Origin of the sequence: Corallococcus sp. AS-1-12 (genome assembly GCF_020036995.1) — a bacterium.
Taxonomy (GTDB): domain Bacteria; phylum Myxococcota; class Myxococcia; order Myxococcales; family Myxococcaceae; genus Corallococcus.
The window spans coordinates 171,005-222,344 of the sequence record NZ_JAIQDD010000012.1; the positions used below are offsets into that span (position 1 = coordinate 171,005).

The window sequence follows — 51,340 nt, forward strand, 5'->3', positions numbered from 1 at the left end:
GCTTCGCGGGTCTCTGCGGCGGCCTGGGCGAGGCGGGCTTCGAGCTCGGCCTGCTCCGTGGCGGCGCGTGTCTGGACTTCCGAGAGGCGGGCATCGCGCTCGGAGTTCGCGGAGTCCGCCTGGGCGGTGAGGTCCGCGATGCGAGCTTCGAGTTCGGCCCGCTCCGCGGCGGCCCGGGCGGTGGCTTCCGCGAGCTGGGCTTCGATGGAGGACCTCTCCTCGCGGGCCTGTTCGGTGAGCTCCGCGATGCGGGCTTCGAGGTCCGAGCGCTCGGCGCCGGCCTGGGCGAGCGTTTCGGCGAGGCGTGTTTCGAGCTCCGACTTCTCCGTTCCGGCGTTCGCGAGGAGTTCGTTGAGGCGCGACTCCAGCTCGGCCTTCTCGGCCTCGGCGCTTGCGACGCGCTCGTTGAGTCGCGTCTCCAGCTCGGCCTTCTCGGTCCCGGCGTTCGCGAGGAGTTCGTTGAGTCGTGATTCCAGTCCGGCCTTCTCGGCCTCGGTGATTGCGAGACGCTCGTTGAAGCGCGTCTCCAGTTCGGCCTTCTCCAGGCCGGCTCGCGCGAGCGCTTCGGTGAGGCGTAGCTCCAGCGTGGCCTTGTCCGTCCCTGCGCTGGTGAGCGCTTCGGTGAGACGCAGCTCCAGTTCGGCCTGATCCGTGCCGGCCTGGGCGGTGGCTTCCGCGAGCCGGGCCTCCAGGTCGGTCCGCTCCTGCTCCGCGCGCGTGGTGAGGGCCGCGAGCTGTGCTTCCAGCGTGGCGGTGCGCTCGGCCGCGTCCGCGCGCGCGGCTTCCAGTTCCGCGCGCAGGCCTTCCAGCGACGACTCCAGGTTCGTGGCCTTGCCCGCGAAGCGGCGCGCGGTTTCGAGCTGCACCACGAGCACTTCCGCGTGCTCGCGCGTCGCGGCGAGCCGGTCGCTGGCGTCCACCAACTCCGCTTCCAGCCGGCCGACCTGCTGGCTGCGCTCGTGCAGCGCGGCGTGCGCCCGTTGCAGCTCGGAGCCCAGGCGCATCAACTCCTGGTGCGCGGCGCCCAGGCGGGCCGTCTCCACGCGCAGGGCCATCAACTCCTGCTCCTTCAGCTCCAACTGCGCGCGCAGCTCGTCCAGGTCCTGCTGCTGGCGCTCGGTCCGCGAGAGCGCGCCTTCCAACTGCGCTTCCATGGAGACCCGCAGGGCACTGGCCTCGCGCAGCTCCTGTTCGCGCGCGGTCAGGGACTCGGTGAGCCGCGCGGCCCGGGCTTCGGACTCACGTGCCGCGTCCTGCGACTGCGTGCCCTCCGCGAGCCGGGCCTCCGCCTGCGCGAGCGAATCCTCCAGCGCGCTGAGGTTCGCGGTCTCGGCGGCGAGCCGGAACTCCACCTCCGTCAGGGAGGCTTCCAGTCCGACACGGCGCGACGTCTCGGAGGCGGCAAGCTTCTCCGCCTCCGCCAGGGCCTGCTCCAGGGTGGCGAGCCGGGCCTCCGCGTCCTTCAACGAAGCTTCCAGCTCGGAGCGTCGAGCGGACTCGGCGGCAATCGTGGACTCCGCCGTGGCGATGGCAGCGTCCAACTCGGAACGGAGGGTGGACTCCGCGCCCTGCCGGGCTTCCGCCTCCGCGAGCGCTGCTTCCAGTTCGGACCGCCGCGCGGATTCAGCGGCCTGCCGGGACTCCGCCTCCGCGAGCGCTGCTTCCAGTTCGGCACGCCGCACGGATTCAGCGGCCTGCCGGGACTCGGCCTCCGCGAGCGCTGCTTCCAGTTCGGCACGCCGCGTGGACTCCGTGGCAAGCCGGGCGTCGGCGTCCGCGAGCGTCCGCGTCAACGAGGCATGAAGCTCGGTCTCCGTGGACTGCCGGGACTCCGCTTCCGACAGCGCCTGCTCCAGCGTGATCAGGCGTGCGGCATCCGCGGCATGACGGGCCTGCGCCTCCAACAGGGCCTGCTCCAGCGCGGCCTTCTGCGAGGACGCGGCGGCATGGCGGGCCTCCGCCTCCGACAGGGCCTGCTCCAGCGTGGTCCCCCTCGCGGTCTCTGTCGCGAAGCGGGCCTCCGCCTCCGTGAGGGCCTGCTGTATCGCGGGGAGACGCGCAGCCTCTTCAGTGAAGCGGGACTCTGTGTCCGACAGCGACGCTTCCAGTTCGGCTCGGCGGGCTTCGACTTCCGTGAGCCGGCTCTGGACCGCGTCCCGCGCCTGCTCCGCTTCGGTCAGGCGCTCGCGCAGGGTCTCCAGCTCCGAGCGGAGCGCGGCCTCATCCTTCCCGCGCGACTCGCGGTCCTGAGCCTCCTGCGTACGTGCATCATCCAGCGAGGACAGCGCCTCGACCTCGGACCGCCGCGCCTCGGTGAGCTCCGCGCGCAGCTCGCGCACCGTCGCATCCAGGGCCGCCTGCGATTGCTTCGCCTCCGACAGCGCGGCGCGGGCCTCTTCCAGCTCCCGGACGTACCCCCGCGCCTCGTCCTCCGACGCCGCGAGCGCCTGCCGCAGCTCGAGCAACGCGGCTTCGTTCGTGCGCTGCGACTCGGTGAAGGCGGTCTGGACCTCGGAAAGGGTCTGGCGCGTCTGCTCGAAGGCGGCCTCGGTGGACAGCCGCGCGGCACGCGCCGCCGACAGGTCCGCTTCAAGCTGGGTCCGGGCCTCCAGCGCCGAAACCCGCGAGGCCTCGGCCCGGGCACGCTCCTCTTCCAGCGCCGAAGCGGAGTCCTGCTGGAGCTGGGCGAACGACGCCTCCAACCGGGCCCGCTGCGCGCGCTCCTCCTCCAGGACCGTGCGCGCCACGCCCAGCGCGGCATCCAGCCGCAGCCGGTCCGCCTCCAGTGCGCTCTGCGCCTCGTTCCACGAGGACTCGGAGCCCTCCAGCCGGGAGCGAAGGGCCCGCTCCGCGTCGAGCGACTCCTGGAGGTTCGCGAGCGCCACCTGCGCGCGGGCCTGCTGCTCGCGCTCCGACAAGAGCTGCGCCTGGGTATCGGCGAGCAGCGCCTCCCAGCGAGCCCCCCGTTCCTGCTCGTGGGTCAGCGCTTCGCGAGCCGCGTCGAGCTCCGCCTGCGCGGAGGCCCGGGCCTTCTGCTCCCGAGCCAGGTCCTCCTGGATGAGCGCCGCCAGGGATTCCGAGTCGGTCAGCTCCTGCCGCAGCGAGCGGAGCGTCGCCTCCAGCTCCGCGCCGCGAGCCTCGGCCGTCTCTCGCGCCTGGTTCGACTCCGCGAGCCGGACCCCGTGTTCCCACACTTCACGGGCCAGGGTGTCCCGGGCTTCGGCACGGGCCTGTTCGAGTGCCTCGGCGGCACGAGCCTCCGCCTCGGCGCGCACGTTGGCGAGCACCTGCTCCGTCTGGCCGCTCGACTCGGCGCGGGCTTCGGCGAGCGCGGTGGCCGCGCGGGCTTCGGCCTCTTCCAGCCGGCGGGCCAGGAGCGCCTCGGCTTCGGCACGAGCCTCCGAGAGCATCCGCGCCGCGCGGACCTCGGCATCCTCCAACTGCCGGACCCGCTCGGCCTCGGACTCGGCGCGGGCTTCGGCCAACGCCTGCTCCCGTTCGGCTTCCGCCTCGGCACGCGCCTCCGCGAGGGCCTGCGCGGTCCGAGCCTCGACATCCGCCAACTGCCGGCTCCGCTGAGCCGAGGCCGTGGCACGAACCTCGGAGAGCGCCTGCTCGCGCCGGCTCTCCGCCTCCGCCAGGGCCGCGGTCCGTTCAGCAGCAGCCTCCGCGAGCGCCTTCGCCACCCGCGCATCCGCGTCGGCCCGAGCATCCGCCAGCGCACGCTCGACACGCGCATCCGCATCGGCCCGAGCCACGTCCAGCGCCTGAGCCGCATCCGCGACCGCACGCTCGACTCGCGCATCCGCATCAGCCCGAGCCGCATCCAACGCCTGAGCCGCATCAGAGACCGCGCGCTCGACACGAGCATCCGCATCGGCCCGAGCCGCATCCAGCGCCTGAGCCGCATCAGAGACCGCACGCGCGACACGCGCATCCGCATCAGCCCGAGCGGCTTCCAACGCCTGGGCCGCCTCGCGCGCATCCGCCAGCGCACGCTCGACTCGCGAATCCGTGTCAGAGCGATTCGCCTCCAGCACCCGCGCCGCCTCGCGTGCATCCGCCAGCGCACGCTCGACACGAGCCTCCGCGTCGGACCGGGCCTCCGCCAACGCCTGCGCGAGCCGGGCCTCCGCGTCGGACCGGGCCTCCTCCAACGCCTGCGCGAGCCGGGCCTCCGCCTGCTCACGGGCCTCCGTCAGCGCGAGCTCCGCGAACTCCCGTTCCTCTCCTACCGCTCGCGCGAGCCGCGCCTCCTCCTGTTCGCGGGCCTCCGCCAGCGCGCGCTCCTGACGCGAATCCGCGTCGGCATGCGCGGCGGCCAGCGCGTTCGTCACCCGCTCGTCGGCCTCGGCGCGAGACTGGGCCAGCGCCTCCTCCAGCCGTGCCTGCGCCTGGCCCCGCTCCGCGTCGATGGCCTGGACGAGCGCGGCCTCCACGCGGACGCGCTCCGTCTCCGCCGCCGCCAGCCGCTGCCCCGCCACGTGCTGCGCGGACTCGACGCGCTTCTGCTCCGCCTCCAGCGCCTCCAGGCGCAGCCTGGCCCCGTGAAGCTCCTCCTCCAGCCGCGCCGCCAGCGCCCGGGCCGCCGACTCCGACTGCGCGCGGCCCTCCAGCTCCTGCCGCAGCCGGCCTTCCGCCTCACGCGCGCTGGTGAGCTCCGTCTCCAGCCCCCGCTGCGACGCCTCGCGCTCCGCGAGCCGGGCCTCCGCGTCCTTGCGCGCCCCTTCGGCGGAGTGCATCCGCTGCTGGGCCTCGGCGAGCTCCCGGCGCGCACGCGCCAGCTCCGCCTCCTTCACCGGCACCGCGTCGCCCGCCGTCCGCGCCGAATCCTGCGCGCGCGCCAGCTCCGCCTTCAGGTGCTCCACCGCCGCGAGCGCCGTCGAGTACTGCTCCGCGATGCGCAGCTCCCGCTCGCGAGCCGCCTCCGCCTGACGCCGCCGGTCCTCCGCCGCGTCCTGCGCGCGCTCCGCCGCCAGCCGGTCCCGCTCCCGGTCGATGCGCAGCGAGCCCAGCTCGTCCTGAAGCGCGCGCAGCTCCGTGTACGCCTGCGTCAGCCGCTCGCGAGACTCGTCCAGCGTCGCCGCCGTCTCCTCGCGCCGGGCCCGCTCCAGCCGCAGCGACTCCTGCGCGGCCAGCACCTGCACGCCCGCGTCCGCCTGCGCGCGCTGCGCCGCCTCCACCTCCAGGCGCTGCGCCGTCAGCCGCCGGTCCGCGTCCGCGATCCGCTCCGTCGCGACCTGCAGCTCCAGCTCACGGCGACGCAGCCGGCTGCTCAGGTCGTCCCGCTCGCGAGCGGACTCCACCGTGCCCCGGGCCTGCTCCAACTGCGCGGTCAGCCGCGCCATGTCCTGCCGCGCGCCCTCCAGCGCCGGCTTGAGGGCCACGACCTCCGCCTCGCGGTCACCAATCTCCGCGCGAAGCCTGGACACGGCCTCCTTCAGCCGCCCCGCCCGCTCCTCCCACGTCTTCGCCCGGGCCGCGACCTCGTCCAGCTTGCCGCGCGTGAAGGCCAGCGGCTCCGGCGGCAACTGCACCCACGTGGGGTCCACCACCCGCGCCGGCTCCAGGCCCGCCATCACCACGAAGTACGCCGCCTCGCTGTGCCGCACGAGCGAGCCGTCCACCTGCAGCCCTTCGCCCCGCTCGAACGCGAGCTGGTAGCCCAGCACCGGCGACTGCGTGGCCACCTCCACATGCGGGAAGTGCGCGGTGAGCGCGTCCAGGAGCTGCCCGTACGTGGGCGGCACCGCCTCTTCCGGCTCCAGCAGTTGCGGCAGCGCCAGCCCCGCGATGTTGCGCAGGCCGCCCACCAGGAAGCCCTGCCGGGCCACCAGCCGCGCCAGCTCCGCCAGCAGCTCCGGCGCGCGCACGTAGGGCGCCAGGTCCGTCACCAGCACCAGGTCGAAGCTCCCCGCCTCCAGGTCGTCATAGACGTTGGCGCGGTAGCGGACCTGCGGGTGCGCATGGGCCTTCTGCGCCGCCTCCACCGCGGCCACGTCCGCGTCGCACGCCACCACGGTGCGCGCGCCCCGCTCCACCAGGAAGCGCGCGCTCTCGCCGCCCGTGGACGCGACGGCGTCGACCTCGAGCACACGTCGGCGCGCGAACAGGCTCTCCGCGAAGATGTAGCGGGGCAGCAGCTCGCTGGGCCCCAGGCGACGAAAGGTGGATTGCAAATGATGATCCCGGCGGGCCCAGGACTGTAGCGTTGGAGTCCCAGAAGACCCAATTTCAGGTTTCGACCTTCACGGGCCCACGCCCGTCCGACCGGAGAGCAGGCGACATGACCACCCATTCACCGCAGGGATTCGGCTACCGGGCCCGCCGCACCTTCACCCGGCTCGTCGTCTTCCTCGTCATCCTGGGCCTGGGCGGCGGCGTCGTCTTCCTCCTGGGGCAGCTCAACGCCCGCACCTTCACCGTCGTGCAGGAGAACGGCGAGCTGGTGGTGATGAAGGGCCGCGCCATGCCCACGGGCGCCGCCGCCTACCGCCCCGGGGACCCGCGCCTCGCGGACGCCTACGCCCCGCTCCCCCTGGAGGGCCAGGACGTCACCCTGCTGACGCAGCAGAAGTTCACCGACCGCGACGACCTGGACCGCGCCCTCTTCCCCCTCCTGGAGAGCCTGGCCCGCCCGCGCATCGCGTCCGGCGAGCCCGCCAAGGTGGAGCGCGGCCTCTACTACCTGCGCCGCGCGGAGAAGCTCTCCGGCATCACGGAGGAGCAGCACCGCAGCCTCCAGTCCATGCTCACCGACGTCGCCTTCTACCAGGCGCGCCAGAAGCTGGAGGACGCCCGCCGCCTCGTGTCCGAAGGGCTGGCCCAGCTCAAGCTCGCAGCGCAGACGGAGAACCGCCACGCCCGCGCCGCCAACCAGATGCTCACCACCGTGGGCCCCACCGCCCGCGACCTGGAGGAGGCCCTGCGCCGCGCCGTCCACAGCGAGAGCGCCCCGGACAACACCCCTGTAGCACCGGCGCCCCGCCCGCCCGCCCCGTCACCCGCCGGTGACGCCTCCGCCACGCCGCCGTCCGCCGCCCCAACCCCCGACGCGGGCGCCCGGCCCTGATCTCCAGGGGTTGGGTGAGGGGGTCAAAAAGACGGGGCCCGACCGGCCTTTGCGCGCCTGTAAATGTCGACCGGAAGACGCCGGGAAAAGTGCCGGTGAGTGATCATAGATTGCAATGATCGATCCGACCTGCCCGGCAGGTTTACACAGGATCTTGCGTTGACACACCGGGTGACCCCCCATAGCTTGGGTCTCCTCTGTTGCTCGCCCGCCACCCCGGGGGCACGCTCACGGAACCCGGAGGCTGGTGTGGTTTTCTTGCCTGACACACACATCTGCCTGACAATTCGCTACATGTCGGGTTGTTGTCGCCAAGCCCGTGGATCCTGATCGGAAGTAGTCCCTCCCTGCCATCTCCGGAGTCATCACCCACGGGGTCTGCCCACCCCCCGGTGGCTCCGCTATTGCCTTGTCCTGGAAGTGAGACGCCCGTGACCGTCCAGACGCCCTTCAAGCCGAACGTCGTCGCCTCGCCGCCCCCCGACTCCGCCGCCGTGGCGCCCGCCACGCAGGCCCCGTCGGCCCCCGGCGACTTCGCCACCACCATGCGGGTGAAGAAGCGCAACGGCACGGCGGAGCCGGTGGACCTCAACAAGATCGTCCGCGCGGTGGGCAAGTCGTGCGTGGGCCTGTCGCGCGTGGACGTGATGCGCGTGGCCACCAAGACCATCAGCGGCCTGTATGACGGCGCCACCACGCGGGAGCTGGACAGCCTGTCCATCCAGACCGCCGCGGCGCTCATCGTGGAGGAGCCCGAGTACGCCCGGCTCTCCGCGCGCCTGCTGTCCACCTTCATCCAGAAGGAGGTCAGCAACCAGGACATCCAGTCCTTCAGCCAGTCCGTCGCCGCCGGCCACAAGCACGGCCTCATCGCGGACCGCCTGCTCACCTTCGTCCAGGCCAACGCGCGCAAGCTCAACGCCGCCATCGACCCGGTCCGCAACGACCTGTTCGAGTACTTCGGCCTGCGCACCGTCTACGACCGCTACCTGCTCAAGAACCCGCAGACGCGCGAGGTGATCGAGACGCCGCAGGACTTCTTCCTGCGCGTGGCGTGCGCCCTGTCCGGCGACAACGCGCGCGAGGCCATCGAGCTCTACCGCCTCTTCAGCTCGCTGGAGTACCTGCCGTCCTCCCCCACCCTGTTCAACTCCGGCACGCGCCACGAGCAGCTCTCCAGTTGCTTCCTGCTGGACTCGCCGGCGGACGAACTGGACGCCATCTACAAGAAGTACTCGGACATCGCGATGCTGTCGAAGTTCAGCGGCGGCATCGGCGTGGCGTACCACCGCGTGCGCGCGCGCGGCTCGCTCATCAAGTCCACCAACGGCCACTCCAACGGCATCGTCCCGTGGCTCAAGACGCTGGACGCGTCCGTGGCGGCGGTGAACCAGGGCGGCAAGCGCAAGGGCGCGTGCTGCGTGTACCTGGAGACGTGGCACGCGGACATCGAGGACTTCCTCGAGCTGCGCGACAACACCGGTGACGAGGCCCGCCGCGCGCACAACCTCAACCTGGCCAACTGGGTGCCGGACCTCTTCATGCGCCGCGTGGAGGCCGACCAGGAGTGGAGCCTCTTCGACCCGAAGACGACGCCCCACCTCACCGACCTCTTCGGCGACGCCTTCGAGAAGGCCTACGTCGCGGCCGAGGCGCAGGGCCAGGCCGTGCGCAAGGTGAAGGCGCGCGACCTGTACGCCCGGATGATGAAGGTGCTGGCCCAGACGGGCAACGGCTGGATGACCTTCAAGGACATCTCCAACCGCAAGAGCAACCAGACCGGCCAGCCGGGCAACGTCATCCACCTGTCCAACCTGTGCACCGAAATCCTGGAGGTCACCAGCCAGGGTGAGACGGCGGTGTGCAACCTGGGCTCGCTCAACCTGGGCCGCATGGTGAAGGACGGGAAGTTCGACTTCGACCTGCTGCGCTCCAACGCGATGCTCGCGCTCAAGCAGTTGGACCGCGTCATCGACCTCAACTACTACCCCATCCCCACCGCCGCGGACTCCAACCGCCGCTGGCGCCCGGTGGGCCTGGGCCTGATGGGCCTCCAGGACGTCTTCTTCCAGTTGCGCCTGCCCTTCGACTCCGTGGAGGCGCGCAACCTGTCCAAGAAGATTTCGGAGGAGATCTACTACGCGGCGCTCGTGACCTCGTCCGACCTGGCGGAGCAGTTCGGCGCGCACCCGGCCTTCCCGGAGACGCGCGCGGCCAAGGGCGAGCTCCAGTTCGATAGCTGGGGCATCGTCCCGGAGGACACGCTGCGCTGGGACGCGCTGCGCTCGCGCATCATGAAGGTGGGCCTGCGCAACTCGCTGATGATCGCCATCGCGCCCACGGCCACCATCGCGTCCATCGCCGGCTGCTACGAGTGCATCGAGCCGCAGGTGTCCAACCTCTTCAAGCGCGAGACGCTGTCCGGGGACTTCCTCCAGGTGAACCGCTACCTGGTGCGCGACCTGCAGCAGTTGGGCCTCTGGAACGAGAACACCCGCAACCGCATCAAGCTGGCGGAAGGCAGCGTGCAGGACCTCACGGAGCTGCCCGAGGAGCTGCGCGCCATCTACCGCACCGCGTGGGAGATCCCCATGCGCTCGCTCCTGGACATGGGCGCGGACCGCGGCGCCTTCATCGACCAGAGCCAGTCGCTCAACCTCTTCGTGGAGACGCCCAACATCGGGAAGCTGTCCTCGATGTACTTCTACGCGTGGCAGAAGGGGCTCAAGACGACCTACTACCTGCGCTCGCGCCCGGCGACCCGCATCGCCAAGGCCACCGTGGGCCAGGGCGGCCCGACGGTTGCGGCCGCCCCCTCGCCCGCGCCGCAGATGGTGACGGCGGAGGCGGAGGCGGTGGCGTGCTCGCTGGAAAACCCCGAGGCGTGCGAGGCGTGCCAGTAGCCCCTGGCCGTCCCCACCCCACCCGTCCTTCGTAAGGGAGTACCGAAGCAATGCTGCTTGATCCGGGAATGAACCTGACGCTGCGCCCCATGGCGTATCCCGTCTTCTTCGAGATGTACCGCAACGCCATCAAGAACACCTGGACGGTGGAGGAGATCGACTTCTCCACGGACCTGGTGGACCTGCGCTCGAAGATGACGGACGCGGAGCGTCACCTCATCCACCGGCTGGTGGCCTTCTTCGCCACGGGCGACTCCATCGTCGGCAACAACCTGGTGCTCAACCTCTACAAGCACCTGAACGCGCCCGAAGCGCGCATGTACCTGTCGCGCCAGCTCTACGAAGAGGCCCTGCACGTCCAGTTCTACCTGACGCTGCTGGACACCTACGTGCCGGACCCGGCGGAGCGCGCCAAGGCCTTCGCGGCGGTGGACAACATCCCGTCCATCCAGCGCAAGGCGCGCTTCTGCATGAAGTGGATGGACAGCATCCAGGCGCTGGATCAGGTCCGCTCCAAATCGGACCGCCGCCAGTTCCTCCTGAACCTCATCTGCTTCGCGGGCTGCATCGAAGGCCTCTTCTTCTTCGCGGCCTTCGCGTACGTGTACTTCCTGCGCAGCAAGGGGCTGCTCAACGGCCTGGCCGCGGGCACCAACTGGGTGTTCCGCGACGAGTCCGCCCACATGGCCTTCGCCTTCGAGGCCATCCAGACGGCGCGCAAGGAGGAGCCGGACCTCTTCGACGCGAGCCTGGAGAAGGACGTCGTGCAGATGATGCGCGACGCGGTGGAGTGCGAGACGCAGTTCGCCCAGGACCTGCTGAGCGGCGGCGTGATGGGCCTGTCGGTGCAGGAGATGCGCGGCTACCTGGAGTACGTGGCCGACCAGCGCCTCCAGATGCTGGGCATGGCCCCCATCTTCCACACCAAGAACCCGCTGCACTTCATGGACCTGCAGGACGTGCAGGAGCTCACCAACTTCTTCGAGCGCCGCGTGTCGTCCTACCAGGTCGCCGTGGGCGTGGGCGCCGCCAACGACGTCGTCTTCGACGCCGCCTTCTAAGGCCCCCTCCCCTGCTCCACACACTCAAGGCCGTGCCCCGCGTCGAAGCGAGGCACGGCCTTCGTGCTTTCAACCCGCCTCAGACAGGGCGCTCCACGTCGCGCCGGCCCACCACGCGCTCGCGGCGCTCCTCGTCCGTCGCCTGCTCCGCGCGCGCGGCGGTAATCTGCACCGCCGGACGGTGCATCAGCCGGTACACCGCGGACGCGAAGGCCGCCCCCAACAGCGGCGCGATGATGAACAGCCACAACTGGCGCAGGGCGTCCCCTCCGGCGAAGAGCGCCGGGCCCAGGCTGCGCGCCGGGTTCACCGACGTGTTGGTGACGGGGATGCCCACCAGGTTGATGAGCGTCAGCACCAGGCCGATGGCCAGGCCCGCGAAGCCCACCGGCGCGCGCGAGTCCGTCGCCCCCAGCACCGTCAGCACCAGCAGGAAGGTGAGCGCGACCTCCGTGAGGAACGCCGCCCCGCCGCCATACCCCTCCGGCGACGCCACCCCGTAGCCGTTGCTGCCCAGCCCCTCCGCGCCCGCGGAGTAGCCGCCCGGCGCGCCCTTCGCGATGAGCAGCACCACGCCCGCCGCGACGATGGCGCCCACGCACTGCGCGATGACGTAGCCGGCCACATGCCGCTTGTCGAACTTGCCCGCCATCAAGAGGCCCACCGTCACGGCCGGGTTCACGTGGCAGCCGGAGATGGGGCCTATCGTGTAGACCATGGCCAGCAGCGACAGCCCGAACGCGAAGGCCACGCCCAGGAAGCCGATGCGGTCGCCCGCCAGCACCGCCGCCCCCACGCCGCCGAGCACCAGCACGAACGTGCCGACGGCCTCCGCCAGGTACTTCTGCATCGCGTCCCCGCCCGCGGTCGCCGTCCGCGGGGGAGCCCTCACGCTCCCGTCTCGCATGGTCAAGCCTCCTTGAAGTGTCCAGAGGAGAGGCTGTGCATGCGTGCGCCCCGCAACGCATGAGGGCCCTGCCCACGGCCGCCGTGCGGCGCGTGAACGGGGCCCTCGCAGTCCCGAGGCCCCCGCCCCGGAGGGAGGGGCACCCGGGCTCATCAAGCGCCTCTCAGGCGTGCTTCCAGATGCCGATGAACGGCAGGTTCCGGTACTTCTCGCCGTAGTCCAGGCCGTACCCGACGACGAACTTGTCCTCGATGACGAAGCCCTTGTAGTCGATGTCCACCTTCGTCTTGGCCCGCGCGGGCTTCTCCAGCAGCGAGCAGATCTTCACCGACGCCGGGTGGCGCGCCCGGAGGTTCTCCAGGAGGAAGCTCATGGTGAGCCCCGTGTCGATGATGTCCTCGATGACGAGCAGGTGCTTGCCCGCCATCGGCTTGGACACGTCCGTGGTGATGCGCACCTCGCCCGTGGACTCCGTGCCGCCGTGGTAGCTGGCCACGCCCAGGAACTCGAGCGTCAGCGGCAAATCAATGGCCCGCGCCAGGTCGATGGCGAAGAACGCGGAGCCCTTGAGCACGCAGATGAGCGTCAGCTCCTTGCCCTGATAGTCGCGGGTAATCTGCGCGCCCAGCTCCTTCACGCGCGCCTGCACGGCCTCCTCGGAGATGAGGACGCCGACATCCTTCTCGTGGAACGTCGTCACCGGGTGCTCCCTCTACACGTAGGCGTTGTTCATGATCTCCCCGAAGCCGCCGCCGCCGGGGACGATGTACTGCCGGTCATCCAGGCCCCGCTCCTTCTCCCAGAGCAGGCCCGGCGCGGTGCCGAACACCTCCGGCGGGGACAGGCCGCGGTCCAGACGGAGCGCGTAGATGATGACGTCCGGGTGCTCCGTCGTCATCCGGCGCAGGTACTCCGGCGTGACGATGAGGTTGAGCGTGATGATGCGCCGGGCCTTCCCGGGCACCCGCGTCTTGTACAACTGGATGGCCGTGGACAGGCTGCCGCCCGTGGCCCCCATGGGGTCCGGGAACAGCACGAACGCGTCATCCACGTCCCCGCCAATCTTCGCGCCGCCAATCTCCGACCCCACCACCGCCTGGGCCGCGTCGATCATCCGGCTCATGATGATGTGGTCCTGGCGCACCAGGGACGGATCCACCGTGAAGTTGAGCAGGTCGTACGTCACCTGCGACGGCAGCGTGCCCGCCCGCGCGATGTTCACCGTCACCACGCGCAACTGCGGGTCCACCACCTCGCCCTGGTAGATGCCCAGGGGCGTGGAGTCGATCATCCGGGTGGGGAGGGTGACCATCTTGCGCGGGAACTCCGCGTTGATGACCGTCTTCACCAGGTCCGTGTAGAGCTGCTCCACCAGCCGGTTGATCTGCGGCTGCAGCGTGCCCTTGGCGCACAGCGTGGCCAGTTGGGAGAGGAGAAACGGATTTCCCACCAGATGGACGTTGGGCCCATAGTGGTGGGTCATCTCGTTCAACTTGAAGGGCACGTTCGCGTACAGGGTGTCGCGCATCGGATGGGCTCCCGCGCCGGGCTTGCGGCGGCGTGTGGCTTCAGTCGAACAGCTTCAGCGTCTGCGGAGGGCTCGCCTCCGCGGGTTCCGCCACGTGACACTTGCGGCAGCGCGGCTCGTAGGCACCCGCCGCGCCCACCACCACCCGCTCCTCGCTGCCAATGATGCGCTGCGAACGGTTGGCCGGGTTCCCGCACACCGCGCAGATGGCCAGCTCCTTCGTCACGTACTCCGCCACCGCCATCAACTGCGGCATGGGTTCGAAGGGGCGCCCCTGGTAGTCCTGGTCCAGGCCCGCGCAGATGACGCGCATGCCCCGCTGGGCGAGCGCCTCGCACACCTGCACCACCTCTCCGCCCAGGAACTGCACCTCGTCGATGCCCACCACCTGCGTGTCGGGGGACAGGTGCCGGAAAATTTCTTCAGCCCTTTCGATGGGCAGGGACGTCAATTTCAACTGGGAATGGCTCACCACCTGCGTGTCGTCATACCGGGTGTCGATGCGCGGCTTGAACACCCGCACCTTCTGCCGGCCGTACAGCGCGCGCTTGACGCGGCGGATCAACTCCTCCGTCTTGCCGGAGAACATGGATCCGCAGATGACCTCTATCCACCCGATATCTTTGGGGAATTGATGCAAGGGACGCTCGGTGGGGGTGTGGCTGGGCGGGGTCAATCTCCGCGACCCACCCCTTCCCGTCAATTTCGTTTCCAGCCCGGCAAGTCCCCCCACCGCCGCCTGCCCGGCTGCTTCCCGTGAAGTCCCGGAAGCCCTGGCAAGGGATTTGAATAGCCCTGGCCCCGGGTCGCAGGACGGGAACCTTGGGGGTGGGGCGTGGCGGCGACGGCGAATGAGGTGCAGGCGGGGAGTTGGGCGCAGCAGGCTTCTTTCTACATGTCACCGGCGTCGGTGGCGCTCTTGCTGCTGAACCTGCTGGACGGGCTCTTCACCCTGCTCTTCCTGCAGTTGGGGGTGGCGGAGGAGCTCAACCCGGTGATGCGCGTGGCGTACGAGCAGTCACCGCTGCTCTTCATGTTCTCCAAGCTGCTCATCGTGAACGCGGGGCTGTGCCTGCTGTGCCTGCACCGCCGGCTCAAGGCCAGCCGCTTCGCCATCCGCGCGGGCGCCGTCGTCTACGCCATCATCGTGGTCTACCACCTGGCCTTCCTTACCCACCTGGTGAGTCACTGGCCCTTCGGGGCATGACGGCTAGCGGAGCAGTGAACGGTCCCCAGCGCGACAGGTAGGGGGTGCTTGATTTTCACCTTCGGTCTGTCCCAGGCTTCCCCGTAGCTCCGGCCTTCCAGGTTCGGGGGGGGACCATGAACATCACCGACGTCCGGGTGTTTCCGGTCGAAGAGGACAAGCTGAAGGCGTACGTCACCATCACCCTGGATCACTGCTTCGTCGTGCGCGACCTGAAGGTGATCCACGGCTCCACCGGGCTCTTCATCGCGATGCCCGCGAAGAAACGGAAGGACGGGACCTACAAGGACATCGCTCATCCGCTGAACGCGGACACCCGCAGCCAGATGGAGCGGGTCATCCTCATCGAGTACGAGAAACACCTTCACCAGGCGCAGAACGGGACGCTCGGTCCCGTGGCGGCTGAACTCGACTAACGAACTTCCATTCGGGGCGCTCACGGGTTAGTCAGCGCCCCCATGCAGCCGTCGCGTGACTTCAAGGTGTTCGCCGGGAACTCCAACCCGGCGTTGGCGCATCGCATCTGCGAATACCTCCAGCGTCCCCTGGGCAAGGCGACGGTGGATACGTTCTCCGACGGGGAGATCCACGTCGAGATCGGCGAGAACGTACGTGGACAGGACGTGTTCATCGTCCAGTCCACGTGCCCGCCGACGAACCATCACCTGATGGAGCTGTTGATCATGTGCGACGCCCTCAAGCGGGCGAGCGCCGGCTCCATCACGGCCGTGATGCCGTACTACGGCTACGCGCGGCAGGACCGGAAGGTGGCGGCCCGCACGCCCATCACCGCCAAGCTGGTGGCGGACATGCTGGAGGTCGCGGGGGTCAACCGGGTGGTGTCCATGGACATGCACGCCGGGCAGATCCAGGGCTTCTTCAACATGCCCTCGGACCACCTCTACGGCTCGCCGGTGTTCCTGGAGGACATCCGCAAGCGCTTCCCGGAGTCGAGCGAGCTGGTCATCGTCAGCCCGGACGCCGGCGGCGTGGAGCGCGCGCGCGCCTACTCCAAGCGGCTGAACACGGGGCTGGCCATCATCGACAAGCGCCGCCCGCGCCCCAACGCCTCGGAGGTGATGAACCTCATCGGCGACGTGAAGGGCAAGGACGCCATCCTGGTGGACGACATGGTGGACACCGCGGGCACGCTCGCCCAGGCGGCGCTCGCGCTGAAGGACAAGGGCGCGCGCCGGGTGCTCGCGTACGCGGTGCACCCCATCCTGTCCGGCCCGGCCATCCAGCGCATCACCGACTCCGTCCTGGAGGAGGTCGTCTTCACGGACACGGTGCCGCTGGCGGCCAACGCCAAGGCCTGCCCGAAGATCCGCGCCCTGCAGACGGACGCCCTCTTCGGCGAGGCCATCGCGCGCATCCACCGCGCGGACTCGCTGAGCTCGCTGTTCGTCTGAGGCAGGCGGCCGCCTGGAGTCCGGGCGGCTTGACGAAGGACCCCGGGGGCTGGCATGTCCGGCCCCCTCCACCGGTTCCATGGGCCTCCCAAACGGCCCGGGCGCCGTCTTCGGGGCCCACCATGGGGGTGGGATGCCGAGGGCGCCCAGACGCCGGTGAACACCGCGGTACCCACCGAAAAAGAGAGCCTTCCATGGCCACCGACAAGAGCACCCTCGAAGCGCAGGCCCGTGACAACTCCGGCAAGGGCGTTGCCCGCCGCCTGCGTGCGTCCGGCCAGGTCCCCGCCGTCGTCTACGGCAAGCACCTGAAGGCGCCGCTGCACATCTCCGTGGACCCCAAGGGCATCCGCACGGCCATCAACACCCCGCACAAGCTGAACACGCTCATCCAGTTGAAGCTGGCGGGCAACGAGCAGCAGGTCCTCCTGAAGGACTACCAGATGGACCCGCTCACCCGCGACATCCTGCACGCGGACTTCATCGCCGTGAGCGAGAAGGAGCAGGTCAAGGTGAACATCCCCGTGGTGCTCACCGGCAAGGCCGCGGGCGTGGCGGACGGCGGTCTGCTCACCCAGATTCGCCGCAACCTGGAGGTCTGGGCGCTCCCCGGCGCCATCCCGCTCCAGATTGAGGTGGACGTCACCAACCTGAAGATCGCGGAAGCCCTCCACGTGAACGACGTGAAGCTCCCCGAGGGCGTGTCCGTGAAGACGCACGTCAACTACACCATCGCGACCATCGCCGCGCCGGAAGCGGCGGAGGCGGCTCCGGCGGCGGCCGCGGCGGCCGCGGCCCCGGCGGCGGGCAAGGCGGCGGACGCGAAGGCGGGCGACGCGAAGGCCCCCGCGGCGGCCGCGGCCAAGGCCCCGGCGAAGAAGTAGTCCCCTTCCGCCGTTCAGTGTCTCTTCGCGGGGCGGGCCTCTTCCAGGGCCTGCCCCGCTGTCTTTTTCCGGGTGTGGGCCCCTTCAAGCCCCACCCTCCTTCCGGAGCCGTCCATGAAGCTCATCTGCGGGCTGGGCAACCCCGGGCGCGAGTACGAGCGCCACCGCCACAACGTCGGGTTCATGGTGGTGGACGCGCTCCTGGCGCGCGCCCGCGCGGAGCTCACCCAGGACAAGTTCCAGGCGCGGGTGGGCCAGGGGAGCCTGGGCGGCGAGCGCATCCTCTTCGTGGAGCCGCAGACGTACATGAACCTGTCCGGGCGCTCCGTGGCGGAGGCCGCGCGCTTCTACAAGATCGCGGTGCAGGACGTGCTCGTGGTGCACGACGAGCTGGACCTGCCCTTCGGGCGGCTGCAGCTCAAGGCGGGCGGCGGCGCGGGCGGGCACAACGGGCTCAAGAGCATGGTGCAGTGCCTGGGCGAGGACGCCTTCATCCGCGTGCGGGTGGGCATTGGCAAGCCGGAGGGCCCCAACGCCAAGGAGCGCGTGGCAGGCTACGTCCTGTCCAACTTCGACGACGGCGAGCGCCGGCAGTTGGAGGAGCTCATCGGCAAGGCGGCGGACATGGCGGAGAGCTGGGTGCGGGACGGGCTGTCCACGGCGATGAACCGCCACAACCGCCGGGCCTGAAGCGCCCGGACCTACGGCGCCCGGCCGCCCGCCCCCCTGCCTCCGCTTGACTTTCCGCAAGGGGTCCTCTTAGAAGCCCCTTCCCCCGGAGTGCGTCCCACGCGGTCCGGTGGATGTTCTTTCAAAGCTTCCCGTGTTCACGCACGGGCCAAGGCGCGACGGTGACGGGCGCGCGAGAGGATTTCCCGTCCCCGGTGGTGGCCTTCGAGGGCCTCCGGCCGTTTCCCCGCTCCCCGGATGGTCCGGGGGGCACTCGACCCCAAGGGGAGAGAAACATGGCAGAGACGCAGGCCGCCAAGCGGCTTCGTGAGTACGAGACCATCTTCCTGGTCAAGCCGGACGTGACCGACGACAACGTGGACAAGCTCAAGGAGCGCGTCCGCGGCATCGTTTCGCGTGAGGGCGGCAAGGTCCTCCGCTTCACGGTGTGGGGGAAGAAGAAGACGCTGTTCCCCGTGGCCAAGCAGCCCCGCGCCATCTACGTCCACACGAGCTTCCTGGGTGACGGCAAGCTGGTGGCGGAGATCGAGCGCAACCTGCGCAACATCGACGACGTGACGCGCTACATCTCCGTGAAGATCGCGGACGAGGTGGATCCCGAGTCGCGTCCGGTGCTCGAGGACCTCAAGCTGGCCGGCGACGTCGAGGAGACCCGTCCGGGCGCTCCCGCCGAGCGCGAGGGTGGCTTCCGCGGCGAGTCGGCTGAGTTCGCGGGTGGCGATTCGGAAGAGGAGTCCGCCGAGGAGGCGTAACGCCTCTGTCGGGACCTTCCCCCAACCTTCCAGGAAACGAGAACGTTCATGAGCAACGGCATGGATAGCAAGCAGGGCGCGGGCGCTTCCCGCGGCCCCGGTGGTGGCGGCGGCTACGGCGGCGGTTCGCGCGGTGGCGACCGTGGTGGTGATCGCGGCGGTGACCGCGACCGCGGTGGTGATCGCGGCGACCGCGGCGGCATGGGCGGCGACGACGACAAGCGCGGTGGTCGTGGCTTCGGCCGCAAGAAGGTCTGCCGGTTCTGCGCGGAGAAGAACGCGTCGGTGGACTTCAAGGACCAGGCGACGCTGAAGTACTTCGTCACCGAGCGCGGCAAGATCATCCCCCGCCGCATCTCCGGCAACTGCGCGAAGCACCAGCGTGAGGTGGCGGTGGCCATCAAGCGCGCCCGCGGCATCGCGCTCCTCCCCTACAACGCGGTGGTCGGCTAGCCGCCGGTCCGCAACACAGGAGACAGGAACATGAAGGTCATTCTGCGTGAGGACATCGACAACCTCGGCAAGTCCGGCGAGCTCGTCACGGTGAAGGACGGCTTCGGCCGCAACTTCCTGCTGCCGCGCAAGAAGGCGGTCCTGGCGAGCGAGCAGAACCTGCGTCAGCTCGAGCACGAGAAGTCCGTGCAGACGGCGCGCAACGCCAAGCTGAAGGGTGCCGCCGACGAGCAGGCCAAGAAGCTGGGCGCCGTCAAGGTCACCATCAAGCGCAAGGTGGGCGAGCAGGACAAGCTGTTCGGCTCCGTCACGGTGCTGGACATCGCCGAGGCGCTCGCGGCCCAGGGCCAGCAGGTGGATCGCCGCCAGCTCCACCTGGCCGAGCCCATCAAGTCGCTGGGCAGCTACGACGTGGAGCTGCGCCTGCACCGCGAGGTGACGGCGAAGATCAAGGTCGACGTGGTGGCCGAGTAGTCCACCGCATCACCTGAAGCGCTCCATCGCTTCAAGGAGAGGGCCGTCCGGGCAACCGGGCGGCCCTTTTCGCGTCTCCAGGCTCCGCGCCCGTCCGGCTCGCGCCGCGGGCGGTCCGTTTCACGGCATCCGCGTGGAGCCCGGAGCGCGGGCGTGGGTACTTCAGCGGCGGACACCGCCTGGAGGTCCCCACCGCATGAGCGCCCCACCCCGCCCCACCGCCGTGCACCACCCCGACCTGGACTGGCTCCGGGTGCTGGCCATCGTGGTGCTGCACCTGTTCCACACCGGGATGATGTTCAACACCTGGGAGTGGCACATCAAGAGCCCCCAGCCGCTGCCGGTGCTGGAGCCCGTCATGGGCGTGCTGCACCTGGTGCGCATGCCGCTCCTGATGGTCATCTCCGGAGCGGGCACCGCGTTCGCGCTCCGGCGGCGCTCCTTGAGGGCGTTCACGAAGGACCGGACGAAGCGGCTGCTCCTGCCGCTGGTGTTCGGCATGTTCGTGGTGGTGCCGCCGCAAATCTACGTGGAGCGGCTGTTCCAGGGCCGCTTCCAGGGCAGCTACGCCGCGTTCTACCCGACGGTGTTCGACTTCGTGCCCTACCCCGCGGGCAGCTTGAGCTGGCACCATCTGTGGTTCGTGGCCTACCTGTTCGTCTACTGCCTGCTGGCCCTGCCCCTCTTCGCGGCGCTGCGCACGAAAGCCGGGGAGCGGTTCCTCGCGGCGGCGGACGCGTGGCTGTCGCGTGGGGTGAACGTGCTGTGGCTCGGGGTGCCGTTGGCGCTCAACCGGGTGCTCCTGCGCGACTTCCCGGAGACGCACGCGCTGCTGGATGATCCGCGCACCTTCCTGCACTACGGCCTGCTGTTCCTCTACGGCCACCTGCTGGGCCGCTGCCCGGGCGTGTGGGACCGGCTGGTGGCGCTGCGCCACGGGCTGCTGGCGGTGGCCCTGGCGGCGCTCTTGGTGGAGCTGGTGTGGCCGTGGCCGGTGATGCCGGTGGTGCCCGCCATCGTGGGGGGCACGGTGCTCATCTGGAGCGGGCTGCTGACGGCGATGGCGTGGGCGCGGCACCACGTGCGCACGTCCCCCGCGTGGCTTCCGCACGCGCAGGCGCTGTCGTATCCGTTCTACATCTTCCATCAGACGGTCATCGTCTGCGTGGGCTACGTGTGCCTGCGCCTGCCGGTGGGTCCCTGGGCCATGCTCCTCGCGGTGCTCACGCTGTCCTTCGCCCTCACGCTGGCGCTGTGCGAGGGCGTGTCCCGCGTGTCGTGGCTGCGGCCGCTCTTCGGGATGAAGCCCCGGGCCGCGCGTCCGGCCGTCCTCGCTCCGGAGGCCGTGGGGTGACGGCCCGGGCGGACGTTCCCTCCTCGCGGTGGCGCTGGCCCCGGCCGCGGACGCGCCCGGCGCTGAAGCTCCTGGCGTTCGGGCTGGTCCTGGGCGTGTGGCAGGGCAGCGCGGTGCGGCTGATGCAGCTCATGCGGCCGGAGCCCGGCCACTGGGCACCGGCGTTCATCTGGGAGATGACCAGCGCGCTCGCCGTCACGCTGCTGCTCCCGGTCCTGATGACGGCGGTGCTCAACGCGCCGTCGCCCCGGGTGGGCTGGGCGCGCTTCCTGGGCATCCACGCGGCGGCGTTCACGGTCTTCACGTCGCTGCACATCGCGCTGATGGCGGGGCTGCGGCACGGCGTCTACGCGCTGATGGAGCTGGGGGACTACGACCTGGGGCCTCCCGTGTACGCGCTCCCCATGGAGGCGCAGAAGGACCTCATCACCTACGGCCTGGGCTGCGCGGTCATCGCGCTCCTGTACGAGTGGCGGGAGCGGCAGGCCCGCGCGCTGCGCTCGGCGGAGTTGGAGGGGGAGCTGCGGGCCGCGCAGCTCCAGTCCCTCACGGGCCAGTTGCACCCGCACTTCCTCTTCAACGCGCTGCACACCATCGGGTCGGTGATGTACGAGGACCTGCCGCGCACGGACCGGCTGCTGAGCGACCTGGGCCAGTTGTTGCGCGCGAGCCTGGAGCGCACCGAGCCCACCTGGACGCTGGCCGAGGAGCGCGGGCACACCGAGCGCTTCGTCGCACTGCTCGCGGCGCGCTTCGGCGACCGGCTGGAGGTGCGCTGGGACGTGGCGCCGGGCCTGGAGTCCCAGCGCGTGCCCTGCTTCGCGCTCCAGACGCTGGTGGAGAACGCGGTGAAGCACAACCAGGACCTGCGCGGCGCGCTGGAGGTGCGCATCCGCGCGCGTGCGGAAGCGGACCGCTGGGCGCTGGAGGTGGAGGACACCGGGCGCGGCTTCGGGGCGGCCTCCCCTGCCTCCGGGCCCGGCGTGGGCCTGACGCAGTTGGAGCGCGTGCTCACGCTGCTGCACGGCGACCGGGCCCGGCTGGAGCGCGGCGCGGGGCCGGAGGGCGGCGCGCGCGTGACGGTGTGGCTGCCCCGCGAGGCGGCCCGGGTGGAGGCGTCATGACAACGCGCGTGGCGACGCGGACGCATCCAGCGCGCCGGGAGGAGGACTCGTGACGGTGTTCCGCGTGCTGGTGGTGGACGACGAGGCGCCCGCTCGCGCGAAGGTGAAGCGCCTGCTGGCGGCGGACGCGCGCTTCACCTGCGTGGGCGAGGCCGGGGACGGGACGGAGGCGCTCGCGCGCATCGAGGCGCTGCGGCCGGACCTGGTGGTGCTGGACGTGCAGATGCCCGGCCTCACCGGCTTCGAGGTGTTGGAGGCGCTCGGGCCGGACGCCTGCCCCGCGGTCATCTTCTCCACCGCCTACGAGCGCTTCGCGCTCCAGGCCTTCGAGGCCCACGCGGCGGACTACCTCCTCAAGCCCTATGACGCCGGCCGCTTCACCCGGGCGCTCGACAAGGCCCATGCGCTCCTGAGCGCGGGGACGCACGGCTCCGCCGCGCTGGACGCCCTGCTCGCCACGGTGGCGAAGGCCCGCCCGGAGCGCCCCCTGGAGCGGCTGGTGGTGAAGGTGGGCGAGGGCTGGGTCCCCCTGCGCCTGGACACCGTGTGGCGCCTGTCGTCGGAGGACAAGTACGTGCGGCTCTTCACCGCGCAGGGCGAACACCTGGTGCGCCAGACGCTCCGGGCCCTGGAGGAGCGCCTGGACCCCACCCGCTTCGTGCGCGTGCACCGGGGCGACCTGGTGAACCTGGAGGCCGTGGCCCGCCTGGAGCCGTGGACCCATGGGGACGGCATCCTGGTGCTCAAGGACGGCTCCACGGTGATCCTCAGTCGCACCTACCGGGAGGCCTTCCTCCAGCAGTGGGGCGCCGCTGAATAGCCCGACGCGCCGGGTCGCTTCACCCGGAGGCCGGGCGGAGGTCCCACGGCGGGTCGCGGCATCCCTCCGGGACCTACCGGGTGCTACAGGTCTGTTGCCTGGAAACTGGACGTCCGCTGGAACGTGTCAGACGCTGCCTGTAGAGGTTCCAAGCAGCCATGCAGAACGTCCTGGACGGTAGGGAAGGACGGCGGGTCCACGAGGATCTCGCCGCGGAGCGTGCGGTGCTGGGCGCCGTGCTGGCGGACAACGGGCTCATCACGCCCGTGGCGGAGGTCGTCCACGCGGACGACTTCGCCAGCCCTTCGCACGCGCAGATCTTCGCCGCGATGATGCGGCTGGATCAGCAGAGCAAGCAGGTGGACCACCTGACGCTCGCGGAGGAGCTCAAGGTCCTGGGCCAGCTCGTCGCGGTGGGCGGCCCCGCGTACCTGATGGGCCTGGACCAGGTCGTCCCGCTGGCGGCCAACGCCGTCCAGTACGCCCACATCGTCAAGGACCAGGCGCTGCGCCGGCGCCTGGCCAACGTGGGCCGGGAGATTCAGGACCTCGCCAGCCAGGAGACGGGCGAGCTGGAGGTCCTGCTCGACGAGGCCGAGCGCAAGGTCTTCCTCCTCGCGGAGAAGAAGCGCGAAGGCGACCTGCGTCCGGTCAGCGAGCTGATGGAGCAGACGCTCGACCTGCTGGACAAGATGAAGACCGCGGCGACGGGCGTGACGGGCCTGTCCACGGGCTACATCGACCTGGACAACCAGCTCACCGGCCTGCACGCCGGTGAACTCATCATCCTCGCGGCGCGTCCCGGCATCGGCAAGACGTCCTTCGCCATGAACATCGCGGTGCACGCGGCGCTGAAGGAGAACAAGGCCGTCGGCATCTTCAGCCTGGAAATGCCCGCGGATCAGCTCCTCATGCGTCTGCTCGCGTCCACGGCGCGCGTGGACATGAAGAAGCTGCGCGGCGGCCGGCTGTCCCCGCACGACGAGGAGAAGTTCCAGGAGATGGCGGGCGCGCTCTACAACGCGCCCATCTACATCGACGACTCCGGCGGCCTGTCCCCGTTCGACCTGCGCGCGAAGGCGCGGCGCGTGAAGCAGAAGGACCCGCGCCTGTCGCTCATCGTCATCGACTACCTCCAACTGATGCACCAGAAGGGCAAGGTGGAGAGCCGCCAGTTGGAAGTGGCGGAGATCTCCCGCGCGCTCAAGCAACTGGCCAAGGAGCTGGAGGTGCCCATCATCGCGCTCAGCCAGCTCAGCCGTAAGGTGGAGGAGCGCAAGGGCGGCAAGCCCATGCTCTCCGACCTGCGTGAGTCCGGCTCCATCGAGCAGGACGCCGACGTGGTGATGTTCATCCACCGTGAGACGGAGGAGGACGGCGAAGGGGGTGGAGGAGGCGGCGGCGGGGGTGGCGGCGGCGGCGGCGGCGGGGGCGGAGGCGGCAACACCGTCATCCCCGTGGAGCTCATCGTCGCCAAGCAGCGAAACGGCCCCATCGGGTCCGTCGAGCTGGTGTTCCTCGCGGAGTACACGCGCTTCGAAAGCCGCGCCCGGAGCGAGTAGCCCCCCGTTGGCTCTTCAGTCCCGGCCGGTGCGCAGGTAGCCCGTGACGTGCTCGCGGGCCGCCCGCACCGCGGCCTCCGGCCCCGTGCCCCGGCCCAGCTCCGCCGCCAGCGCGGACGCCAGCCGGCAGCCCGTGCCCCGGCGCTCCGGGGGCCGCTTCAGCCGGCGCCCCCGCATCACCACCGTGCGCCCGGAGTACGCCAGCACGTCCGCCAGCCCCTGCCCTTCTGGCAGGTGCCCGCCCTTCACCAGCACCGCGCCGAAGCCGCGCTGACACAGCGCCTCCGCCGCCTCCCGGGCGTCCTCCACCGTGCCCAGCGCGGGCCGGCCCAGGAGCCACGCGGCCTCCTCCAGGTTCGGCGTCACCAGCACGCGCGGGCCCGCGAGCGCCAGGTAGTGCCGGGGCGTCAGCCGTGACAGCGCCTGCCCCCGGGACGAGCGCACCACCGGATCCACCACCCACCACGCGTCCGCGCCCTTGAGCGCCGCCTTCGCCGTGGCCAACTGGGACGCTCCGGGCACCACGCCCCACTTCACCGCGTGCAGGGGGCCCCACTCGCGCGCGGCCGTCACCTGCGCGGCCAGCATGCGCGGGGACGCCGGCACCACCGCGAAGGTGTGCGAGCCCTGCGCCGTCTGGGCCGTGGGCACCGCCACCGCGTCGCCGCCCCGCGCCCGCACCGCGGCCACGTCCGCGAGCAGCCCCGCCCGGCCCGTGGGCTCCAGTCCCGCCAGCAGCAGGACGCGCGGCCTCACCGGCGGTGCTCTCGCGCCTTCTGCACCAGCGCCTTGTAGACGCCCAGGTGCACCGGGATGGTCCCCAGCATCAGCTCCGGGTGCCACTGCACGCCCAGCGCGAAGGTGTGCGCGGTGGACTCGATCGCCTCCACCACGCCGTCCGGCGACACCGCGCTCACCGTCACGTCCGTGCCCGGCTTGTTCACCGACTGGTGGTGCGTGGAGTTCACCATCAACTGCCCGTGCCCCACGGCCTCCGCCAGCAGCGTGCCGTTCTTCACCTCCACCGGGTGCTGCGGCTGGGTGCGGTCGTGCTTCTGCTCGTGGTCGCGAGCGCCCGGAATCTCCCGCGGGATGTCCTGGAACAGCGTGCCGCCCAGCACCACGGCCAGGAGCTGCATGCCCCCGCACACGCCCAGCACCGGCAGGTTGCGCTTGAGCGCGCCGCGGATGAGGTGCGCCTCGAAGGCCGTGCGGCCCTCCTTCAGCGGCCCCATGCCCTCGCGGACCTCCTCGCCATACGCGGACGGAGGGATGTCGAACGCGCCACCCGTCACCACCAGCCCGGACACCCGCTCCAGGTAGGCGTCCACGCAGGACGGATCATCGGTGTACGGCAGCACGAAGGGCAGGCCCCCGGCGCGCAGCACCGCCTCCGCGTAGGGCACCTTCAGTTCGTAGCGGGGAAAGGCGGAGTCGGCCGGCTGGGCCCAGTCCGGCGTGAGGCCGATGTTGGGACGGCGCGGCGTCGTCCCGTGATGACGCGGAGGCGGATGGTTCATGGTGGGGGCGCTGCCTTGGGGTTAGAGGCCAGTCCCCCGCGCGCTGTCAAACGCCGCCGAGAGCTGACGCACGCGCTCGGCGATGTCCTGGGCGAGCAGGGCGTCGGACACCACGGCCGCGCCGTGCGCCCCCGCCGCCGCCACGCTCGCGATGTTCGCCAGCCCCACGCCGCCAATGCCCACCACCGGCAGCGGGCTCTCCGCGACCACCCGCCGGAAGGCCTCCAGCCCCAGCACCGGCGCCGCCACCACCTTCGTCGTCGTGCCGAACAGCGGCCCCACGCCCACGTAGTCCGCCCCCGCCGCCCGGGCCGCCCTCGCGCCTTCCGTCCCCCGCGCCGTCACGCCCACGTAGCGCCCCGGGCCCAGCAGCTCCCGCGCCGCCTCCGGGGGCAGGTCCTCGTCCCCCACGTGCACCCCGTGCGCGTCCGACAGGAGCGCCAGGTCCACCCGGTCGTTGATGAGGCACACCGCGCCCGCCCGCCGGCACAGGGCCACCACCGCCCGGGCCGCCGCCAGGGCCTCCCCGAGCGGCGTGTGCTTCATGCGCAGTTGGAGCACCCGGGCACCGCCGTCCAGCAGGCGTCCGGCCTTGTCCACCAGGGACAGCTCCGGGCGGACGCTGTCGTCGCACAGCAGGTAGGCACCTGGGGGAAGCGGGAGGCGGGGCGAGACGTTCATCGGTTTCCGGGACTGGGACACCAGCGTTGACAGGCGCCCCTCCTGCTATAAGGTGCCGCGCTGTTTTCCAAGCAATTCCGAGGATTTGAATCATGGCCGATGGCATCAACCCGAAGCACCTCGACAAGCGCACCGCCGAGCGCTACCAGCGCAGCGGCCAGGTGGACGAGGAAGCCTACAAGAAGCACCTCGAGGAGCTGCCGGACGTGGCCGACAAGGCCGTCCCCATCGACACGCAGATGGACGGCGACATCGACGACGACTTCGATGACGAGGACGAGGACGACACGGACGACGACGCCTCCGACGAGGACGACGCGGACGAGTCCGACGACGCCGACGAGCCGGCCGACGAAGAGGACAAGGCGTCCGAATGAGCCCTTCGGAGAAGCGGGGTGAGACCTTCGTGATGACGGGGGAAGCGAGCCCCGCCTCCGAGGAGTCCCTGTCGTTCAGCACCTTCATCGTCGGGCTGGGTTCCGCCGTCCTCATCCACCTGGGTGGGGCGCCGAACCCGGAGACGGGCCGCATGGAGAAGGACCTGCCTTCGGCCCGGCAGAACCTGGACCTCCTGGCGATGCTCCGCGAGAAGACGCGCGGCAACCTCACCGCGGAGGAGGAGAAGCTGGTGGACAACCTCCTGTCCGACCTGCGCCTGCGCTACGTGGAGGCGAGCCGGAAGTGAAGCCCCCTGAAGTCACCCGCCCGGGGGGGTTGCCCCGGGGTGTGCGGATCGCCGCCGGGCTGTGCCTGATGCTCTCCACCCTGACGGGGTTCCTCGCCTGCAGCGAGGCCTCCGTCATGATGAACTTCGAGGCCCACCGCGAAGCGCAGCGCGAGCACACGCCCACCCTCGCCCTCCTGGGCAAGGACCCCGCCGTCACCCAGGCCATCATGGAGGCGCAGTTGTCCGCGCTCTCCCCCATGCGCGAGTCCCGCGCCCTGGTGCTGACCGGGCTGACGGTGGCCTGCACCCTGCTCTTCTTCGCCTCCAGCCGCATGCTGCGCTCCCCGGACGGCATCCCCCGGGACGGCTTCCGGCAGTTGCTGGGCGGAGCGGGCATCTTCGCCGCGCTGATGCGCACCATCGACGGGGCCCAGTGGACCGTCGTGGCCCGCCACACCAGCCAGGCCATGGTGGAGGGGCTCAAGGCCCTGCCGGAGTTCCAGGACCCGGCCGCGGCGCAGCAACTCTACGCGCTCGTCCCGTCCCTGATGACGCTCAGCGCCATCCTGCCCACGGTGCTCGTCGCCGGTGGCTTCGCCGTGCTCGCCCAGTACTTCCGCAGCGAGGGCGTGCGCGAGGCCATCGTCACGCTCGACGGGCCGACGGAAGACCCCTGAAGTCCGAACAGGGCTGACGCGGCGCGGCGCGGACAGGCGGTCCGTACCGCTTCAGCCCGCGTCCGTCTCCGCGCGGGGCAGCGCGGGCCCCAGGAGCAGCGCCTCCAGGGCGGCCATCGCGTCCGCCTCCGAGACGGCGGCCGAGCCCTCCAACGGCAGCACGCGGGCCAGCGGCGCCTGGGGGATGCGCAGGAGCTCGTCCCGCGTCAGGCCGAACACGTACGCCAGGTGCCCCATGGGCCAGCGGGACTGGAGCCGGGCGAAGGCCGCGTCATCCAGCTCCTCCAGGGGGCACGGCAGCTCGGCGTCCTCGTACACCACCTTCTCCCCACCCACCCGGCGGCCGTTGCCGTAGGCGATGACCTCTTCGCCCTCGTCCGCGTCGTACACGTAGGCGTGCACGGTGGCGTTGGCGGCGGCGGACAGCAGGCGGGCCAGGGCGTGGTGCGCCGCGTACCAGTGGGCGCCCTGCCGGCCCTGGGAGAAGGGCCCCAGGAAGGCCAGGCGCACCACCTTGCGGCGGCGGTTGATGGTGACGCGCAGCGCCGTGGCGGCCGGGGCGCTGTCCATCGACAGGGCCTCCCGGGCCAGACGCACCAGCGCCAACCCGGAGAAGGTGTCGAGTCGAACGAGATAGCCGCCGTGCGCGTCCAGAGTGAAGCCCCCGAGGATGGGCGCCGCCTATAACCGACCCCCCCACCCCCTGGCAACTTCGCCACCACGATTACCCGGCCGCTTCCAGCGGCTCAAAGTATTCCGGGGAAATCGCCGGGCATACGGGCAGTGTCGCCTTGCCAAGGGGTCCCCGGCCCTTACGTTGAGTTCATGCGACTCGACAAATATACGGTGAAGGCGCAGGAGGCGATCCAGGAGGGTCAGTCCCTGGCCCGCCGGGCCGACAATCCCCATTACGAGCCGGAGCACCTCGCCGCGGCACTGCTGGGGCAGAAGGACGGCATCGTCGACCCCCTCCTGCGCAAGATTGGCGTGGACGTGAAGCTCTTCGCGGGGCGGCTGGGCGAAGCGCTCCAGAAGCTCCCGCGCATCCAGGGCGGCGAGAGCGCCATGCTCAGCCAGCGCCTGATGAAGACCTTCGACAAGGCCGAGGACGAGGCCAAGGCGCTGAAGGACGAGTTCACCTCGTCCGAGCACCTGCTGCTCGCGCTGACCCAGGACAAGGGCGCCGTCGGCGAGGCCATGAAGTCCTCCGGCGTGACGCGCGAGCGCGTGCAGGCGGGCCTCAAGGAGGTCCGGGGCTCCTCGCGCGTGACGAGCGCGGACGCGGAGTCCACCTACCAGGCGCTGGAGAAGTACGGCCGCGACCTCACGGAGGCCGCGCGCAGCGGCAAGCTGGACCCCGTCATCGGCCGCGACGAGGAGATCCGCCGCTGCATCCAGGTCTTGAGCCGCCGCACCAAGAACAACCCGGTGCTCATCGGTGAGCCGGGCGTGGGCAAGACGGCCATCGCCGAAGGCCTCGCGCGCCGCATCGTGGACGGCGACGTGCCGGAGGGCTTGAAGAACAAGCGCCTCATCACCCTGGACCTGGGCGCCATGGTGGCCGGCGCCAAGTACCGCGGCGAGTTCGAGGAGCGCCTCAAGGCCGTCCTCAAGGAGGTCGCGGACGCGGCGGGCGAGATCGTCCTCTTCATCGACGAGATGCACACGCTCGTGGGCGCCGGGAAGGCCGAGGGCGCCATGGACGCGGGCAACATGCTCAAGCCGGCGCTGGCGCGCGGCGAGCTGCACTGCATCGGCGCGACGACGCTGGACGAGTACCGCAAGCACATCGAGAAGGACGCCGCGCTGGAGCGCCGCTTCCAGCCGGTGTTCGTGGGCGAGCCCTCGGTGCACGACACCATCAGCATCCTGCGCGGCCTGAAGGAGCGCTACGAGGTGCACCACGGCGTGCGCATCCAGGACTCCGCGCTCGTCGCGGCGGCCACGCTCAGCCACCGGTACATCGCGGACCGCTTCCTGCCGGACAAGGCCATCGACCTGGTCGACGAGGCCTCCAGCCGCCTGCGCATCGAAATCGACTCCATGCCCACGGAGATCGACGACATCCGCCGCAAGGTGACGCAGCTCGAAATCGAGCGCGAGGGCCTGCGCAAGGAGACGGACCCGCACTCGCGTGAGCGCCTGGCCACCATCGAGAAGGAGCTCGCGAACCTGAACGAGAAGTTCAACTCGCTCAAGGCCCACTGGGACGAGGAGAAGAAGGCCATCGCGTCCCTGCGCTCGCTCAAGGAGAAGCAGGAGAAGGCGCGCAACGACCAGGCCGCGGCCGAGCGCCAGGGCGACCTGAACCGCGCGGCGGAGCTGAAGTTCGGCGTCATCCCCTCGCTGGAGAAGGAGGTCGCGGCGCAGAACGCGAAGCTGGCGGAGCTTCAGAAGAACCAGAAGTTCCTCAAGGAGGAGGTGGACTCCGAGGACATCGCCTCCGTGGTGGCCAAGTGGACGGGCATCCCGGTCTCCAAGCTGATGGAGGGCGAGATGCAGAAGCTGGTCAAGATGGAGGACCGGCTCGCCGACCGCGTGATTGGCCAGCGCAGCGCCATCGAGGCCGTGTCCAACGCCGTGCGCCGCGCGCGCAGCGGGCTGCAGGACCCGAACCGCCCCATCGGCTCGTTCATCTTCCTGGGCCCCACGGGCGTGGGCAAGACGGAGACGGCGAAGGCCCTGGCGGAGTTCCTCTTCGATGACGACACGGCCATGGTCCGCATCGACATGTCCGAGTACATGGAGAAGCACGCGGTGTCCCGCCTGGTGGGCGCGCCCCCGGGCTACGTGGGCTACGAGGAGGGCGGCCAGCTCACGGAGGCCGTGCGCCGCAGGCCGTACACGGTGGTGCTCTTCGACGAAATCGAGAAGGCCCACCACGACGTGTTCAACATCCTGCTCCAGATTCTCGACGAGGGCCGGGTGACGGACAGCCAGGGCCGCACGGTGGACTTCCGCAACACGGTGCTCATCCTCACGTCGAACATCGGCTCGCAGGCCATCCAGGAGGGCATGGCCGGCACGGACACGCTCAACGAGAAGACGCGGAGCGAGGTGATGGACGCGCTGCGCGGCCACTTCCGGCCGGAGTTCCTCAACCGCGTGGATGAGATCGTCGTCTTCGAGCCGCTGCGCAAGAAGGACATCTACCGCATCGTGGACATCCAGTTGGGCCGGCTCCAGAAGCTGCTCCAGGCCAAGCGCCTCACGCTGGATTTGACGGACAGCGCGAGGGAGCTGCTGGCGGAGCGGGGCTACGACCCCACGTACGGCGCCCGGCCGCTGAAGCGCGCGGTGCAGAAGTACCTGCTGGATCCGCTCGCCCTCAAGGTGCTGAACGGCGAGTTCGCGCCGGGCGAGCACATCCAGGCGGACGCGGGCCCGGACGGGCTCACCTTCGCGAAGGTGCTGGTGGACAACTCGAAGGGCGTGAAGCAGGCGGGGTAGCCGGCCTCACGCACCGGTGATTCACACGGCGGGCCGCCTTCCCTCACCGGGAGGCGGCCCGCGGTGTTTCTCAGGTGCGGCGGTGCTTGTCGTAGAGCGCGTCGCGCCACGCGAGCAGGTCCGGGAAGCGGGCGGCGAGCCCCGCATGGGTCCACACCTCGCGGGTGCCCGGCCCCATGGGCAGGTGCCGGTCCGCCGGCGGCCCCAGGAGCACGAGCATCACCGCGGCGGTGATGTCCGCGTAGGTGAAGCCTGTGCCCAGCAGGTAGGGCCGGCCGCCCAGCGCGGCGCGCAGCTTGTCGTAGGAGGGGGCGACGGCGGCCTCGATGGCCTCCGGCGAGGTGTCCGCCACCTGGTGCTTCTTCACCACGAAGCGCATGCCCAGGCGCGCGGAGGGCGCGAAGATTGGGCGCAGCCAGCCGGGGATGAACTTCGGCAGCATCTCCGCCTGGGCGCGGGTGTTCGTCAGCATGCGCGGCATGGCGTAGGCGCGCGCCAGGTCCAGCACGTGTTCGCTGGTGTCGTTCCACGCGGTGATGGCGTCCACCTGCGCGGCCGGGAAGAGCGGGCTGCCCTGCCCTACGCCTTCCGCGTGCTTCGCGATGGCGAACGAGCCGTGCGTGGCCGGCTGCGGCGGGTCCACGAGCAGGGGCACGGAGGGCTTCACGCCGGGCGCCACCTGCTTGCGCAGCCAGCGCTCCTGGATGAGGGGGACGTAGTCCTGGTAGCGGTAGGCGACGCGGTGGTGGTCCAACGCCCACCGGGCCTTCTCCGTCCAGCCCGACGAGGACAGTCCGACGAGGGTTCGCATAGGGGGCGGGACCCTATCAAGGCACGCGAGGGAACGCGCCCGGTTGCCGGGGGGCCTCGCGAGAAACCCGCCAGGTCCCGCGCATCGCGGAAAAAGGTCGGGCATCCGACCGGCGCTCGCAGACGAGTCACTCACTTCCCGGACGAGGACGACATGAAGATCGGAATCATTGGCGCGGGGTTGATCGGTGGGACCCTTGCTCGCAGGTGGACGCAACTGGGCCATGAGGTGTCCATCGCGAACTCACGCGGGCCGGACACCCTGCGCGACCTGGCGAAGGAGACGGGCGCGAAGGCCGTCACGGTCGAAGAGGCCGCGAAAGCGGGCGAAGTCGTCGTCGTGACCATTCCCCAGAAGGCGGTCCCCGACCTGCCCAAGGGGCTGTTCGCGAACGTGCCGAAGGACGTCGTGGTCATCGACACGGGCAACTACTACCCCGTGCGCGACGGCAGCATCCCGGAGCTGGAGAAGGGCACGGTGGAGAGCGAGTGGGTCTCGAAGCTCATCGGCCGCCCGGTCATCAAGGCCTTCAACAACATCTACTTCAGCAGCCTCGCGGAGAAGGGCAAGCCGCAGGGCACACCCGGCCGGGTGGCGCTGCCCATCGCGGGGGATCCGCCCGAGCACCGCGCGAAGGTGCTCAAGCTGGTGGAGGAGCTGGGCTTCGATGCCATCGACGCGGGCAGCCTCGCGGACTCGTGGCGCCAGCAGCCCGGCACGCCGGTCTACACGCACGACCTTGACGCCGCGGGAGTGAAGAAGGCCCTCGCGGAGGCAGAGCGCTCGCGCCTGCCGGAGTACCGCAAGAAGGCCGACGACTCGTTGAAGGCCTTCTTCGCGTCGCAGAAGTAGGCCCCTGCATAGGGAAGCGCACAGCGGCGCCATCCCTCCTTCGAGGGATGGTGCTGGGTGCGAAGAAGCGAAAGCCTCTTCCCATGAACCGCATACCCGTCTCGTCGAGCAACATCCTCTCCATCGGCTACGACCCCGCGAGTCAAACGCTCGAAGTCGAGTTCAACGACTCCCGCCTCTACGAATATCTGCACGTGCCCGCCTCGCTCCATCGGTCGCTCATGCAAGCGCCCTCGAAGGGCGGGTTCCTTGATGCCTTCATCAAGAAGGGCGGCTTCCAGTACCGCCAGGTGCGTTAGCGCGACACACGAGGCTCCGGCAGCGAGCAGTAGGCTCTCACCCATGCTTGCCACCTCCGAAGCCCCGCTGCTCGTCACCGCCGAGTTGGAGCCAGAAGCCTTCACGCGCCTGGACGGCCTGCGCCGCCGATACTTCCCGCCCGAGCGCAACGTCATCCCGGCGCACGTGTCCCTCTTCCACCACCTGCCCGCGCGGGAGCAGGACGCCGTGGAGGCCGCGCTCGAGGTCGTCACCGAGCGCCCCGCGCCCGGCTTGCGCTTCGCGACGCTGCGGAGCCTGGGTCGCGGCATGGCCGTGGACGTGGAGGCCCCCGGCCTCGCGCCCGTGCACCGCGAGCTGTCCCGCGCCTATGCGGAGTGGCTCACACCGCAGGACCGTCAGCCCTTCCGCCCCCACGTCACGCTGATGAACAAGGCCACCGTGGAGGAGGCGAAGGCCGCGCTCGCGGAGCTGGGCGCGGGCTGGTCCGCCTTCGACTCGCACGCCCCCGCGCTGCTGCTCTGGCGCTACCTCGGTGGGCCGTGGGAATCCGTGCGCCGCTTCCCGTTCACGGGCCGCGCTGGATGAGCTCCTCCACCACCTCGCGCACGTCCCGCAGGTAGGACGGGTCCCTCACCGCGATGAAGATGGTGTCGTCCCCCGCCACCGTGCCCGCCAGTCCCTCCACCTCCTCGCGGTCCAGCGCCAGCCCGAAAATCTGCGCGTAGCCGGGCGCCGTCTTCAGCACCAGCATGTTGGGCGGCGCCTCGATGATGGTCACCGTCGGCGCCAGCGGCACGGGCGCCACCGGCGGCTCGGCGCGCTGATAGCGCCCGTTCACCTTCTGCACGCTCAGCTTCTTCAGCCGCCGCGACAGCGTGGACTGGCTGGGCGTGTGCCCTGCCTCTTCGAGCAACGACTGCAGGACGAACTGATCCGGAACGTCCTGCCGGGAGATGAGCTCAAGGATGGCGTCGTCCAGGTTCATTCACGTTCACCATGCATGCGGCTGAATACGCACGCAAGGCGCATGAAAAATCCCAGTGAATGTTCTTGCGCGCTGCGCCGTTCTGCATAATATCCGCGCCTCCTCAACGAATATGCACGAATTCGGATGCATATTCAGCAGTCTCCACCCATCCGGCGCGGCCGGGGGAGCACGAAGCCCATGAAGCATGTCACCCGCATCCAGGACCTGGGCCCGGAAGGCGTCGAGGCGGTCCTCTCGCAGGCGGCCGCGTGGAAGCAGAAGGATCCGGGGCACATCTTCCCGGGGAAGCTCCTGGGCATGGTGTTCTTCAACCCGTCCCTTCGCACGCGCACGTCCTTCGAGGCGGTGATGCTGCGCGCGGGCGGGCACGCCATCGTGCTCGACGTGGGCTCTGGCGTGTGGAAGCTGGAGGACCGGCCCGGCGCGGTGATGAACGCGGACCGCGCGGAGCACATCAAGGAGGCGTCGCCCGTCCTGTCGCGCTTCGTGGACATGCTCGGCATCCGCACCTTCTCCCAGGGTGGCGGTGACGAGGAGGACGAGGCCGACCCCGTCATCAACGCCTTCCGCAAGTGGGCCACCGTGCCGGTGGTGAGCATGGAGTCCGCGCGCGAGCACCCCTGCCAGGGCCTGGCGGACGCGCTCACCCTGCGCGAGACGTTCGGCACCACGAAGAAGCTGCCGGTGACGCTCACCTGGGCGCCGCACATCAAGCCGCTGCCCAAGGCGGTGCCGAACTCGTTCCTCCTGTCCGCGGCGGCCGCAGGCTGCGAGGTGCGCGTGGCGCATCCGCCGGGCTTTGATCTGCACCCGGCCGTGCGCGCGGAGGCGGAGGCGTACGCCAGGGCCACCGGAGGCAGCATCACGTACACGCACGACCAGGACGAGGCGCTGGTGGGCAGCCGCGCCGTGTACGCGAAGTCCTGGGGCCCCACCGCGCAGACGGCGAGCACGCCCACGGACGTCGCGGCGCTGCTCGCGTCGTACTCGGGCTGGATGCCCACGCGCCGGCACATGGCGAAGGCCTCCAAGGACGCGGCCTTCCTCCACTGCCTGCCCGTGCGCCGCAACGTGGAGGTCGCCGACGAGGTGCTGGACCACTCGAGCAGCCGCGTCGTGGACGAGGCGGGCAACCGCTACCACGTGCAGCGCGCCCTCCTGGCCTGGATGCGCGGCGGCTGAGCCGTCAAAGCCCGCCGCCCCACCCTTCTTCGTCCCCTTTCGACTTTCCAGAGGTCCACCGTGCCCTTGTCTCCCGATCCGTACGCCGCCCTTCGCAACGCGGCGAAGTACGTGAAGCAGTTCCGCAGCAAGACGTTCGTGGTGAAGCTGGGCGGGGCCGTGCTGACGGACCCTCGCACCCGCAAGACGGCGTGCGAGCAGATCGCCCTCCTGTGGGCCTTCTCCATCCGCCCCGTCGTGGTGCACGGCGGCGGTCCGGAGCTGGACTCGCTGTGTGACGCCCTGCACCTGCCCATCGAGAAGGTGGCGGGCCGCCGCGTCACCTCCGCGCCCGTGCTGGATGCGGCGAAGATGGTGCTGGCGGGCAAGCTGCACACGGACCTGCTCGCGGACCTCCAGGCCGCGGGCGTGCCCGCGGTGGGCCTGTCCGGCGTGGACGCGGGCCTCATCAAGGCGCGCAAGCGCCCGCCCGTGCTGGTGACGGAGCCCGGCGAGACGCAGGGGCGCATGGTGGACTACGGCCTCGTGGGCGACATCGAGTCCGTGGACACGCGCGTCGTGGAGCACCTGCGAAGCGCAGACTACGTGCCGGTCATCGCCCCGCTGTCGGGCGGCCAGGACGGCGCCGTCTACAACACCAACGCGGACACGGTGGCGGCGGCCCTGGCGGCGGCGCTGCACGCGGAGAAGCTCTTCTTCCTGGTGGAGGTGCCGGGGCTCCTCAAGGACGTCTCCGACCCGTCGTCGCTCATCTCGCTGGCCACGCTGTCGGACCTGGCGTCGCTGGAGGCCGAAGGCCGGCTCACGGGCGGCATGCGTCCCAAGGCGCACGCCATGCGCCACGCGCTCGTGGGCGGCGTGGGCAGCGTGCACCTGGTGAGCGGCAAGCAGTCCGATGCCCTGTTGGAGGAGGTCTTCACCAACGAGGGCAGCGGCACCATGGTCGTGCGCGAGCACCCGGTGAAGCACGGCGAGGCCAAGGGTTGAACCCCGCCGAGCTGCTCACCGCGCTGGTCGCCACGCCCAGCGTCTCCGGCGACGAGGCCCGCATCGCGGACCTCGTCGCGGGCCACGCGGAGTCCTGGGGTGCCCGCGTGCACCGCCAGGGCCACAACGTGTGGTTCAGCGTGGGCAGCGGGCCGAAGCGCCTGCTCGTGAACTCCCACCTGGACACGGTGAAGCCGTGCGCCGGGTGGACCACGGAGCCGCACGAGGCCGTGTGGAAGGACGACACGCTCTACGGCCTGGGCGCCAACGACGCCAAGGGCTGCGTCACCGCCATGCTCCTCACCGCGAAGGCGCTCCTCACGGAAGGCGCGCCGGAGGGCGTGGAGTGCGTCTTCGCGCTCACCGCCGAGGAGGAGACGGGCGGCAAGGGGCTGGGGCCGCTGTTGCCCACGCTGGGGCCGCTGGACGCCGCCATCGTGGGAGAGCCCACGTCACTCAAGCCCTGCACGGCGCAGCGGGGCATGTTGCTGTTGCGCTGCGTGGCGCACGGCAAGAGCGGCCACGTGGCGCACGCGCACACGGGCGGCCTGGGCTTGGAGGCCAACGCCATCCTCAAGGCGGCCCGGGACATCCAGGCCGTGTCCGCCCTGCGCTTCCCCGCGCACCCGCTGTTGGGTGAGGCGCGGGCGCAGGTGACGCAGGTGGCCGGGGGCCTCGCGCGCAACCAGGTGCCGGACCGGTGCGAGTTCTTCGTGGACCTGCGCACCACGCCGGGCATGGACCACGCGAAGGTGGCGGAGGACGTGGGCCGGGCGCTGGAGAGCGAGGTGCTGGTGCACTCCGCGCGCTACCTGCCCAAGGGGACGGACGCGTCGCACCCGCTGGTGCGCGCGGCGGTGGCAGCGTCGGGCCAGGACACGGTGGGCTCCAGCACCACGTCCGACTGGGCGTTCCTGGGCGACATCCCGGCGGTGAAGGTGGGCCCGGGCGACACGCTGCGGAGCCACCAGGCGAACGAGTACCTCACGCGCGCGGAGCTGGAGGCGGGGCTCGCGTTCTATCGACGACTGCTGCACGGCTATGCCGGGGAGGTGTCGCGTGGCTGAGACATTGTGGGGCAAGGGCCAGCCGCTGGACGCGGCCATCCACGCCTTCACCGTGGGCGACGACCCCGTGGTGGACCTGTCGCTCGTGCCGCACGACGCGCTGGGCAGCGCCGCGCACGCGCGCATGCTCGCGCACGTCGGGCTGCTCGCGCCGGAGGCCGCCACGTCGCTCGTGGGCGCCCTGCACGCGCTGCACGACGAGGCCCGCGCGGGCCGCTTCACCATCCGCCCGGAGCAGGAGGACGGCCACACCGCGCTGGAGGCCGCGCTCGTGGAGCGCACCGGAGAGGCGGGCAAGCGCATCCACCTGGCGCGCTCGCGCAACGACCAGGTGCTGCTGGCCCTGCGCCTGTTCATGCGCGAGGAGCTGCTCGCGCTGGGCGCGCGCACGGCGGAGCTGGCGGGCACGTTCCTGGACTTCGCGCAAAGCCACGCGGACCTGCCCCTGCCCGGCTACACGCACCTGCGCCGCGCGATGCCGTCCACCTTCGGCCTGTGGGGCATGGCCTTCGCGGAAGGGCTGCTGGAGGAGCTGGAGGCGCTGAAGGGCGTGTGGGGGCGGCTCGACCGCTGCCCGCTGGGCGCCGCCGCGGGCTTCGGTGTTCCGCTGCCCATCGACCGTGAATATGTCGCGCGGCTCCTCGGTTTTACCCGGGTTCAACGCAGCCCCATCGACGCGCAGGACAGTCGGGGGCGGCATGAGGCGGCGCTGCTCACCTGGGCGTGCTCGGTGGCGGGCACTCTGGAGAAGTGGCTTTGGGACGTGCAGCTCTACAGCATGGACGAGTTCGGCTTCCTGGCCCTGCCGGATGCCTTCACGACCGGCTCGTCCATCATGCCGCAGAAGAAGAACCCGGACGTGGTGGAGCTGGCCCGGGGCCGCTGCCGCGAGCTGCGCGGCCTTGCGCACCAGGTGGAGGCGGTGGCCGGCGGGCTTCCCTCCAGTTACCACCGTGACTTCCAACTGCTGAAGCGCCCCACCCTCCAGGCCCTCACCAGCGCGAAGGCGCTGCTGGACGTGCTGGCGCGGCTGGTGCCCGCGCTGAAGGTGAACGCGGAGAAGGCGCGCGCGGCGTGCGACGACACGCTCTACGCCGCGCACCACGCCTATGCGCTCGTGGCGAAGGGCCAGCCCTTCCGCGACGCGTACCGCGAGGTGGGCCGCCAGTTGAATGAAGGCACCTTCCAGCCGGACCGCGGCGCGCTGACCGCCACCCACCTGGGTGGCGCCGGCAACCTGGGCCTCGCCACCGCGCGCGAGGAACTGGCGGAGGCGCGCGACTGGCTCACGCGCACCCACGCACGGCAGGCCGAGGCCGCCGCGCGCGTCTGGGCCCCCTGAAACCTTCCTCACCCCTTTCGCAGCAACAGGAGTCCGAAGATGAGCAAGAAGTCCGTGGTGCTGGCGTTCTCCGGCGGCCTCGATACCGCCTTCTGCACGGTGTACCTGCGCGAGCAGGGCTGGGACGTCACCACCGTCACCGTGGACACGGGCGGCTTCCCGCCCGAGCAGTTGGAGCGCATCCAGGCCCTGTCCCAGAAGCTGGGCGCGGTGGCGCACCACACGGTGGACGCGCGCGACACCCTGTTCCAGGGCTACCTGCGCTTCCTCATCGCGGGCAACGTCCTGCGTGGCCAGCTCTACCCGCTGAGCGTCTCCGCCGAGCGCGCCTGCCAGGCCGTGGAGGCCGTGCGCATGGCGGAGAAGCTGGGCGTGCAGGCCGTGGCCCACGGCAGCACCGGCGCGGGGAATGATCAGGTCCGCTTCGACGTGGCCTTCCGCACGCTCGCGCCGCAGTTGCAGCTCATCACCCCCATCCGCGACCTGGCGCTCTCCCGGCAGCAGGAGATCTCCTTCCTCGCGGAGCGCGGCTTCCACCTGCCGGCGAAGACGGGCACGTACTCCGTCAACGAGGGCATGTGGGGCACGTCCGTGGGCGGCCGGGAGACGCTGGACTCGTGGAGCACGCTGCCGGAGGCGGCCTTCCCGGGCGGAGAGATTCCCACCGACCTGAAGCCCCGGCCGCTCGTCATCTCCTTCGACAAGGGCGTGCCGGTGGCGCTCGACGGCCAGGCGATGTCCGCGGTGGACGTGGTGGAGAAGCTCAACGCGCTGGGGCGGCCGTACGGCATCGGCCGGGGCGTGCACCTGGGCGACACCATCCTGGGCATCAAGGGCCGCGTGGGCTTCGAGGCCCCGGCGGCGCACCTGCTCATCGCGTCGCACCGCGAGCTGGAGAAGCTGGTGCTGTCGGGCAAGCAGCTCTTCTGGAAGGAGACGGTGGGCAACCTGTACGGGTCGCTCCTGCACGAGGGGCACTTCTTCGACCCGCTGGTGAAGGACCTGGAGGCGTTCCTCGCCTCCTCGCAGGACCGCGTGACGGGCGAGGTGAAGCTGGTGCTCACCCCGCGCGCCCACGTCGTGGAAGGCGTGCGTTCGCCGCACTCGCTGATGGACGCGAAGGTGGCCACGTACGGAGAGGCCAACGTGTTGTGGACGGGGACGGAGGCGGCGGGGTTCGCCAAGCTCTACGGCGTCGCGCAGATGCTCTCGCAGAAAGCGAAGTGACGACATGAAGATCCACGTCGACAAGGTGGGAAGTGTCACCCGCAACCTCCAGGTGGGGCGCACGGTGCACCTCACGGATGAGGTCAAGTGCGAGGAGGGCGCCGTCATCGCGGTGCGCATCCACGGGGAGAAGAGCGTCTACAACCAGTTGGAGGACGTGAACGGCCGGCTCGTCACGCTCCACGCGGGCGACATCGTCGTGGGCGCGCTGGGCCACCGCAACGCCCTGCACGGCTACGAGGGCGTCGTGCCCACGTCCGTCACGGTGGGCGACCGGCTCCACATCCTCAACATGGGCGGCGTCATCGGGAAGTGCACGTCGCACAACCCGGGCGTGGGCGCGCCCTTCGAGGCGGAGGTGCTGGGCCAGGTCCTCACCTTCCCGGAGTTCCAGTCGCGCGCGGGCCAGCACGCGCACATCTCCACCGGCGCGCTCAAGGGCACGTCGCGGGCGGTGACGTGCCCGGTGGTGTACGTGGTGGGCACCTGCATGAACGCGGGCAAGACGTACGCGGCCAGCGTCGTGGTGCGGAAGCTCTCCCAGGCGGGCTACCGCGTGGGCGGCGCGAAGCTCACGGGCGTGTCGCTGATGCGTGACACCCTGTCCATGCAGGACAGCGGCGCGGACGTGGTGATGGACTTCACCGACGCGGGCGTCGTGTGCACCGGCGCGCGCACGGCGTCCAAGGTGGCGCGCATCGTCTTCTCGGAGATGGCGGCCCAGGACGTGGACGTCATCGTCGCGGAGACGGGCGACGGCATCATGGGCGAGTACGGCGTGCAGGCCATCCTGGCGGACCCGGAGCTCAAGGCGCTGGGCGGCGCGTTCATCCTGTGCGCGAACGACCCGGTGGGCGCGGCCGGCGGTGTGCGGCACCTGCGCGAGGTGTACGGCATCGAGATGGACATGGTGGCCGGGCCCGCCACGGACAACGCGGTGGGCGTGCGCTTCGTGGAGCAGGTGGTGGGGCTGCCCGCTCGCAACGCGCGCGCGGATCCGAACGCCCTGGGGAATCTCATCGTGGAGAAGCTCGCGCCCAAGCTGGGAGCGGGGAGGAAGTCATGACGTCGCCTGCGCACATCTACATCCTGGGGGCCTCCGGTTTCGGCGGAGGCGAGCTGTTGCGGCTGCTCGCGGGCCACCCCGGCAACGCCGGTGTCCGCGTGGTGTCCCGGCACCACGCGGGTTCGCCCATCCACAAGGTGCACCCGCACCTGCGCGGCCTGGTGGACGGCCGCTTCGAGGCGGAGCCGGACTGGCGCTGGCTGGCGGACTCGCAGCGCCCGGTGGTGTTCAGCGCGCTGGGCCACGGCGACCTGGCGACGCAGTTCGCCGGGCTGGAGAAGCAGTGGGCGGACGCGGGGCTCACGGACCGGATGCTGCTCGTCGACCTGTCGTCCGACTTCCGCCTGGACCACCCGGGCCGGTACGCGGGCGCCTACGGCCGGCCGCACCCGTCCCCGGAGCTGTTGGGCACGTTCACCTACGGCCTCACGGAGTGGAAGCGCGAGCAGGTGAAGACGGCGAAGCGCATCGCCAACCCGGGCTGCTTCGCCACGGCGGTGCAACTGGCGCTGCTGCCCATCGCGGCCACGCCGGGGCTGGGGCTCCTGGCGGTGTCGGGCGTGACGGGCTCCTCCGGCTCCGGCTCGCTGCCGGGCGAGGGCACGCACCACCCGACGCGCGCGCATGACTTCCGCGCGTACAAGCCGCTGGAGCACCAGCACGAGGCGGAGGTGGAAGTGATGCTGGTGGCGCACGGCGCGCAGCGGCACCGGCTGGCCTTCGTGCCGCACTCGGCGCCCATGGTGCGCGGCATCTTCGCCACGGTGCAGTTCGAGTGGCCGGAGCACGGCGGCGCGGTGGTGACGCAGTCGCTGACGGAGAAGTACCGCCGCTACTACGAGGGCTCGAAGTTCGTGCGCATCGTGGAGGGCACGCCGCGCGTGGCGGCGGTGGCGGGCAGCAACTTCTGCGACATCTCCGTGGCGACGAAGGGCCGCTCCGTGGCGGTGATGGCCGCGCTGGACAACCTGGTGAAGGGCATGGCCGGCCAGGCCGTGCAGAACTTCAACGTGGCCCTCGGCTTCCCCGAGGACACCGGCCTGCGCCAGGCGGCCTGCTACCCGTAGGGCCTCAGGCCGCGGGCGTCTTCGGCACGTCGCCCGGGGGGGAAGCACTCCCCTCGGGCGCGGCGGAGTCTCCCGCGACAGGCCCGCTCCCGGACGCAGCCGGAGCCTCGGCGGCGGCGCCCCCCTCGCGCTGCTCCAGGCGTGCGCCGCCAGCCTCGGCGGCCTTGAGGAACGCGTCGTACTCCGACTTGCGGGCGGCGGCCTTCGCCTCGGCTGCGGCGGAGCCCTTCTCCGCGGCGGCGCGGCCCGCGCGGATGGCCCGGGCGCTCAGCAGGATGCCGCCCACGAAGGCCACGACCCGCAGCGCCGACGCGAAGCTCCAGCCCGTGGCGAGGCCCTCGAAGCCGTCGCGCACGAAGTTGAGCGCGATGACGAACACGCCCCCGGACAGCGCGGCCCCCACGGCGGTGGTCCACGTGCGCAGCGCGACGATGCGCGCGGCGCCGTAGCAGAGCACCGGCAGCACCGCGAGCACCCACAGGTCCTCCAGCACCACCGCCACCGGGATGCGCAGCAGGTCGGACGGCAGCGCGTTCACCCGCGCGTGCAGGCGCAGCACCAGCGACACGCTGAGCATCGCGCCCACCACCAGCGACAGGAAACCCAGTCCGACGATGAACTGGAAGCGTCGGACGCGGACGCGCAGGGGTTCGAGGACACCAGGCTTGGAGCTCACGGCCCGAAAGCCTAGCGCAATCTCACCCTTCGTCCTCTTCCCCGACAGCCGCGTCCCCCGCCGAGCGAGGAGGCGGGCCGTCGCCGTAGAAGACCTCCTCCATCACCAGCCCCTGCGGTGGTGCGGTGGCCCCGGCCTGCTTGCGGTCGCGCGAGGCCAGCACCTGGGCCACCCAGGCCTCGGGGCGGCGGCCCTTGCCCACCTCCACCAGCGTGCCCACCAGGTTGCGCACCATGTGCTTGAGGAACGCGGTGCCCTCCACCACGAAGGCCACCGTGTCGCCGGAGGCGCCCTCCACGCGCACCTGACGGATCTCGCGCACCGCGTGCTTCGCCTGGCAGTCCGCGGCGCGGAACGCGGAGAAGTCATGCCGGCCCACGAGCACCTGGGCCGCGCGGCGCATGGCCTCCACGTCCAGCGGGGCGAACACCTCCCAGTGCGTCGTGCGCAGCAGCGGGGACCGCGTGCGCCGGTTGCTCACCCGGTAGCGGTAGCGCTTGCCGCGCGACCACCGGCGCGGGTCGAACTCCGCGGCCACCTCCTCCGCCGCCACCACCGCGATGTCCGGCGGGAGGATGCCGTTGAGGCCCATGGTGTAGGCCTTCATCGGCAGCACGCGCGGCGTGTCGAAGCAGGCCACCTGCCCCGTCGCGTGCACGCCCGCGTCGGTGCGGCCCGCGGAGGCCACGAACACGCGCTCCCCCAGCAGCTTCTGGAGCGCGTCCTGGAGCGTGGACTGGATGGACGGGCCGTTGGGCTGCACCTGCCAGCCCACGTAGCGGGTGCCTTCGTATTCGAGCGTCAGCTTCAGCCGGGGCATGGGGTGAGCAGGGGCACGCGGTTCAACGCGACTTCAGCCATCCCTCCAGCACATCCGCCGCCAGCTTCGCCAGGGAGACGTTCGCCTTGCGCGCCTGGGCCTCCAGCTTCTCGTACAGCGCGGGGTCCAGGGGCAGCGCGAGCAGGCGCGGCTCGGTGGCGGGGAGGTCGTCCAGGCGCATGGCCTCCGTGGGCGGGCCGTCCACGGAGGCCACCACCTCCGCCACCTCCAGCGCCATCTCCGACGTGGGCGCGGAGGACTGGCGCGTGGACAGGCGCTTCAGCTCCTGCGGGCGCTCGTCCTCGAAGAGCTGCTTGACGAAGTTGGCCAGGTGCAGCGGCGTGGGCGTGAAGTCGTAGGACTCCAGGAAGGCGTCCAGGTCGCGCTGCATCTCCAGCGCCGTCTGGTAGCGGCGCTCTCGGTCGCGGGCGAGCGCGCGCATCAGGATGGCCTCCACGCGCTCCGGCAGGTCCTCGCGGAAGTACGACGGCGCGTAGATCTTCGCCTCCGTGATGCTGCGCATGACGGCGACGTCGGAGTCGCCGGTGAAGAGCTTGAAGCCGGTGAGCCACTCGTAGAGGACGGTGCCCAGCGAGAAGATGTCACTGCGGCAGTCCAGCGGCCGGCCCAGGCACTGCTCCGGGGACAGGTAGCTGAGCTTGCCTTTGATCTCCCCCGAGCGCGTCTCCTCCACCTGGTTGGCGGCCTTGGCGATGCCGAAGTCGAGCACCTTCACCGACCCGTCGAACGCGACGACGATGTTCTCCGGCGTCACGTCGCGGTGGACGATGTTGAGCGGGTTGCCGTAGCGGTCCTTCTTCTGGTGCGCGTAGTGCAGGCCCGCGCAGACGCAGGAGGCGATCTTCAGCGCGTACACCATGGGGAAGGGAATCCCCAGGGACTCGGCCTTGGGCACGACGCGGCGCATGTCGCGGCCGGACACGTACTCCATGGCGATGAAGTAGCTGTCGACGATCTTCCCCAGGTCGTGGATCTGCACGATGTTGGGGTGGTTGAGCTGGGCGGCCAGCCGCGCCTCGTTGAGGAACATCTTCACGAAGGCCGCGTGCTTGGACAGATGCGGACGGATGCGCTTGATGACGATGGGCGTCTCGTCACCGCTGGCATCCAGTTGGTGCGCGAGGAAGATCTCCGCCATGCCCCCCACGGCGATCCGATCAATGAGCCGGTAGTTGCCGAAGCGGAACGCATCGCGCGGAGGCGAGGAGGCGGCGGGAGCCATGGAAGCAATGTAGCCGCGCCCCGCCCGGAGGCGCTAACGAAGTTGGACGACGTGCACCTTGAGTGCCGGTTCCTCCCCCGGAGGTGTTGGAAAGTCGAGCCCCGAGGGGCCGAGCGACCCGACTGCCTTCCCATTCCTGGCAGCCCGCGTCACGCCCTCCAGCACCATCGCTTCGAAGCGGCGCGAGGGCAGTCCCGCCAGATTGCAGCAGGCGACCAGGCGGCCCCCGGGGGCCACCACCCTCGCGGCGGCCTCGGCCAGCCGGGCGTAGTCGCGAGCGGCGGAGAAGCGGGTCGTCTTGGTGGTGGAGAACGACGGGGGATCCGCGACCACGACATCGAAGGACTCCCCCTTCTTCGCGAGCCGCCCGAGCCAATCGAAGACATCGCCAGCCACGTAGTCGTAGCGATCCACGGATTGTCCGTTGAGGCGCGCGTTCTCCTCGCCCCACTCGAGCACGCGGCGGCTGGCGTCCATGTTGAGCACGCGCTTCGCGCCCCCGGCGGTGGCGGCGACGCCGAAGGCGCAGGTGTACGCGAAGAGGTTGAGGACGGTGAGTCCGGAGGCCTGGGCCTGGAGCCACGCGCGGGTGTCGCGCATGTCCAGGTAGAGGCCCACGGAGAGGCCCTGTCCGGGGCGGATGTGGAAGGACAGGCCGTTCTCCTTCGCGACGAAGTCCTCCACGGGTTCGCCCCGCGCGGCGGACTCCGGGGCGAGCGCGTCCTTCGCCACGTTGGCGAGCACGCGCGCCTCCCGGGGACGGCGCTTCAGGTAGACGCTCCGGGGCGTCCAGGCGGAGACGGCGGCGTCGAGCAGCGCGGTCTCCTCCGCGTCGGTCAGGTCGCGGTAGAGGCTGACCACGACGACGTCGCCGAAGAGGTCTGCGGTCACGTCGGGGACGCCGTCCGCGGCGCCGTTCAGGAGGCGGAAGGCGGAGGTGGCGGGGTCCGAGAGCAGCGGACCCCGGCGGGCGCGGGAGGCACGCAGCAGGTCCACGAGGCGGGGAGGCAGGGCACTCACGCGCCCCTTCTACCCTACGAACCCAGCCGCGCGCGGGACCAGACGCGGGCGAGCGCGGCGGCGGCGTCCCGGGACAGGTCCACGAAGTCGCTGCCCAGGAGCTGCCCTTCGCGGACGCAGACGCGGCCATCCACGATGGTCCACGCCACGCGGGCGGCGGTGAGCTGCCCCAGGAGGAAGGGCGAGTAGCCCGTCTCCGGGTCCGCGGCGGGGATGGCGTCGTAGACGACGAGGTCCGCGATGCTGCCCTCGTCCACCCCGCCCGACGGCTTGCCATACAGGCGGGTGCACAGCTCCGCGGGGCCGCTGACGAACAGGTGCGCCAGCGAGTCATCCAGGTCCGGCATGCGGCCGGAGCGCGCCAGGGACAGCATGCTGACGAGCGCCCCGGCCAGCTCCTCCTGGAGGGTGCCATGGCCGCCGGTGCCCAGGCCCACGAGGTGGAGGCTGGACAGCGCGCCGTCGGCGGACTCGGCCGCGCGGTCCATGGAGCGGGTGGCGCGGGGCGTGAGGGCGATGAAGGTGCCGGAGGCGGCCAGCCGCTCGGACTCGGAGCGCTCCACGGCGCGCGGGTAGCCGGCGATGGCGTGGGGGCCCAGCAGGCCCAGCGCGTCCAGGCGGGGCACGACGCGGCGGCCGTGCGTGGCGTAGGTGGTGGAGAGGTCGTCCTCGTTCTCCGCCAGGTGGAACACGACGGACGCGTTCAGCTCCTGGCGCAGCCCGGAGATGCGGGACAGGAGGGAGTCCTCGCACGTGTAGGAGGCGTGGAAGCCGAGCGCGCCCCGGACGCGGGGGTGTTCGCGGTAGCGGCGGACGAAGTCGGCGTTGGCGTCCGCCTGGGCGTGGGCCACGTCCGCGCCGTCCAGGCTGTGCGTGGAGTGGGACGTGACGAGGCGGATGCCCAGCGTGTTCGCGGCGCGGGCCTGGGCCTCCAGGCCGCCGGCGACGTCGGTGGGGCACGACAGGTGGTCCACGACGAGGCTGACGCCATCGAGCAGCGCGCGGGCGGAGGCGAAGCGGGTCAGGACCTCCACGTCCTCGGCGGTGAGGAGGTTGGCCACCGAGCGCATGCGGTCCAGGCGCGAGCGGGGCTGGCGCAGGAGGAAGTCGCCATTGGGGGGCAAAAGCTGCCCGTTGACCATGTGCGAGTGGCAGTCCACGAGCCCGGGAGCGACGAGGCGGCCGCGACAGGCCACTTCCCAGTCACCGGGGAGCACGGGCACCTCGGCGTCCGGGGCGACGCGGCGGATGATGCCCTCTTCGACCACGACGGCCATGCCGTGGCGGACGCGACCGTCCGCACGGAACACGGCGCAGTTCTTCAGAAGCAGTCGGCCTTCCATGGACCTTCCCGTTTTAGCACGGGGTGGGTGGAGGATGAACCCCGTCTCCTTACAGAGAGTCCCCGAGGGGCGGATCCATGCAGAGGGACCCCGTCCCGGGGGGCTCAATCCGAATAGACGCAGAGCATCGTCACCGGATCGAAGACCGCATTCTGTCCGTCTCCGAAATCGACACCCAGGTAGGGAGGGACGGTCCTCATGAGGCGAATCCTGACGGGTTCCGGTTCTGTCTCGAACCGGAAGGTGACGGGCTGAGCCAGCAACCACGCCTTCGCCCGCGCGTACTCCTCCTCCGACAAGGCACCATCAGCCCGGCTCGAAAATGCCCGAACCCGGGGCGCGTAGTCCCGAAGCACGGCCTTGAGGTGGCCCCATTCCCCCCAATGCCTGCCGGCAACCTTCGCAAGGGCCGGCGACATCGCGAGCAATGACAGCAGGGTCAGGGGAGGGAGCACCCGTCGCCAGAGCTGGACGATCCGGTCGGACTCCTTCCGGGCGATGAAGAAGAAACAACACCCCACCAGGATGAACACCCATCCGCAGAGCGCAACCTCCGCGAGCATGTCCACGAGAGGTGGATCCCCAGGGAAAGGGTGCGAATCCGCCGAAAAGGTTCCGCCAAGCCCCAAGCCAACCAGTGCGACCGTGACGCCCACCGACGGCACGAACCAGCACAGCAAGCCGATAATCCCCAACCGGGCAGATGTCTTCATTTCAGTGTCGCGGCTCGCTGGGGGAAGAAGATCTGGAGGCTGGTCCGCCCGAACTGCTGCCGCATCGGCGAATCGGAGTGGATCCATTCCAGGAGCAGAGGCACATACGGAGCCAGGTCCACGCCCCTTCTGCTCAGCTCCGCCAGGATGAGATGTGAAAGGAAGCAATCCTCCGCCAGTTGTCGCTCCAGTTCCGGGACAGTGGCTCGCGAGAGCCTCCTCCAGATTTGTCGAAGGCCGAGAGCGAGCGGCAGCCGCCCCAGCCATGCACCGGCAAGCAGTCCCAGCATTCCTCCCAGGACGCCCACCGCGATCCCTGCCACATGGTGCCCCCCGCGAGCACCGAGGACCGCCCCACCAACAGCCCCCGCGACCACCATCAAGTCAAAAAGAGTCAGGCAGGCCTCCTCATTCCTTTCCGGTCTTCACGTGGTATCGGGCGCGCATCCGCACCTGGACGGACGCCGTCTCCCTCTGCTGGGAGAAGGACGCTAGCGTCGTGGACGTGCGGTGCGCGCACGGATGGGCCGTCTCCGCGTGGTGGCCCACCCGGTTGACGTACCCGAAGGGGTCCGTGTCCGCAGCCCCTGTCACCCGCCTCGACGCGTCCATCATCACCACCGGCTTGCCGATGTGATCCGTCACCGGGAAGTATACGCCGCAGTTCTTCGGCAGCAGTCGGCCTTCCATGGACATCCCCGTTTCAGCACGGGATGGGTGGAGGATGAACCCCGTCCTGACCTGGGAGGAGGGGTCCCCGATTTCGATGTATTTCCGGCGGATTTCCGGGGGCGGGGCTCATGGGGCGCCAAGAAACCTGCCTGCGGGGGATCAACTCACGGTCAATTCGACGGCAGAGGCTGCTGCTCAACTTCACCACCAACAGACAACGAATCCAAAAACAGCTCCCCTCCAGAAAACACCGCCCCCCAACCAGACACAGTCTGAAGCATAACCAAATCCCGCCCATTCACAACAAACCTACTGACAATCAAGCTATCTCCAGAACGAATTCGCACCTCCAACCCCACCGACGGCGAACCCAATTCAACCACTTTTTCGCCATCTCCACCCAATGCAAACTCACGCCTCACCATCTCTACTTTTTCACTCTGCGACTGACGCTCCCCAAAAACATCAGGGTGCCAAGAGGCACTGAGTTCCCTATTGCTTCGTCCAGAAAACCACGCACAACTCAAACTGCCTTTCACATTGTGCCAATCACTGGAGAACTGCACCCTCCGGCACCATGATCCCGCTGCATTGGCGGAACCTTCTCCGCCAGCTCCGACAGGCGGCGCAAGCACGCTGACACCTGGGGCCAACTTCACTCGAACAAGCTCCGATGGCAAAGGCCACTCGGCTTGATAACAGGCCACAGCGGTGCTTCCAGCACAACCAGCAACACACAGCAGGACAAGACCCAAGCCCGCCTGAAGAAATGCGCGACTCACGGCTTCACCTCACCCGATGCCACCTCAGACAGAGAACTCATCACTCTCTCGCCGCCAGTCATCACGCAGACCCCACCCAAGCCATTCACCAGACAAAACGGAATCTCCAGCGCGTCTCGCGAACGCAACCATCCTTCCGGCAGAAGGCTTACGAGAAAGAGCATCACCACTGGCCTCAGGTACGCCCCGACGAAGATCCAGACAAGCTGCACGAATCGCATGACCGTCCTACGGAATGGGCGTTCCCTGCATGAGCAGTGACCAGGCAGCAGGCGCCATGGGTTCGCCAATCAGTTCATACGTCTCATGCTTCTGTCGCGCGGGAGAAATCCCCAGGTCCCGAAAGAATCGCTCGTTTCCCCAGACGGTGCCAAACCCCTCATGGCTGCAGACGAACAGCTTCAGCTTGGGGCCTTCGAACAACTGGAAGTCGTCCCAGCCGTCGATTCCCTTCCAGAGGCTCTCGTCGTTCAGGGGCAGGCGCACGCCGCCATCCGTCCGGCACCGGACCCACAGCGCTGCACTGGAGCCGGAGGTCGTCCCCGGCCAGGACGAAACCCACCGGGACTCCACCGCCGCCACCCGGATCCGCTCGAAGTCATGCTGAAGGCGCTTCAACTCTGGCGTGGGCACGACGACGTCCGCGCCGTCAACCCGCATCCTTCCGCGCCGGATGAGCGCGAAGTGCGTCGATGACCGCCACGCACGCTCCAGTACTGGCTCCAGGCGCTGCGTCCTGTCCAGAGGCAGGCCGAACTCCCCAGCCACCTCCAGGACTTCTCTTCTCACTGATGCCATGACCTTCATCCTCCGCAGGCTGACTCCACCGACCGCCTCCTGGTCCATCCGATCGCGGCCCTGGCCGAGTTCATCCGGGAGCAGGGCTGCTCCGCCATTCAGCGCGTGAAGGCCACCGGCAGGACTCGGTCAGGGAGGTCCCGGGGGATCCCCCGGCGCAGGTGATTCTCGATGCCGTTCACCGGCTCCGGACGAACGCATCTCCATCAGTCGACGCCCGGAGGCGTGCAAAAAGACCCCGGCGAATCGGTATAAAATCCTCCGCCGCACACCTGTCCGCTGGGGCAGTCCGAAGTCTCTTCGCACGTCCGCTGACACGTACCTGCCGACCCCGGTGTTGTCAGCGGCCAGAACATGCAGTCCAGTGCCTCCTCGCAGTCAGCGCTACTCTTGCAGCTCCCTCCATCCTGAACTTGAGCTGAGGCCATCTTGGAGCCACGGCTCACGGCACAGGATGAAAGGAAAATCAGAAGCATCAGCAAAGGCCATTCGGGCTTCATGTTCTCACCTCCGACGAGGAGACACGTCCTGACTTGAAGGAGACGGAGACCTGTGGATATTGCCGCACCTTGAAAGCCGGCGTAGAGCAGCACGGCGCCCGCCACCATCAGACACAGGAAGAGCCAGGCCCACCAGCCCTGGGGCCTTCGCAACGGAGAGCGGAACAAGACGGGTGCCACGGACCTGTCCATCGGACCCACCTTTCGGTGCGCTGGCCATGCTCGATGCGGAAGCAACGCCGTTCTTTCTCTACGCCGACCGCCCGTTCACACCACGGCTCTCACTTCCACTCTTTCCGACAAGACGAGTGATCCGGCCCCGGCTGAATCAATTTACACTCAAACCCAACAGGACAATCGGCGTCCCGCGCACACGGCTGCTCACAACTGCGATAGCGACCGAACAACGAGCAACTGCGCTCCCCCGTATACCCCGTCATGCAAATCAAGCCCTGCTTGCACTCACCATCCGACCGACACTCTTGATGGTAGTCCAGGTCTCTCGCGCACGACGCCGCCAGAAGCAACACCCCACAGCCAAGGCCCAACGCTTTCCGGATCATGACTTCCCGTGAGCCTCCATCAGCGGTGGAAGGCGAAGCCGCTGCTCCAACTCACCGCGAAAGCGGAGGTAGTCACAGAGGGTGTGGAAACGAGAAAGGCGACGTAACGATCCCCGGTGAGCACCACCGAAACGAGGCCGG

The 51,340-nt window shown here is 70.1% G+C and carries 49 protein-coding genes and 1 pseudogene (1 of these 50 only partly in view); 29 read left to right on the plus strand and 21 right to left on the minus strand.

Going from position 1 to position 51,340, the window contains the following annotated elements:
- Positions 1–6,179, minus strand: the 5' portion of a protein-coding gene (locus K8556_RS20945) for a methyltransferase domain-containing protein (RefSeq protein ID WP_223741841.1). Its footprint begins 577 nt before the window's first position; only the first 6,179 of its 6,756 coding nucleotides appear in the window; it begins with the start codon at positions 6,177–6,179; its stop codon lies off the left edge, out of view.
- Positions 6,180–6,286: 107 nt separating this feature from the next.
- Here K8556_RS20945 and K8556_RS20950 point away from each other — a divergent pair, with 107 nt between their 5' ends.
- The 3 genes from K8556_RS20950 to K8556_RS20960 all read left to right on the plus strand — a co-directional run bounded on the left by K8556_RS20950 (position 6,287) and on the right by K8556_RS20960 (position 11,036).
- Positions 6,287–7,072: an IF-2 protein gene (locus K8556_RS20950; protein WP_223741842.1), complete on the plus strand. Its 786-nt coding sequence runs from the start codon at positions 6,287–6,289 to the stop codon at positions 7,070–7,072.
- A gap of 545 nt (positions 7,073–7,617) precedes the next feature.
- On the plus strand, positions 7,618–9,975 hold the full coding sequence (locus K8556_RS20955) for a ribonucleoside-diphosphate reductase subunit alpha (RefSeq protein WP_223741892.1): 2,358 nt from the start codon (positions 7,618–7,620) through the stop codon (positions 9,973–9,975).
- A 50-nt stretch (positions 9,976–10,025) separates the two neighbouring features.
- The gene (locus tag K8556_RS20960) at positions 10,026–11,036 is read left to right on the plus strand and encodes a ribonucleotide-diphosphate reductase subunit beta (protein WP_370639950.1); all 1,011 of its coding nucleotides are present in this window, start codon (positions 10,026–10,028) and stop codon (positions 11,034–11,036) included.
- Positions 11,037–11,115: 79 nt separating this feature from the next.
- Here K8556_RS20960 and aqpZ read toward each other — a convergent pair whose 3' ends face one another.
- From aqpZ to K8556_RS20980, 4 genes are all read right to left on the minus strand, one after another.
- Positions 11,116–11,943 carry an aquaporin Z gene (gene aqpZ, locus K8556_RS20965; protein WP_223741844.1) on the minus strand — a complete coding sequence of 276 codons (828 nt, stop codon included), beginning with the start codon at positions 11,941–11,943 and terminating at the stop codon, positions 11,116–11,118.
- A gap of 163 nt (positions 11,944–12,106) precedes the next feature.
- Entirely contained in the window at positions 12,107–12,643 is a 537-nt protein-coding gene (gene hpt / locus K8556_RS20970) for a hypoxanthine phosphoribosyltransferase (RefSeq protein WP_223741845.1), read from the minus strand.
- 12 nt (positions 12,644–12,655) lie between these two features.
- Positions 12,656–13,471, minus strand: coding sequence for a uracil phosphoribosyltransferase (locus K8556_RS20975; protein WP_223741846.1), 816 nt, complete (start codon positions 13,469–13,471; stop codon positions 12,656–12,658).
- Between the two features lie 40 nt (positions 13,472–13,511).
- The gene (locus K8556_RS20980) at positions 13,512–14,111 is read right to left on the minus strand and encodes a thymidine kinase (RefSeq protein WP_043321219.1); all 600 of its coding nucleotides are present in this window, start codon (positions 14,109–14,111) and stop codon (positions 13,512–13,514) included.
- Between the two features lie 255 nt (positions 14,112–14,366).
- Between K8556_RS20980 and K8556_RS20985 the strand changes: the two genes are divergently transcribed.
- The 12 genes from K8556_RS20985 (at position 14,367) to dnaB (ending at position 24,203) form a co-directional block, all read left to right on the plus strand.
- Positions 14,367–14,678 (plus strand): DUF5658 family protein, encoded by a 312-nt coding sequence (locus K8556_RS20985; RefSeq protein WP_223741847.1) that lies wholly within the window; start codon positions 14,367–14,369, stop codon positions 14,676–14,678.
- Positions 14,679–14,794: 116 nt separating this feature from the next.
- Positions 14,795–15,094: a septation regulator SpoVG gene (spoVG, locus tag K8556_RS20990; RefSeq protein WP_014395244.1), complete on the plus strand. Its 300-nt coding sequence runs from the start codon at positions 14,795–14,797 to the stop codon at positions 15,092–15,094.
- A gap of 42 nt (positions 15,095–15,136) precedes the next feature.
- Positions 15,137–16,090, plus strand: coding sequence for a ribose-phosphate pyrophosphokinase (locus K8556_RS20995; protein WP_014395243.1), 954 nt, complete (start codon positions 15,137–15,139; stop codon positions 16,088–16,090).
- Positions 16,091–16,284: 194 nt separating this feature from the next.
- Positions 16,285–16,974, plus strand: a complete 690-nt coding sequence (locus K8556_RS21000; RefSeq protein WP_223741848.1) for a 50S ribosomal protein L25/general stress protein Ctc — start codon at positions 16,285–16,287, stop codon at positions 16,972–16,974.
- Between the two features lie 114 nt (positions 16,975–17,088).
- A complete protein-coding gene (pth, locus tag K8556_RS21005; RefSeq protein ID WP_223741849.1) occupies positions 17,089–17,664 on the plus strand; it encodes an aminoacyl-tRNA hydrolase in 576 nt (191 codons plus the stop codon).
- A 275-nt stretch (positions 17,665–17,939) separates the two neighbouring features.
- Positions 17,940–18,416, plus strand: a complete 477-nt coding sequence (gene rpsF / locus K8556_RS21010; RefSeq protein ID WP_223741850.1) for a 30S ribosomal protein S6 — start codon at positions 17,940–17,942, stop codon at positions 18,414–18,416.
- Between the two features lie 48 nt (positions 18,417–18,464).
- A complete protein-coding gene (gene rpsR / locus K8556_RS21015) occupies positions 18,465–18,869 on the plus strand; it encodes a 30S ribosomal protein S18 (RefSeq protein WP_014395239.1) in 405 nt (134 codons plus the stop codon).
- Positions 18,870–18,899: 30 nt separating this feature from the next.
- Positions 18,900–19,343, plus strand: a complete 444-nt coding sequence (rplI, locus tag K8556_RS21020; RefSeq protein ID WP_014395238.1) for a 50S ribosomal protein L9 — start codon at positions 18,900–18,902, stop codon at positions 19,341–19,343.
- A gap of 196 nt (positions 19,344–19,539) precedes the next feature.
- Positions 19,540–20,697: an acyltransferase gene (locus K8556_RS21025; RefSeq protein WP_223741851.1), complete on the plus strand. Its 1,158-nt coding sequence runs from the start codon at positions 19,540–19,542 to the stop codon at positions 20,695–20,697.
- A complete protein-coding gene (locus tag K8556_RS39815; RefSeq protein WP_223741852.1) occupies positions 20,694–21,821 on the plus strand; it encodes a histidine kinase in 1,128 nt (375 codons plus the stop codon). Before K8556_RS21025 ends, K8556_RS39815 begins: the two co-directional genes overlap by 4 nt.
- A gap of 49 nt (positions 21,822–21,870) precedes the next feature.
- Entirely contained in the window at positions 21,871–22,641 is a 771-nt protein-coding gene (locus tag K8556_RS21035) for a LytTR family DNA-binding domain-containing protein (protein WP_223741853.1), read from the plus strand.
- 158 nt (positions 22,642–22,799) lie between these two features.
- A complete protein-coding gene (dnaB, locus tag K8556_RS21040; protein WP_223741854.1) occupies positions 22,800–24,203 on the plus strand; it encodes a replicative DNA helicase in 1,404 nt (467 codons plus the stop codon).
- A 15-nt stretch (positions 24,204–24,218) separates the two neighbouring features.
- Here dnaB and K8556_RS21045 read toward each other — a convergent pair whose 3' ends face one another.
- Genes K8556_RS21045 through thiE form a run of 3 tightly spaced genes read right to left on the minus strand, consistent with a single transcriptional unit; the run spans position 24,219 to position 26,404 of the window.
- Positions 24,219–24,959, minus strand: a complete 741-nt coding sequence (locus K8556_RS21045; protein ID WP_223741855.1) for a bifunctional hydroxymethylpyrimidine kinase/phosphomethylpyrimidine kinase — start codon at positions 24,957–24,959, stop codon at positions 24,219–24,221.
- Positions 24,956–25,723, minus strand: coding sequence for a gamma-glutamyl-gamma-aminobutyrate hydrolase family protein (locus tag K8556_RS21050; protein ID WP_223741856.1), 768 nt, complete (start codon positions 25,721–25,723; stop codon positions 24,956–24,958). The genes K8556_RS21045 and K8556_RS21050 overlap by 4 nt, the downstream gene beginning before the upstream one ends.
- A gap of 21 nt (positions 25,724–25,744) precedes the next feature.
- Positions 25,745–26,404, minus strand: a complete 660-nt coding sequence (gene thiE / locus K8556_RS21055; RefSeq protein ID WP_223741857.1) for a thiamine phosphate synthase — start codon at positions 26,402–26,404, stop codon at positions 25,745–25,747.
- A 92-nt stretch (positions 26,405–26,496) separates the two neighbouring features.
- Here thiE and K8556_RS21060 point away from each other — a divergent pair, with 92 nt between their 5' ends.
- Genes K8556_RS21060 through K8556_RS21070 form a run of 3 tightly spaced genes read left to right on the plus strand, consistent with a single transcriptional unit; the run spans position 26,497 to position 27,748 of the window.
- The gene (locus K8556_RS21060) at positions 26,497–26,781 is read left to right on the plus strand and encodes a hypothetical protein (RefSeq protein WP_223741858.1); all 285 of its coding nucleotides are present in this window, start codon (positions 26,497–26,499) and stop codon (positions 26,779–26,781) included.
- On the plus strand, positions 26,778–27,089 hold the full coding sequence (locus K8556_RS21065; protein WP_223741859.1) for a DUF1844 domain-containing protein: 312 nt from the start codon (positions 26,778–26,780) through the stop codon (positions 27,087–27,089). Before K8556_RS21060 ends, K8556_RS21065 begins: the two co-directional genes overlap by 4 nt.
- A complete protein-coding gene (locus K8556_RS21070; protein ID WP_223741860.1) occupies positions 27,086–27,748 on the plus strand; it encodes a hypothetical protein in 663 nt (220 codons plus the stop codon). The genes K8556_RS21065 and K8556_RS21070 overlap by 4 nt, the downstream gene beginning before the upstream one ends.
- Positions 27,749–27,799: 51 nt before the next feature.
- Here K8556_RS21070 and K8556_RS21075 read toward each other — a convergent pair whose 3' ends face one another.
- Positions 27,800–28,318, minus strand: a complete 519-nt coding sequence (locus tag K8556_RS21075) for a hypothetical protein (RefSeq protein WP_223741861.1) — start codon at positions 28,316–28,318, stop codon at positions 27,800–27,802.
- A 255-nt stretch (positions 28,319–28,573) separates the two neighbouring features.
- On the opposite strand from K8556_RS21075, the gene clpB reads away from it, so the two are divergent.
- Positions 28,574–31,198, plus strand: a complete 2,625-nt coding sequence (gene clpB / locus K8556_RS21080) for an ATP-dependent chaperone ClpB (RefSeq protein WP_223741862.1) — start codon at positions 28,574–28,576, stop codon at positions 31,196–31,198.
- Positions 31,199–31,268: 70 nt separating this feature from the next.
- Here the strand turns inward: clpB and K8556_RS21085 are convergent, their stop codons facing one another.
- Positions 31,269–32,009 (minus strand): glutathione S-transferase C-terminal domain-containing protein, encoded by a 741-nt coding sequence (locus K8556_RS21085; RefSeq protein ID WP_223741863.1) that lies wholly within the window; start codon positions 32,007–32,009, stop codon positions 31,269–31,271.
- A gap of 147 nt (positions 32,010–32,156) precedes the next feature.
- Between K8556_RS21085 and K8556_RS21090 the strand changes: the two are divergent.
- The 3 genes and pseudogenes from K8556_RS21090 to K8556_RS21100 all read left to right on the plus strand — a co-directional run.
- Positions 32,157–32,861: pseudogene (locus tag K8556_RS21090) on the plus strand (NADPH-dependent F420 reductase); the annotation flags it as partial.
- Positions 32,862–32,944: 83 nt separating this feature from the next.
- The gene (locus tag K8556_RS21095) at positions 32,945–33,160 is read left to right on the plus strand and encodes a KTSC domain-containing protein (RefSeq protein WP_223741865.1); all 216 of its coding nucleotides are present in this window, start codon (positions 32,945–32,947) and stop codon (positions 33,158–33,160) included.
- Between the two features lie 43 nt (positions 33,161–33,203).
- Entirely contained in the window at positions 33,204–33,728 is a 525-nt protein-coding gene (locus K8556_RS21100; RefSeq protein WP_223741866.1) for a 2'-5' RNA ligase family protein, read from the plus strand.
- Here K8556_RS21100 and K8556_RS21105 read toward each other — a convergent pair.
- Positions 33,709–34,128 carry an arginine repressor gene (locus K8556_RS21105; protein ID WP_223741867.1) on the minus strand — a complete coding sequence of 140 codons (420 nt, stop codon included), beginning with the start codon at positions 34,126–34,128 and terminating at the stop codon, positions 33,709–33,711. The two genes, K8556_RS21100 and K8556_RS21105, sit on opposite strands and share 20 nt — an antisense overlap.
- A 180-nt stretch (positions 34,129–34,308) precedes the next feature.
- On the opposite strand from K8556_RS21105, the gene K8556_RS21110 reads away from it, so the two are divergent.
- Genes K8556_RS21110 through argC form a run of 7 tightly spaced genes read left to right on the plus strand, consistent with a single transcriptional unit; the run spans position 34,309 to position 42,069 of the window.
- Positions 34,309–35,313 carry an N-acetylornithine carbamoyltransferase gene (locus K8556_RS21110; protein WP_223741868.1) on the plus strand — a complete coding sequence of 335 codons (1,005 nt, stop codon included), beginning with the start codon at positions 34,309–34,311 and terminating at the stop codon, positions 35,311–35,313.
- Positions 35,314–35,373: 60 nt separating this feature from the next.
- A complete protein-coding gene (gene argB / locus K8556_RS21115; RefSeq protein WP_223741869.1) occupies positions 35,374–36,300 on the plus strand; it encodes an acetylglutamate kinase in 927 nt (308 codons plus the stop codon).
- Positions 36,297–37,367 (plus strand): M20/M25/M40 family metallo-hydrolase, encoded by a 1,071-nt coding sequence (locus tag K8556_RS21120; protein WP_223741870.1) that lies wholly within the window; start codon positions 36,297–36,299, stop codon positions 37,365–37,367. Before argB ends, K8556_RS21120 begins: the two co-directional genes overlap by 4 nt.
- Positions 37,360–38,709: an argininosuccinate lyase gene (gene argH, locus K8556_RS21125; RefSeq protein ID WP_223741871.1), complete on the plus strand. Its 1,350-nt coding sequence runs from the start codon at positions 37,360–37,362 to the stop codon at positions 38,707–38,709. Before K8556_RS21120 ends, argH begins: the two co-directional genes overlap by 8 nt.
- Before the next feature lie 39 nt (positions 38,710–38,748).
- Entirely contained in the window at positions 38,749–39,936 is a 1,188-nt protein-coding gene (gene argG / locus K8556_RS21130) for an argininosuccinate synthase (RefSeq protein WP_223741872.1), read from the plus strand.
- Positions 39,937–39,940: 4 nt separating this feature from the next.
- Positions 39,941–41,002 carry a DUF1611 domain-containing protein gene (locus K8556_RS21135; RefSeq protein ID WP_223741873.1) on the plus strand — a complete coding sequence of 354 codons (1,062 nt, stop codon included), beginning with the start codon at positions 39,941–39,943 and terminating at the stop codon, positions 41,000–41,002.
- Positions 40,999–42,069: an N-acetyl-gamma-glutamyl-phosphate reductase gene (argC, locus tag K8556_RS21140; RefSeq protein ID WP_223741874.1), complete on the plus strand. Its 1,071-nt coding sequence runs from the start codon at positions 40,999–41,001 to the stop codon at positions 42,067–42,069. Before K8556_RS21135 ends, argC begins: the two co-directional genes overlap by 4 nt.
- Positions 42,070–42,073: 4 nt before the next feature.
- On the opposite strand, the gene K8556_RS21145 is transcribed toward argC, so the two are convergent.
- The 10 genes from K8556_RS21145 to K8556_RS21190 form a co-directional block, all read right to left on the minus strand.
- Positions 42,074–42,745, minus strand: coding sequence for a hypothetical protein (locus K8556_RS21145; RefSeq protein ID WP_223741875.1), 672 nt, complete (start codon positions 42,743–42,745; stop codon positions 42,074–42,076).
- A gap of 22 nt (positions 42,746–42,767) precedes the next feature.
- Positions 42,768–43,565: a tRNA pseudouridine(38-40) synthase TruA gene (gene truA / locus K8556_RS21150; RefSeq protein ID WP_223741876.1), complete on the minus strand. Its 798-nt coding sequence runs from the start codon at positions 43,563–43,565 to the stop codon at positions 42,768–42,770.
- A 22-nt stretch (positions 43,566–43,587) separates the two neighbouring features.
- A complete protein-coding gene (locus K8556_RS21155; RefSeq protein ID WP_223741877.1) occupies positions 43,588–44,808 on the minus strand; it encodes a serine/threonine-protein kinase in 1,221 nt (406 codons plus the stop codon).
- A gap of 33 nt (positions 44,809–44,841) precedes the next feature.
- Positions 44,842–45,828 (minus strand): class I SAM-dependent rRNA methyltransferase, encoded by a 987-nt coding sequence (locus K8556_RS21160; protein WP_223741878.1) that lies wholly within the window; start codon positions 45,826–45,828, stop codon positions 44,842–44,844.
- A 14-nt stretch (positions 45,829–45,842) separates the two neighbouring features.
- Complete coding sequence (locus K8556_RS21165) at positions 45,843–47,171, minus strand: amidohydrolase family protein (protein ID WP_223741879.1); 1,329 nt, start codon at positions 47,169–47,171, stop codon at positions 45,843–45,845.
- 104 nt (positions 47,172–47,275) lie between these two features.
- Positions 47,276–47,884, minus strand: a complete 609-nt coding sequence (locus K8556_RS21170) for a hypothetical protein (protein ID WP_223741880.1) — start codon at positions 47,882–47,884, stop codon at positions 47,276–47,278.
- A gap of 408 nt (positions 47,885–48,292) precedes the next feature.
- Entirely contained in the window at positions 48,293–48,574 is a 282-nt protein-coding gene (locus tag K8556_RS21175) for a hypothetical protein (RefSeq protein ID WP_223741881.1), read from the minus strand.
- A 152-nt stretch (positions 48,575–48,726) separates the two neighbouring features.
- Positions 48,727–49,122 carry a hypothetical protein gene (locus K8556_RS21180; RefSeq protein ID WP_223741882.1) on the minus strand — a complete coding sequence of 132 codons (396 nt, stop codon included), beginning with the start codon at positions 49,120–49,122 and terminating at the stop codon, positions 48,727–48,729.
- Between the two features lie 212 nt (positions 49,123–49,334).
- Positions 49,335–49,559: a hypothetical protein gene (locus tag K8556_RS21185; RefSeq protein ID WP_223741883.1), complete on the minus strand. Its 225-nt coding sequence runs from the start codon at positions 49,557–49,559 to the stop codon at positions 49,335–49,337.
- A 7-nt stretch (positions 49,560–49,566) separates the two neighbouring features.
- Positions 49,567–50,145 carry a hypothetical protein gene (locus tag K8556_RS21190; protein ID WP_223741884.1) on the minus strand — a complete coding sequence of 193 codons (579 nt, stop codon included), beginning with the start codon at positions 50,143–50,145 and terminating at the stop codon, positions 49,567–49,569.
- Positions 50,146–51,340: the final 1,195 nt, after the last annotated feature.

Coding starts and splice junctions, on each gene's coding strand:
- K8556_RS20950 (WP_223741842.1), top strand. CDS start 6,287: ATGACCACCCATTCACCGCAGGGATTCGGCTACCGGGCCCGCCGCACC.
- K8556_RS20955 (WP_223741892.1), top strand. CDS start 7,618: ATGCGGGTGAAGAAGCGCAACGGCACGGCGGAGCCGGTGGACCTCAAC.
- K8556_RS20960 (WP_370639950.1), top strand. CDS start 10,026: ATGCTGCTTGATCCGGGAATGAACCTGACGCTGCGCCCCATGGCGTAT.
- aqpZ (WP_223741844.1), bottom strand. CDS start 11,943: ATGCGAGACGGGAGCGTGAGGGCTCCCCCGCGGACGGCGACCGCGGGC.
- K8556_RS20975 (WP_223741846.1), bottom strand. CDS start 13,471: ATGCGCGACACCCTGTACGCGAACGTGCCCTTCAAGTTGAACGAGATG.
- K8556_RS20985 (WP_223741847.1), top strand. CDS start 14,367: ATGTCACCGGCGTCGGTGGCGCTCTTGCTGCTGAACCTGCTGGACGGG.
- spoVG (WP_014395244.1), top strand. CDS start 14,795: ATGAACATCACCGACGTCCGGGTGTTTCCGGTCGAAGAGGACAAGCTG.
- K8556_RS20995 (WP_014395243.1), top strand. CDS start 15,137: ATGCAGCCGTCGCGTGACTTCAAGGTGTTCGCCGGGAACTCCAACCCG.
- K8556_RS21000 (WP_223741848.1), top strand. CDS start 16,285: ATGGCCACCGACAAGAGCACCCTCGAAGCGCAGGCCCGTGACAACTCC.
- pth (WP_223741849.1), top strand. CDS start 17,089: ATGAAGCTCATCTGCGGGCTGGGCAACCCCGGGCGCGAGTACGAGCGC.
- rpsF (WP_223741850.1), top strand. CDS start 17,940: ATGGCAGAGACGCAGGCCGCCAAGCGGCTTCGTGAGTACGAGACCATC.
- rpsR (WP_014395239.1), top strand. CDS start 18,465: ATGAGCAACGGCATGGATAGCAAGCAGGGCGCGGGCGCTTCCCGCGGC.
- rplI (WP_014395238.1), top strand. CDS start 18,900: ATGAAGGTCATTCTGCGTGAGGACATCGACAACCTCGGCAAGTCCGGC.
- K8556_RS21025 (WP_223741851.1), top strand. CDS start 19,540: ATGAGCGCCCCACCCCGCCCCACCGCCGTGCACCACCCCGACCTGGAC.
- dnaB (WP_223741854.1), top strand. CDS start 22,800: ATGCAGAACGTCCTGGACGGTAGGGAAGGACGGCGGGTCCACGAGGAT.
- K8556_RS21050 (WP_223741856.1), bottom strand. CDS start 25,723: ATGAACCATCCGCCTCCGCGTCATCACGGGACGACGCCGCGCCGTCCC.
- thiE (WP_223741857.1), bottom strand. CDS start 26,404: ATGAACGTCTCGCCCCGCCTCCCGCTTCCCCCAGGTGCCTACCTGCTG.
- K8556_RS21060 (WP_223741858.1), top strand. CDS start 26,497: ATGGCCGATGGCATCAACCCGAAGCACCTCGACAAGCGCACCGCCGAG.
- K8556_RS21065 (WP_223741859.1), top strand. CDS start 26,778: ATGAGCCCTTCGGAGAAGCGGGGTGAGACCTTCGTGATGACGGGGGAA.
- K8556_RS21075 (WP_223741861.1), bottom strand. CDS start 28,318: ATGGACAGCGCCCCGGCCGCCACGGCGCTGCGCGTCACCATCAACCGC.
- clpB (WP_223741862.1), top strand. CDS start 28,574: ATGCGACTCGACAAATATACGGTGAAGGCGCAGGAGGCGATCCAGGAG.
- K8556_RS21085 (WP_223741863.1), bottom strand. CDS start 32,009: ATGCGAACCCTCGTCGGACTGTCCTCGTCGGGCTGGACGGAGAAGGCC.
- K8556_RS21095 (WP_223741865.1), top strand. CDS start 32,945: ATGAACCGCATACCCGTCTCGTCGAGCAACATCCTCTCCATCGGCTAC.
- K8556_RS21100 (WP_223741866.1), top strand. CDS start 33,204: ATGCTTGCCACCTCCGAAGCCCCGCTGCTCGTCACCGCCGAGTTGGAG.
- K8556_RS21105 (WP_223741867.1), bottom strand. CDS start 34,128: ATGAACCTGGACGACGCCATCCTTGAGCTCATCTCCCGGCAGGACGTT.
- K8556_RS21110 (WP_223741868.1), top strand. CDS start 34,309: ATGAAGCATGTCACCCGCATCCAGGACCTGGGCCCGGAAGGCGTCGAG.
- argG (WP_223741872.1), top strand. CDS start 38,749: ATGAGCAAGAAGTCCGTGGTGCTGGCGTTCTCCGGCGGCCTCGATACC.
- K8556_RS21135 (WP_223741873.1), top strand. CDS start 39,941: ATGAAGATCCACGTCGACAAGGTGGGAAGTGTCACCCGCAACCTCCAG.
- argC (WP_223741874.1), top strand. CDS start 40,999: ATGACGTCGCCTGCGCACATCTACATCCTGGGGGCCTCCGGTTTCGGC.
- truA (WP_223741876.1), bottom strand. CDS start 43,565: ATGCCCCGGCTGAAGCTGACGCTCGAATACGAAGGCACCCGCTACGTG.
- K8556_RS21155 (WP_223741877.1), bottom strand. CDS start 44,808: ATGGCTCCCGCCGCCTCCTCGCCTCCGCGCGATGCGTTCCGCTTCGGC.
- K8556_RS21165 (WP_223741879.1), bottom strand. CDS start 47,171: ATGGAAGGCCGACTGCTTCTGAAGAACTGCGCCGTGTTCCGTGCGGAC.
- K8556_RS21170 (WP_223741880.1), bottom strand. CDS start 47,884: ATGAAGACATCTGCCCGGTTGGGGATTATCGGCTTGCTGTGCTGGTTC.
- K8556_RS21175 (WP_223741881.1), bottom strand. CDS start 48,574: ATGGAAGGCCGACTGCTGCCGAAGAACTGCGGCGTATACTTCCCGGTG.
- K8556_RS21185 (WP_223741883.1), bottom strand. CDS start 49,559: ATGCGATTCGTGCAGCTTGTCTGGATCTTCGTCGGGGCGTACCTGAGG.
- K8556_RS21190 (WP_223741884.1), bottom strand. CDS start 50,145: ATGAAGGTCATGGCATCAGTGAGAAGAGAAGTCCTGGAGGTGGCTGGG.